The organism is Pseudodesulfovibrio portus (assembly GCF_026000375.1).
Classification (GTDB): domain Bacteria; phylum Desulfobacterota; class Desulfovibrionia; order Desulfovibrionales; family Desulfovibrionaceae; genus Pseudodesulfovibrio; species Pseudodesulfovibrio portus.
This window is the reverse complement of record NZ_AP026708.1, coordinates 1,197,276-1,252,522: the sequence shown is the minus strand read 5'-3', so window position 1 is coordinate 1,252,522 and position 55,247 is coordinate 1,197,276. Positions and strand designations below refer to the sequence as shown.

Annotated in this window: 58 protein-coding genes, 2 tRNA genes and 1 pseudogene (2 of these 61 cut by a window edge); 18 read left to right on the top strand and 43 right to left on the bottom strand. The window is 59.3% G+C overall.

Features of this window, described 5'->3' with window-relative positions; genetic code table 11:
• The 25 genes and pseudogenes from OO730_RS06050 to hmcA all read right to left on the bottom strand — a co-directional run.
• On the bottom strand, positions 1–346 hold the start of the coding sequence (locus OO730_RS06050; protein ID WP_264983691.1) for a TRAP transporter large permease. 968 nt of this gene lie to the left of the window's left edge; only the first 346 of its 1,314 coding nucleotides appear in the window; the start codon lies at positions 344–346; the stop codon falls past the left edge of the window.
• A gap of 1 nt (position 347) precedes the next feature.
• Positions 348–833, bottom strand: coding sequence for a TRAP transporter small permease (locus OO730_RS06045; protein WP_264983690.1), 486 nt, complete (start codon positions 831–833; stop codon positions 348–350).
• Between the two features lie 76 nt (positions 834–909).
• Positions 910–1,908: a TRAP transporter substrate-binding protein gene (locus tag OO730_RS06040; protein ID WP_264983689.1), complete on the bottom strand. Its 999-nt coding sequence runs from the start codon at positions 1,906–1,908 to the stop codon at positions 910–912.
• A gap of 95 nt (positions 1,909–2,003) precedes the next feature.
• Positions 2,004–3,014 carry a TRAP transporter substrate-binding protein gene (locus OO730_RS06035; protein WP_264983688.1) on the bottom strand — a complete coding sequence of 337 codons (1,011 nt, stop codon included), beginning with the start codon at positions 3,012–3,014 and terminating at the stop codon, positions 2,004–2,006.
• Between the two features lie 55 nt (positions 3,015–3,069).
• Positions 3,070–3,663, bottom strand: coding sequence for a TetR/AcrR family transcriptional regulator (locus OO730_RS06030; protein WP_264983687.1), 594 nt, complete (start codon positions 3,661–3,663; stop codon positions 3,070–3,072).
• Between the two features lie 255 nt (positions 3,664–3,918).
• Complete coding sequence (locus OO730_RS06025; RefSeq protein ID WP_264983686.1) at positions 3,919–4,482, bottom strand: VPLPA-CTERM sorting domain-containing protein; 564 nt, start codon at positions 4,480–4,482, stop codon at positions 3,919–3,921.
• A 163-nt stretch (positions 4,483–4,645) separates the two neighbouring features.
• A complete protein-coding gene (locus tag OO730_RS16240; protein WP_323373379.1) occupies positions 4,646–5,707 on the bottom strand; it encodes an NAD(P)/FAD-dependent oxidoreductase in 1,062 nt (353 codons plus the stop codon).
• Positions 5,687–5,869: pseudogene (locus tag OO730_RS16235) on the bottom strand (thioredoxin family protein); the annotation flags it as partial. The pseudogene OO730_RS16235 and the gene OO730_RS16240, both read right to left, overlap by 21 nt.
• A gap of 12 nt (positions 5,870–5,881) precedes the next feature.
• The gene (locus OO730_RS16230; RefSeq protein ID WP_323373370.1) at positions 5,882–6,334 is read right to left on the bottom strand and encodes a hypothetical protein; all 453 of its coding nucleotides are present in this window, start codon (positions 6,332–6,334) and stop codon (positions 5,882–5,884) included.
• Between the two features lie 38 nt (positions 6,335–6,372).
• Positions 6,373–7,755, bottom strand: coding sequence for a sensor domain-containing diguanylate cyclase (locus OO730_RS06015; RefSeq protein WP_264983684.1), 1,383 nt, complete (start codon positions 7,753–7,755; stop codon positions 6,373–6,375).
• Between the two features lie 6 nt (positions 7,756–7,761).
• Positions 7,762–8,901: a PAS domain-containing sensor histidine kinase gene (locus tag OO730_RS06010; protein ID WP_264983683.1), complete on the bottom strand. Its 1,140-nt coding sequence runs from the start codon at positions 8,899–8,901 to the stop codon at positions 7,762–7,764.
• A 167-nt stretch (positions 8,902–9,068) separates the two neighbouring features.
• Positions 9,069–10,454 carry a multiheme c-type cytochrome gene (locus OO730_RS06005; RefSeq protein WP_264983681.1) on the bottom strand — a complete coding sequence of 462 codons (1,386 nt, stop codon included), beginning with the start codon at positions 10,452–10,454 and terminating at the stop codon, positions 9,069–9,071.
• Positions 10,455–10,463: 9 nt separating this feature from the next.
• Complete coding sequence (locus OO730_RS06000) at positions 10,464–11,036, bottom strand: NapC/NirT family cytochrome c (RefSeq protein WP_264983680.1); 573 nt, start codon at positions 11,034–11,036, stop codon at positions 10,464–10,466.
• Between the two features lie 225 nt (positions 11,037–11,261).
• The gene (locus OO730_RS05995; RefSeq protein ID WP_264983679.1) at positions 11,262–13,532 is read right to left on the bottom strand and encodes a PAS domain-containing protein; all 2,271 of its coding nucleotides are present in this window, start codon (positions 13,530–13,532) and stop codon (positions 11,262–11,264) included.
• A 31-nt stretch (positions 13,533–13,563) separates the two neighbouring features.
• Positions 13,564–14,007: an RrF2 family transcriptional regulator gene (locus OO730_RS05990; protein ID WP_264983678.1), complete on the bottom strand. Its 444-nt coding sequence runs from the start codon at positions 14,005–14,007 to the stop codon at positions 13,564–13,566.
• 73 nt (positions 14,008–14,080) lie between these two features.
• Positions 14,081–15,997, bottom strand: coding sequence for a response regulator (locus tag OO730_RS05985; RefSeq protein ID WP_264983676.1), 1,917 nt, complete (start codon positions 15,995–15,997; stop codon positions 14,081–14,083).
• An 87-nt stretch (positions 15,998–16,084) separates the two neighbouring features.
• Positions 16,085–16,441 carry a DVU0259 family response regulator domain-containing protein gene (gene divK, locus OO730_RS05980; RefSeq protein WP_264983675.1) on the bottom strand — a complete coding sequence of 119 codons (357 nt, stop codon included), beginning with the start codon at positions 16,439–16,441 and terminating at the stop codon, positions 16,085–16,087.
• Positions 16,442–16,583: 142 nt separating this feature from the next.
• Positions 16,584–16,937, bottom strand: coding sequence for a DVU0259 family response regulator domain-containing protein (gene divK / locus OO730_RS05975; protein WP_264983674.1), 354 nt, complete (start codon positions 16,935–16,937; stop codon positions 16,584–16,586).
• Positions 16,938–17,062: 125 nt separating this feature from the next.
• Entirely contained in the window at positions 17,063–17,956 is an 894-nt protein-coding gene (locus OO730_RS05970) for a universal stress protein (protein WP_264983672.1), read from the bottom strand.
• Positions 17,957–17,975: 19 nt separating this feature from the next.
• Positions 17,976–19,367 (bottom strand): sulfate respiration complex iron-sulfur protein HmcF, encoded by a 1,392-nt coding sequence (gene hmcF, locus OO730_RS05965; RefSeq protein WP_264983670.1) that lies wholly within the window; start codon positions 19,365–19,367, stop codon positions 17,976–17,978.
• A 25-nt stretch (positions 19,368–19,392) separates the two neighbouring features.
• A complete protein-coding gene (gene hmcE / locus OO730_RS05960) occupies positions 19,393–20,070 on the bottom strand; it encodes a sulfate respiration complex protein HmcE (RefSeq protein WP_264983668.1) in 678 nt (225 codons plus the stop codon).
• 51 nt (positions 20,071–20,121) lie between these two features.
• Positions 20,122–20,253 (bottom strand): sulfate respiration complex protein HmcD, encoded by a 132-nt coding sequence (gene hmcD / locus OO730_RS05955; protein WP_264983667.1) that lies wholly within the window; start codon positions 20,251–20,253, stop codon positions 20,122–20,124.
• Positions 20,254–20,263: 10 nt separating this feature from the next.
• Complete coding sequence (gene hmcC / locus OO730_RS05950) at positions 20,264–21,439, bottom strand: sulfate respiration complex protein HmcC (RefSeq protein WP_264983666.1); 1,176 nt, start codon at positions 21,437–21,439, stop codon at positions 20,264–20,266.
• A complete protein-coding gene (hmcB, locus tag OO730_RS05945) occupies positions 21,440–22,495 on the bottom strand; it encodes a sulfate respiration complex iron-sulfur protein HmcB (RefSeq protein WP_264983665.1) in 1,056 nt (351 codons plus the stop codon). It lies immediately after the preceding gene.
• A 15-nt stretch (positions 22,496–22,510) separates the two neighbouring features.
• Positions 22,511–24,085 carry a sulfate respiration complex hexadecaheme cytochrome HmcA gene (hmcA, locus tag OO730_RS05940; protein ID WP_264983664.1) on the bottom strand — a complete coding sequence of 525 codons (1,575 nt, stop codon included), beginning with the start codon at positions 24,083–24,085 and terminating at the stop codon, positions 22,511–22,513.
• Between the two features lie 809 nt (positions 24,086–24,894).
• Between hmcA and OO730_RS05935 the strand changes: the two genes are divergently transcribed.
• A complete protein-coding gene (locus OO730_RS05935; protein ID WP_264983663.1) occupies positions 24,895–25,116 on the top strand; it encodes a hypothetical protein in 222 nt (73 codons plus the stop codon).
• A 21-nt stretch (positions 25,117–25,137) separates the two neighbouring features.
• On the opposite strand, the gene OO730_RS05930 is transcribed toward OO730_RS05935, so the two are convergent.
• Positions 25,138–27,015 carry a sensor histidine kinase gene (locus OO730_RS05930; protein ID WP_264983662.1) on the bottom strand — a complete coding sequence of 626 codons (1,878 nt, stop codon included), beginning with the start codon at positions 27,013–27,015 and terminating at the stop codon, positions 25,138–25,140.
• Between the two features lie 344 nt (positions 27,016–27,359).
• Here OO730_RS05930 and OO730_RS05925 point away from each other — a divergent pair, with 344 nt between their 5' ends.
• From OO730_RS05925 to OO730_RS05905, 5 genes are all read left to right on the top strand, one after another.
• A complete protein-coding gene (locus OO730_RS05925) occupies positions 27,360–28,760 on the top strand; it encodes a sigma-70 family RNA polymerase sigma factor (protein ID WP_264983661.1) in 1,401 nt (466 codons plus the stop codon).
• A gap of 219 nt (positions 28,761–28,979) precedes the next feature.
• Positions 28,980–29,870, top strand: coding sequence for a formate/nitrite transporter family protein (locus OO730_RS05920; protein WP_264983660.1), 891 nt, complete (start codon positions 28,980–28,982; stop codon positions 29,868–29,870).
• A gap of 9 nt (positions 29,871–29,879) precedes the next feature.
• Positions 29,880–30,014, top strand: coding sequence for a hypothetical protein (locus tag OO730_RS05915; protein ID WP_264983659.1), 135 nt, complete (start codon positions 29,880–29,882; stop codon positions 30,012–30,014).
• Positions 30,015–30,051: 37 nt separating this feature from the next.
• Positions 30,052–32,187: a molybdopterin-containing oxidoreductase family protein gene (locus tag OO730_RS05910; protein ID WP_264983658.1), complete on the top strand. Its 2,136-nt coding sequence runs from the start codon at positions 30,052–30,054 to the stop codon at positions 32,185–32,187.
• A gap of 13 nt (positions 32,188–32,200) precedes the next feature.
• Positions 32,201–32,755, top strand: coding sequence for a 4Fe-4S dicluster domain-containing protein (locus OO730_RS05905; protein ID WP_264983657.1), 555 nt, complete (start codon positions 32,201–32,203; stop codon positions 32,753–32,755).
• Positions 32,756–32,835: 80 nt separating this feature from the next.
• Here the strand turns inward: OO730_RS05905 and OO730_RS05900 are convergent, their stop codons facing one another.
• Positions 32,836–34,557, bottom strand: a complete 1,722-nt coding sequence (locus tag OO730_RS05900) for a PAS domain-containing sensor histidine kinase (protein ID WP_264983656.1) — start codon at positions 34,555–34,557, stop codon at positions 32,836–32,838.
• Between the two features lie 468 nt (positions 34,558–35,025).
• Between OO730_RS05900 and OO730_RS05895 the strand changes: the two genes are divergently transcribed.
• The 5 genes from OO730_RS05895 to OO730_RS05880 all read left to right on the top strand — a co-directional run bounded on the left by OO730_RS05895 (position 35,026) and on the right by OO730_RS05880 (position 39,933).
• Entirely contained in the window at positions 35,026–36,153 is a 1,128-nt protein-coding gene (locus OO730_RS05895; protein WP_264983655.1) for a tyrosine-type recombinase/integrase, read from the top strand.
• A 511-nt stretch (positions 36,154–36,664) separates the two neighbouring features.
• On the top strand, positions 36,665–36,850 hold the full coding sequence (locus tag OO730_RS05890; protein ID WP_323373369.1) for a helix-turn-helix domain-containing protein: 186 nt from the start codon (positions 36,665–36,667) through the stop codon (positions 36,848–36,850).
• On the top strand, positions 36,850–38,250 hold the full coding sequence (locus OO730_RS05885) for a hypothetical protein (protein WP_264983654.1): 1,401 nt from the start codon (positions 36,850–36,852) through the stop codon (positions 38,248–38,250). Before OO730_RS05890 ends, OO730_RS05885 begins: the two co-directional genes overlap by 1 nt.
• 46 nt (positions 38,251–38,296) lie before the next feature.
• Positions 38,297–38,965, top strand: a complete 669-nt coding sequence (locus tag OO730_RS16295; protein WP_407681910.1) for a helix-turn-helix domain-containing protein — start codon at positions 38,297–38,299, stop codon at positions 38,963–38,965.
• Positions 38,966–39,249: 284 nt separating this feature from the next.
• On the top strand, positions 39,250–39,933 hold the full coding sequence (locus tag OO730_RS05880; protein ID WP_264983653.1) for a hypothetical protein: 684 nt from the start codon (positions 39,250–39,252) through the stop codon (positions 39,931–39,933).
• A gap of 216 nt (positions 39,934–40,149) precedes the next feature.
• Here OO730_RS05880 and OO730_RS05875 read toward each other — a convergent pair whose 3' ends face one another.
• Complete coding sequence (locus tag OO730_RS05875; RefSeq protein ID WP_264983652.1) at positions 40,150–40,413, bottom strand: hypothetical protein; 264 nt, start codon at positions 40,411–40,413, stop codon at positions 40,150–40,152.
• A gap of 80 nt (positions 40,414–40,493) precedes the next feature.
• Complete coding sequence (locus OO730_RS05870; RefSeq protein ID WP_264983651.1) at positions 40,494–41,171, bottom strand: recombinase family protein; 678 nt, start codon at positions 41,169–41,171, stop codon at positions 40,494–40,496.
• Between the two features lie 187 nt (positions 41,172–41,358).
• Here OO730_RS05870 and OO730_RS05865 point away from each other — a divergent pair, with 187 nt between their 5' ends.
• From OO730_RS05865 to OO730_RS05850, 4 genes are all read left to right on the top strand, one after another.
• On the top strand, positions 41,359–41,640 hold the full coding sequence (locus OO730_RS05865) for a type II toxin-antitoxin system RelE/ParE family toxin (protein ID WP_264983650.1): 282 nt from the start codon (positions 41,359–41,361) through the stop codon (positions 41,638–41,640).
• A gap of 9 nt (positions 41,641–41,649) precedes the next feature.
• Positions 41,650–41,961 (top strand): HigA family addiction module antitoxin, encoded by a 312-nt coding sequence (locus OO730_RS05860; RefSeq protein ID WP_264983649.1) that lies wholly within the window; start codon positions 41,650–41,652, stop codon positions 41,959–41,961.
• 265 nt (positions 41,962–42,226) lie between these two features.
• Positions 42,227–42,529, top strand: coding sequence for a hypothetical protein (locus OO730_RS05855; protein ID WP_264983648.1), 303 nt, complete (start codon positions 42,227–42,229; stop codon positions 42,527–42,529).
• A 138-nt stretch (positions 42,530–42,667) separates the two neighbouring features.
• A complete protein-coding gene (locus tag OO730_RS05850) occupies positions 42,668–42,925 on the top strand; it encodes a hypothetical protein (protein ID WP_264983647.1) in 258 nt (85 codons plus the stop codon).
• Here OO730_RS05850 and OO730_RS05845 read toward each other — a convergent pair.
• The 6 genes from OO730_RS05845 to OO730_RS05820 all read right to left on the bottom strand — a co-directional run bounded on the left by OO730_RS05845 (position 42,922) and on the right by OO730_RS05820 (position 46,180).
• Positions 42,922–43,989, bottom strand: a complete 1,068-nt coding sequence (locus OO730_RS05845) for a hypothetical protein (RefSeq protein WP_264983646.1) — start codon at positions 43,987–43,989, stop codon at positions 42,922–42,924. The genes OO730_RS05850 and OO730_RS05845 overlap by 4 nt on opposite strands.
• Positions 43,990–43,998: 9 nt before the next feature.
• A complete protein-coding gene (locus OO730_RS05840) occupies positions 43,999–44,280 on the bottom strand; it encodes a hypothetical protein (RefSeq protein WP_264983645.1) in 282 nt (93 codons plus the stop codon).
• Positions 44,281–44,443: 163 nt separating this feature from the next.
• Entirely contained in the window at positions 44,444–44,860 is a 417-nt protein-coding gene (locus OO730_RS05835; protein WP_264983644.1) for a hypothetical protein, read from the bottom strand.
• 211 nt (positions 44,861–45,071) lie between these two features.
• Positions 45,072–45,527, bottom strand: coding sequence for a COG3415 family protein (locus OO730_RS05830; RefSeq protein WP_264983643.1), 456 nt, complete (start codon positions 45,525–45,527; stop codon positions 45,072–45,074).
• An 11-nt stretch (positions 45,528–45,538) separates the two neighbouring features.
• Positions 45,539–45,757 carry a hypothetical protein gene (locus OO730_RS05825; RefSeq protein WP_264983642.1) on the bottom strand — a complete coding sequence of 73 codons (219 nt, stop codon included), beginning with the start codon at positions 45,755–45,757 and terminating at the stop codon, positions 45,539–45,541.
• Between the two features lie 329 nt (positions 45,758–46,086).
• Positions 46,087–46,180, bottom strand: a tRNA-Sec gene (locus OO730_RS05820).
• A 250-nt stretch (positions 46,181–46,430) separates the two neighbouring features.
• On the opposite strand from OO730_RS05820, the gene OO730_RS05815 reads away from it, so the two are divergent.
• Positions 46,431–46,721 carry a hypothetical protein gene (locus tag OO730_RS05815; RefSeq protein ID WP_264983641.1) on the top strand — a complete coding sequence of 97 codons (291 nt, stop codon included), beginning with the start codon at positions 46,431–46,433 and terminating at the stop codon, positions 46,719–46,721.
• A 9-nt stretch (positions 46,722–46,730) separates the two neighbouring features.
• On the opposite strand, the gene OO730_RS05810 is transcribed toward OO730_RS05815, so the two are convergent.
• The 4 genes from OO730_RS05810 to OO730_RS05795 form a co-directional block, all read right to left on the bottom strand.
• The gene (locus OO730_RS05810) at positions 46,731–47,144 is read right to left on the bottom strand and encodes a hypothetical protein (protein WP_264983640.1); all 414 of its coding nucleotides are present in this window, start codon (positions 47,142–47,144) and stop codon (positions 46,731–46,733) included.
• Positions 47,145–47,155: 11 nt separating this feature from the next.
• On the bottom strand, positions 47,156–47,452 hold the full coding sequence (locus OO730_RS05805) for a hypothetical protein (RefSeq protein WP_264983639.1): 297 nt from the start codon (positions 47,450–47,452) through the stop codon (positions 47,156–47,158).
• Entirely contained in the window at positions 47,449–48,042 is a 594-nt protein-coding gene (locus OO730_RS05800; protein WP_264983638.1) for an RNA polymerase sigma factor, read from the bottom strand. The genes OO730_RS05805 and OO730_RS05800 overlap by 4 nt, the downstream gene beginning before the upstream one ends.
• Before the next feature lie 511 nt (positions 48,043–48,553).
• Positions 48,554–48,913, bottom strand: coding sequence for a cupin domain-containing protein (locus OO730_RS05795; RefSeq protein WP_264983637.1), 360 nt, complete (start codon positions 48,911–48,913; stop codon positions 48,554–48,556).
• 106 nt (positions 48,914–49,019) lie between these two features.
• Here OO730_RS05795 and OO730_RS05790 point away from each other — a divergent pair, with 106 nt between their 5' ends.
• Both OO730_RS05790 and OO730_RS05785 read left to right on the top strand, forming a co-directional pair.
• Complete coding sequence (locus tag OO730_RS05790; protein WP_264983636.1) at positions 49,020–49,316, top strand: putative quinol monooxygenase; 297 nt, start codon at positions 49,020–49,022, stop codon at positions 49,314–49,316.
• Positions 49,317–49,607: 291 nt separating this feature from the next.
• Positions 49,608–50,657, top strand: coding sequence for an FUSC family protein (locus OO730_RS05785; RefSeq protein WP_264983635.1), 1,050 nt, complete (start codon positions 49,608–49,610; stop codon positions 50,655–50,657).
• A gap of 38 nt (positions 50,658–50,695) precedes the next feature.
• Here OO730_RS05785 and OO730_RS05780 read toward each other — a convergent pair whose 3' ends face one another.
• From OO730_RS05780 to OO730_RS05765, 4 genes are all read right to left on the bottom strand, one after another.
• The gene (locus tag OO730_RS05780) at positions 50,696–51,916 is read right to left on the bottom strand and encodes an MFS transporter (RefSeq protein ID WP_264983634.1); all 1,221 of its coding nucleotides are present in this window, start codon (positions 51,914–51,916) and stop codon (positions 50,696–50,698) included.
• Positions 51,917–52,274: 358 nt separating this feature from the next.
• Positions 52,275–52,352, bottom strand: a tRNA-Glu gene (locus OO730_RS05775).
• 134 nt (positions 52,353–52,486) lie between these two features.
• The gene (gene cfa / locus OO730_RS05770) at positions 52,487–53,647 is read right to left on the bottom strand and encodes a cyclopropane fatty acyl phospholipid synthase (RefSeq protein ID WP_264983633.1); all 1,161 of its coding nucleotides are present in this window, start codon (positions 53,645–53,647) and stop codon (positions 52,487–52,489) included.
• Positions 53,648–53,883: 236 nt separating this feature from the next.
• Positions 53,884–55,247 carry the 3' portion of a methyl-accepting chemotaxis protein gene (locus OO730_RS05765; protein WP_264983632.1) on the bottom strand. The gene runs 634 nt beyond the window's last position, so the window shows 1,364 of its 1,998 coding nt (coding positions 635–1,998); its start codon lies beyond the right edge, outside the window; its stop codon occupies positions 53,884–53,886.

Sequence of the window (55,247 nt, the reverse complement as noted above, 5' to 3'; positions counted from 1 at the left end):
AGCCGCAGACCGCGCCGAAGGCGGTGCAGGCCGAGACCGTGGCCATGGCCAACCCGCCGCGCGTGTTGCCCAGGAAGCGGTAGGCGGTCTCGTAGAGCCGCTTCGAGATGCCGCAGTTGAAGGCTATCTGCCCCATGAGGATGAACAGCGGGATGGTGGACAGCTCATAGGAGGCGAACGCGTCGTACACGTTGCGGCTCATCAGGTTCAGCCCGCCCTTCCATGAGGTCAGGAGGGAGAAGCCGATGAAGCCCACGAGCATCATGACGAACGCCACGGGCATCCGGGTCATGAACAGGAAGACCATGATGACGATGCCGATGATTCCGGCGGTGGTCGGGTCCATACTAGTCTCCCTTGACCTTGAAGAATTTGACGATGTCCATCACCAGGCAGATGGAATAGACGAAAAAGCCGAAGGACAGGACGTAGACCACCATGTATTCGGGCAGTTCCAGGTTCATGGACACCTCGCCCGATTCCGCGAGGGTTCCGGCATAGAGGAACATGCGCCAGGTGATGACGGCGATCAGCGCCAGGGTGGCGATGTTGGTCGCCAGCTTGACCACGTTGCGGGTGCGCTGGGGCAGGCGGCGGACCAGGATCTCCACGCCGATGTGGCTCTTCTGGTAGTGGGTGTAGGGCAGGGCGAATCCCACGGCGATGACGCCGAGGATGGAGACGATCTCCTCGCAGCCGAAGATGGGCATGTTGAAGGCCCCCCGCATGAACACGTCCGCGCCGGTCATGGCGGCCATGGCCGCCAGGCAGATGGCCGCGATGATGCGCATGGCCTTTTCCGTCACGCCGAGCGGTCCGCTTGTTTCTTCCATTTCTCTGATTCCTTTGAACGGTTGGACAAAAGACAGGGCGGGCCGCAAAGCCCGCCCTGTGGGGTTGCCGTCGAAACTATTTAAGCGTGGACTGAGTGAACTCCAGGATGGCCTTGCCGTCAAGGCCCTTGGCGTCGGTTTCCGCAATGTAGTCGTCGAGGACCGGCCGTGCGGCCTTGGCCCAGGCGGCGGATTCCTCGGCGGACAGGGTGACGATCTTGCCGCCCTGGTCCATGAAGAACTGGCGGCCTTCAGCGTCGGCCTCGTCCCAGGCTGCGGCGTGCTTGTCGGCCCATTCCTTGTTGATTTCGCGAATGATCTTCTGTGATTCCGGATCGATGGAGGCCCACTTGGCCTTGTTCATGACGATGAAGAAGACCGTGGTGTAGGCCACGTCGAAGGAGTCGGTGCCGTACTTGCAGACTTCGCCCAGCTTGAAGGACTTGTTGGACTCGATGGGATGCATGGAGCCGTCGACAACGCCTTTTTGCAGGAGCTGGTAATTCTCGGGCATGGGCTTGGCCACGGGGGTGCCGCCCAGCGCCTTGACCAGTTTTGCGGAGTTGCCGGTGGCCCGGATCTTCTGGCCTTCCATGTCGGCCAGAGCCTGTACCGGCTTGCCCACGGTGAACAGCAGGCCGGGACCGTGGCCGTTGAAATACATGGGTTCAACGTCGGCCAGTTCCTCGGGCTTGAACTTCTCGTAGACCGCGTTTGCCGTGGCCGTGGCCTGGGCGGCGTTCTGGTAGCCCAGCGGCAGATCCACTGCGGCCATGACCGGGAAGCGGCCTCGGGAGTAGGCCAGACAGGACAGGCCGATGTCGGACATGCCCTCGACCACGCCGTCATAGCACTGCTTGGCCTTGGTCAGGGTGCCGCCGGGGTAGTAGTCCACGACCACCTTGCCGCCGGTACGCTTTTCCACTTCCTTGCACCACGCCTCGGCCAGTATGGACTGGTGGTTGGTGGGCGGGAAAAAGTTGGAGTAGGTCAGTTTGACCTCGGCCTGCCCGGTGGAGGGCAGGGCAAGGCCGATCACCGCCAATGCCAGCACCGTCGCCAGAAGCTTTTTCATGTGTCTCTCTCCTTCTCACAGGTTCCGAGGAGGAGCGTCGGCTCCCCCCTTGTATCATGACCCGGACGCCTTGCGGCGTCCGGGCTGGAAGTCCCCTATGGACTTTTCGCCATTTCAGCCTTGATGAACTCCACCACCTCGCCGGCATTCACTTTCCGGCCTTCCGGGGAGTCCGTGTATTCGTCCATGACCGGCTGGGCCGTCTGGACCCAGAGAGCGGCTTCGCCGGTTTCCAGGGCCAGGACCTTGCCGCCCTTGTCCAGGAAGAACTGGCGTCCGGCGGCGTCGGCATCATCCCAGGCCGCACCGTGCTTGGCCGCCCATTCCTCGTTGATCTTGGTGATGACCGCCTGGGACTGCGGGTCGATGGAGGCCCACTTGTTCTTGTTCATGACCACGAAGAAGGTGGTGGTGTAGGCCACGGGGACGGACTCGGTGCAGAACTTGACCACTTCGCCGAGCTTCCAGCCCTTGTTGGATTCGATGGGATGCATGGAGCCGTCCACCACGCCCTTTTGCAGGGACTGGTAGGTGGTGGGCATGGGCTGGGCCACGGGGCTGCCGCCCAGCGCCTTGACCAGCTTGGCGGAGTTGCCGGTGGCGCGGATTTTCTGGCCCTTGAGGTCGGCCAGGGTCCTGACGGGTTTTTCCGAGGTGAACAGGAGGCCCGGGCCGTGGGCGTGGAAGTACAGGGGCTTCACGTCGTCGAACTCGGCGGGCGTGAACTTGGTGGCCACGGCGTTGGCGATGAAGGTGGCCTGGGTGCCGGACGTGTAGCCCAGGGGCAGGTCCACGGCGGCCATGACCGGGAAGCGGCCGCGGGAGTATGCCAGGCAGGACATGCCGATGTCGGAGATGGACTCGACCACGCCGTCGTAGCACTGCTTGGCCTTGGTCAGGGTGCCGCCGGGGTAGTAGTCGATGATCACCTTGCCGTCGGTGCGTTTTTCCACTTCACGGCACCACTGTTCGGCGAGCTTGGACTGGATATGGGTGGGCGGGAAGAAATTGGAATAGGTCAGGCGGACTCCGTCCGCGCAGGCCAGTGAGGCGAGCCCGAAGGTCATCAGGAAAAGGGCCGTCAGGGTGAGAAATGGTTTCTTCATGGGGTATCTCGCTTGTTGGGGGAATGTATTGTTGGAGCAGGGCGACAATCCGGCGTCAACCCTGCTTCGTTCCGTTCTTCAGCGCCATGTCGATGGCGGCCCTGCGCACGTCGGCCAGGTCCAGGACCTGCGTGCCGAGCGCCCGGTGGATGAGGTAGCCTTCGAACATGGCCGTGTTCAGGGCGCCGATCTTTTCCGGCGGGAAATCCGTTTCCACGTGCTCGCGCACCAGGTCGGCGAAGACCCGGTTGGAGAGGCGGTAGTCGGACTTGTTCATCAGTTTCCGCAACGGTTCGCTGGTGGCGGAGTAGACCGTGAATTCCAGGAAGATGGAGGACCAGTCCTTGTCGCCCAGGATGGTTTCAAGGAAATCCCAGATGATGTTCATGGCCTCATCGAGATCGTGGGCTTCGCGGATCTTGTCGTGGCGCGTGGCGCGGTAGCGTTTGAACTTCTGCTCGATGATCTGCAGGAACAGCTCGTCCTTGGAATTCCAATGACGATAGAAGCTGCCCTTGGCATAGCCTGCCTTGTCGGTGATCTCGGCCACGGAGGTGGAGGCGAATCCCTTGGAGCCGAACAGGCTGATGGCCGCGCCCATCAGTTCCTGCATGGTCTGTTGTGATTTTTCCTGCTGTTTTGTTGCCATGTACCAGCCTGTAAAAACTTGCTTTTAAAAATGACTCGAAGTCAGGTTGTGACCTTTGGTCAAAAAGTGACCGCTGGTCATTTCGAGTAGCAGGGGAACCACCCGGTGTCAAGGGGTATAAGGCGTTTCCCCAGACCGCGCGGCCACCTCTTGCCGGGGAGGCCGATTGTCCGTTCAGGTCACATGGTCGGTGGGCACAAAAAAGCCCTTGGAAGACCTTACCAAGGGCTATTTGTGTTTTGTCTAATGGCTGGGCTATGCCTTTTTTCTTCTCAACCCGATCAGCCCGATCAGGCCAGACCCGAGCAGCCATGCGGCGCCGGGGATGGGGGTGACGGAAATGGACGTGTCAAGGGAGTGAAAGTTGTCCGCGAAATAGGTGTCCCAGCAAACCATGAACAGGGTCCCGTCAAAGGTCGCCGTCCAGTCAAGGCCCGCCGTTCCGATGCCGAGATAGCCGGTGGTGGTCGTGCCGTCGTTACCGAGGAAATAGCCGACAAGGGTTCCGCGTTTGAACGAGCCGGTGCCCATGTCCCCGGTGATCGTTACCGGATCTTCGACGCCGTCGGCGGTGATTTTCCACCCGCTGGTCTTGGTCCTGATGCTCCATCTCGAGTCCGGATCGACCGTGACGGACAGCGTCTGCCCCGCCTGCACGGAGACGCCGGTATCGTAGGCATGGGCGGAGAGAGTATTCAGATCCGATCCGGTTCTTGCGCCGACGGTGAAATCCGTGACATACGCGGCAAGGGCTGAATGCGTTCCAAAGGCAAGCAGGGCGAGGGCCATGATCATTGAGCAACGGACAAATGCGAGCATAGATTCCTTCCTTTTTTAGTGGGAATTGCTTCAGCAAGATTTGTTCCTATTGTTTTATTTCATGATGTTGACCCGTCAAGCCGTTCGTGCCGCGCAACAGTCCTGAAAAATCGGAAGAGTCGAAATGGACTCCCCGTTCCCCTTCCCGAAATAGGTCCGGTCACTACTCCTTCCAATACGGGTGGCTGACATCCTCGAAAGCGGACATGGCGGCTATGGAGCCTTCGCCGATGGCGGTGACGATCTGCTGCAGGCCGCCGGTCAGGTCGCCTGCGGCGTAGACGCGGGGCACGCTGGTGCGCATGTCCGGGCCGACCTTGATGAAACCATCGGGTTTGAGTTCCACGCCGAGGGACTTGGCCAGTTCGGTGGCCGGCACCTGGCCGATGGCCACGAAGGCCCCGTCCACGGGCAGGTCGGACACGGCCCGGGTCATGAGATTGCGGATTCTGAGGTTGTTCACCCGCTTGCCGTCGCCCTGGAATTCGTCGATCACGGTGTTCCAGAGGACCGGGATGCCCTCGCGCTCAAGGGAATCCTGAAGCGGTTTCTGGGCACGGAAGCTGTCGCGGCGGTGGATGATGGTCACGTCCACGCCGAGGTTCTTGAGGTGCAGGGCGTCGGTCAGGGCGGTGTTTCCGCCGCCGATGATGGCCACGGATTTGCCCTTGTACAGGTAGCCGTCGCAGGAAGCGCAGTAGTTGATGCCGTGTCCGAAGTACTTGTCCTCGCCGGTCACGCCGAGTTTGCGGTAGGCCGCGCCCATGGTCAGGATGACCGCCTTGGCCGAATAGGTGCCGCGGTTGGTGGTCACGATGATGGATTCGCCTTTGGCCAGGTCGCCCATCTCGATGGATTCCACTCCCTCGCCCTCGTGCACGGGCACGTATTCGCGCGCGTGCTCGCTCATGATGTCCATGAGCTGCTTGCCGGGCACGGAGGTGAAGCCCGGATAGTTCTCGACCACCGGGGTGAGGGCCACCTGGCCGCCCACGATGTGCTTCTCGAGGACCACGGCCTTGAGCCCGGCGCGGACGGCGTAGATGCCCGCGGTCAACCCGGCGGGGCCTGCCCCGATGATGACCAGGTCCACCTCGCCCGGCTCGATGGTGCCGAATCCGGACGGGGCCTTGCCTTCCTCCTGGCCGGGCAGGAGGCCCTGGTCCAGGAGTTCCTCTGCGGATTTCAGGTAGATGAGTTCGGCAACGAACCGCTCCTCCGGCATCAGGCCGAGGCCCTGGTGCGCGCCCTCGTTGAACACGGTGTGGGGCACGGAGCCGACCTCGAATCGCTCGGCCAGTTCCGGGTTCTCGTTCTTCTCTATGCATTCGGCCCTGACCAGCTCGGGCTTGGCGATGGCGCATTTGATGGCGGACATGACCTGTCCGGGACAATACGGTCAGGTGGGGGAGACGAACACCTGGGCCAGGCGCTCCTCTTTCAGTCCGTCGAGGAGTTGGACGGAAAGTTCCGACAGGGCGGATTTGCCAAGGGAAAGGAGCAGTATGGCCGTGATCAGGGATTTGCCTTCTTCGCCCACCGGCGCGCCCAGGAAGCGGATGTGGCAGTCGTCGGGGTTGAGGCACAGGGTGGGGGCGGCAGTGACGCCCAGCTTTTTCGCGCGGTCGGACGGGATGGCAAAGTTCCGCGTGCTGATCCTGTCGGACAACCGGGCCAGGTCCGCGCAGAACTTGAGCGTGTAGTCCGCGAACTCGTCGTTGACTCCGGTCTGGGTGAAGGTCTCCAGGACAACGTCGCCGTCAAGATTTTTGAAGGTCTCTGCCAGCTGGGTGCGGACATCCTTGGGCAGGAACCAGTCGTCGGGTTGGTCTTTCTGGAAAAGGGGAGCCATGGATACAACCTCACTCTGTTTTCAGGGGTGTGCGCGGATCAGACTGTCTCGATCCTGTTGCGGCCGTTGTTCTTTGCCTTGTAAAGCGCTTCGTCGGCCCGGTGGAGCAGGGGGTCGATGGTTTGATCCGTGCTCAGCAACTCGGTCATGCCGATGGAGATGGTGAAGGTGATGGACTTGCCGTCAACATTCACCACGAGGTCCTCGATGCCCTTGCGGAGCCTTTCGGCCGTTCTTTGACCTGCAGCGAGGCCGGTCAGGGTGAGCGCGGCCAGGAATTCCTCGCCGCCCACGCGGCCGAATACATCCGTGGTGCGCAGGGTCCGGGTGCACAGCGCGACCATGTCCTTGAGCACCACGTCGCCCGCCGGGTGGCCGAACGTGTCGTTGATGTCCTTGAAGTGGTCGATGTCCAGGGAGAGCAGGACCATGCGCGTCCCGTACCGTTTGCACCGTTCCAGCTCGTCCTCCAGCCGGCTCATGAAGTGGCGGCGGTTGCTTGCGCCTGTCAGGGGGTCGGTGGATGCGAGCAGACGCAGCTCGTTTTCCATCCGCCGGTGCACGGTGACGTCCCAGTTGACCCCGGTCATGCGCACGGGCGAGCCGTCCTCGCCCGCCTGGACGGTCCAGGCCGACCTGATGATGCGGACGTCGCCGTCGGGCCAGGTCAGCTGGTATTCCATCTCGTACCGCTGTTTTGTCTCGACGCTTTCCGCCATCTTCCGTTCCACTTCCGGGAGGTCATCCTGGTGGATGCGGGAACGCCAGCCTTCGTAGATGGAGTCGAATTCCCCCGGCTTGACCCGGTAGAGCTCGTACATCTTCTTGTCCCAGTAATTCCGGTTCGTCAGGAAATCCCGTTCCCAGATGCCGATGTTGCCCGCATCGGTGGCCAGGTCCAGCCGCCGGGCCGTGGCCTGGAGGTCCTCTTCCTTGATCTTGAGCTCGGTCATGTCCCGGGAGTCCACGGCCACGTAATCGATATCCGTGCCTTCCACAATCACGGGGTGGTAGGTGGTGGCGAGAAAACGCTTGCCCTGTTTGGGCAGGTCTATCCAGTTTTCGACCACGACCGTTTCCCCTTCAAGGGCCCGGTCCAGCCGTGCCCTGATGACGGATTCATATAGATCCTTGCCCAGGACGTCGGAGATGTGGAGGTCGATGACGTTTTCCTGGCTGATCTCGAAGCTGGCCGCAAAGGCGTCGTTGGCCATCCGGAATCGGTGATGCTTGTTCACGAGTGCGATGAGGTCCGGGGTCGAGGAGATGATCCGTTCGTATCGAATAAGCTTGGCGCGCGCCTTGTCCTGCTCGATATCCTGGAGGAAGCATTGCTGGTCCAGAGAGGCCAGGTCGGATTCCAGCTCCTCGATGCGTTCGAGCGCCTCCTGAAGTTCCTGCTGTGTTGTCTTGTCTGCCATGGAATCTCACTTGGGGGGTGCGGGGAGTGTTACCGTGAAGGTGGTCTCGCCGTTTTCCGAGGAGAAGGCCACTTCCCCGCCCAGGTATCGTTCGGTGAAGAGTTTCATTACATAGGTGCCCAGGCCCCGGTCCTGCGACTTGGTGGACACGTAACGCTTGAACATCTGCTTTCGGATGTTCGGCGGCACGGCCCCGGGATTGCGCATGGAAATGACCACCCGACCGTCGTCCAGGCGGGTGCAGGCCAATGTGATCCTGCCGGGGCTTTCCTCGCGGGCCTCCAGGGCGTTTTCGAGCATGTTGCCCAGGACGTGTCCCAGTATGCGTCTGTCCGCCCACATTTCCCCGCAGGAAACGTCTACCTCGGCACAGCTGTGCTGGGTGTTCCTGAGGCGGCATTCCTCCTTGACCATGGAGCGGAGAAATTCGTCGCTGTCGATGGCTTCCATGTCCACGGCCAGGCGGCCTTGTTCCGCGGTCTCGATGTCCCGGTGATACAGGATTTTTCTGAGGGTCCGCAGGGAGGCGTCCTCCAGTAGTTCGAGGAGGGAGCCGTTGTCCGCGTCGGGATCCATGAGGTCGACCAGTGCGCTGATGCCGCCGACCCCGTTGACAAGGGTGTGATAAAAGGTCCTGTTCAGGTAGGCGAGCCGTTTCTCGTGGCTGACGTCCAGGGCGAAGATAGCGGTCAGGGAGGAACCGTTGAGGTCCACCGGGCGGGTAAAGATCTGGAGATCCAGGGGCACCTCCGCGCCCTGTTCCAGGCGCATCATGCGGCACTCCTTGCAGTCGGCAGTGCCTTCAAGGCTCTTGATTATGGCGATGGCCGCGCCGCAGGCCGAGCAAAAATCGGAACAGCCGCAGCCTGCCTCCATCACGTGGGCGTGTATGCAGTCCAGGGCTTCCCCCGGCCTGAGTCCCAGCACGTCGGTGCACTCCGTTTTGAGGGAGACGGCGCAGAAGGCCTCGTTGCTGAAGAGGATCTGCCTGTGGTCGTTGATCACCACCATGGGGATGGGCATGGCGTCGAACCAGTTGATGAGAGGTTCGTTTCGCAAGTGCCGGGCCTCCGCCTTCACGGCGGCTACGGGCAGCCTCTCCGGCGAGGCGAAGCGTGTGGGCAGGTCGTGTCCCGTTGTCTGCATGTGCATCCTCTCGGATAGGTTTGGGTTTGCTCAACACTTCCAGTATGAATGACTATTACGACAATTACGGCTCAGGTCAATGATCTCTTGGAGTTGACATGGCTCGATGAGGGTGGGGAGGATGAAAAAGGGGCGCCGAAGCGCCCCTTTTTATTGTTCGCAGGAGCCTACTGGTTGCCGAAGATGGCGGGCGGACGGGTGGTGTCGCCGCCGGTGTTCGGGAAGTCGGGGTACTTGTAAGCCTTGGTGTTGGTTTCGAGCAGGTGCCGCGCCTCTTCCATGAAGTGGTTGTAGCGGTGCTTGCATTCGTAGAAGCCGTGCCACCATGCGTAGTCCGGGGCCATCATGGCCGAGCCCATGCGGGCCCGGCGGCCCTCGTGGTGCCACAGTTCGTAGAACTGGACCTCCAGGTTCTCGTCAAAGAACGTGGTGTTGTCGAGGTTGCCCTTTTCGTACAGCTCGTCGAGCATCTTCTTGGCGGGCTTGAAGTAGACCTCGTTGTATTCCTCGACCGCCTTGTCCAGCTGGCCGTAGAAGGAGTCGATCCAGGCCTGTCCGTGGCACTGCTTGCAGACGTCCTTCATCTTGTCGCGTTCCACCTGCCAGTCGGTGCCGGACGGGAACGGCTTGAAGTCCTGCGGGCGGACGGTCAGCGGGGCCTGGGTTTCCCAGGACAACCGCTCGGTCACGTCGTGGGTGGTGGCCTGGTTGCCCGAGCCGGACATGTGGCAGGAGGCGCAGGTCGGGGCGCGGTAGTCCACGCCGGGAGTCCAGGCGCCGGGCGCGGAGTCGAAGTTGTATTCGTGCTTGAAGGCCTGGTAGATGTCGCCGTGCTTGGACTCGTTGTAGATCTCGATCTGCGGATGGTCCGGGCCGAGGTGGCACTGGCCGCAGGTCTCGGGCTTGCGCGCTTCCATGACCGCGAACCGGTGGCGGGTGTGGCAGCTGGTGCAGGAGCCGAGGGAGCCGTCCATGTTCAGGCGGCCCACGCCCACGTTGGGCCAGGTGTCCGGATCGAGCTTGCCGTCCTTCATCTTGAGGATGGTGCCGTGGCAGTAGTAGCAGCCGGTCTTGCGCTCGTTATCCGAGTTCATGCCCTTGTTCAGCCACGGATCGAGCTTCCACATGATCTCGATGGTGTTGGCGTGCTTGCTCTTGGCATACTGCTTGGCCTCGTCCGGGTGGCACCGGGAACAGTCCTTGGGTGTCACAGGGGAGGCGATGGGCACGAAGTACTGCTTCTCGCCCATGGGCAGGTCGCCCCTGGAGTAGTACTTCTCGTGGTCGATGCTGATGTCCTGGTCGCCGGGCTCGGCCTGGTGACAGTCCAGACAGGTGATGCCCGCCGCCGCGTGGCGGCTCATGGCCCAGTCCGCGAAGATGCCGGGGCTTTCCTGTTTGTGACATTCGATGCAGGCCTTGCCCTGGGGCGGGATGGCCCGGTCCATGCGCAGCTCGCGCACTTTTGGGAAATTCTGCGCGGTGGCGGTCACGGCGAACAATCCGAGGACGGCCAGCAGCGCTGTCAGTGTGAGAATCGCTTTCCGATACATGGATACCTCCTAGATGCCCAGTGTCGACAGTCCGGTCGCCCGGTAGGGGGCGCTGAACTGCTTGTAGTCGAAGAATTGCCGGTCCCTGTGAACAAGATCCCTGTGGCAGTCCGTGCAGCGGTACTCGGTGCCGCCCTCATTGTAGAGGACGCGCCGGTGCGCCAGCATGGCCCCGCGTTTTCCGGGCATGTGCAGGATGTTCCGGTGGCATTTCATGCACTGGTCGTTTTTCATCGTCGCCCAGATGCGCTCGCGCATGACCTTCCTGTCGTAGGATTCCGCTCCGCCCGTGAAGTGGGAAACCACGTCCTTGAGGCCGTGGGCCGTCTTGGCGAAGAAGAAGTCGAACGTGTCCTGGGGCGCGGGCAGGTGGCAGTCCATGCAGTCAGCCACGAATCCCTGCCCGTTGTTCACGTGTGTCGACATTTTCCAGGCCATGACCGCAGGGCGGATCTCGTGGCAGGAGCCGCAAAACTCCGGCGTCGAGGTCCTGACCATGGTGTAGTAGGTCATGCTGAAGAGTGGAAATGCGATCAGGATACCGCACAAAACCAAAAGGATCGATTTGGTCTGTCGCTTCATACCTCCTCCAGCTTGAAAGGGTTTCTCCGTTATCGCGCCACGTGCCCCCGGCCACGATATAGAGAGATAGCTTTACCTGTAGCAAACTTGGGCGAAAAAGCCATTACAAAATCAGTTTTATCTGTATTGGATAGTGAAGACCGGTGGAGTAGGGAGTGGGCCATAACAAGTGAAAACGGCAGGAATTTTCATTCCTGCCGTTCAAGTTTCAATGGTAACGGTGTGTTATAATTCGCACTCGGCTCTGGGGAAGGATATCTCGAAACAGGCTCCTTCGGCTTCCCAGGGCACGGCCCTGATGTCCCCGCCGTAGTCGGAGACGATGCCGTAGGAGATGGACAACCCAAGCCCCGTTCCCTTGCCCACGTTCTTGGTGGTGAAGAAGGGTTCGAAGAGCCGTTCCCGGATGGAGTCGGGGATGCCCGCGCCGGTGTCGCAGACCCGAAAGGCGATCGCGTCTTCGGTGCTGAACGAGGTGATGTGGATGCGCTTGTCAGCGCCGCCGCCTTCTCCCTTCCAGCGCTCCTCGATGGCGTCGCGGGCGTTGAGCAGCAGGTTGATGACCACCTGCTCCAGCCGGTTGGAGTCGGCCAGGATCACGGGCAGATCCGGCTCAAGTTCCCAGACCACGTTGATGTTGTGGACCTCGAGCTGGCGGCTGAAGAATTCGAAGCCTCGCTCCAGAACCTCGTTGATCTGCACGGGCATGGTCTTGAGGTCGGACTTGCGGCCGAAGTCGCGCATGTGCTCGATAATCTTGGCGGCCCGGTCCACGTGGGTGTTGATGCCGCTGGCCATCTCCTCCATGATCTCCGGGTCGAGCGGCGATTTGGTGGCCACCTTGCGCGAGAGCAGGTTGGCGATGGCCTTGAGGATGGTCAGGGGCTGGTTGAGCTCGTGGGCCACGCCCGTGGACATCTCGCCCAGGGTGGTCATCTTGCTCGCCTGGATGAGTTGCTGCTCGGCCTCCGTCTTCTTGGTCACGTCCGTGCAGGTGACGATCAGGGTGTCCCGGTCTTCGAACCGGGTGGGCGAGATGCGCACCACCGCGAAGATGGGGTCGCCCGACCGGGTCACGTGGGTGCACAGCTCGATCTCGGGCCAGGTGCGCAGGGGGGCCTCCCAGTCGGCGGCCTCGCCCTCGCGGAAGAACTGCATGAAGGATCGTCCGCGCAGCTCGTCCAGGGTCCAGCCGTAGATGTCCTGTGCCGACTCGTTGCAGTGGAGGATCTCCAGGGTCTCGAGGTCCAGGACAAAGACCGCGCTGGGGATGGAGTCGAAGATTGCGTGGTAGCGGTGCTCGGATGCGGCCAGCTTGGATTCAAGCTCCTTGCGCCGGGTGATGTCGATCATCATCTCCATGGCGGCCACCACCTTGCCTTCCTTGTCGCGCACCGGGGAGGTGTAAACGATCCAGTGGATCGGGTTGCCTTCCTTGGACAGGCCGGACTCCTCACTCATATGGGAGAGCCCGTCGCGGAACGTGTTGTCCACGGGGCAGGCCTCGCATTTTTCCAGCCGCCCCTTGTTGATCTGCCAGCAGCGCTTGCCCTGGGGCAGGCCGAAGTGGCGCTCATAGGCCCCGTTGTGGCGGATGACGCGGTAGTCGGTGTCCACCACCGAGACCAGGCAGGGCACGTTGTCGAACAGGTTGCGGAACTCCTCGCGCTGCTCCATGAGCTCCCGGTGCTTTTCCGTGACCCGGCGGCCCATGACGTTGAAGGCCTCGCCCAGGGTGCCGATCTCGTCCACCTGGCCGATGTCGATGTCGGTGAAGGATTCACCGCCGCTGATGTGCCGGGTGGCCGAGATGAACCGTTTGATGGGGCGGTAGATGAACTTGAAGGTAAAGGTGAACAGGGCCAGGAAGGTGGCTGCGAACACGAGGAGGGAGATGCCCATGTTGGCCCGCTGGAACATGCGGATCATGGCGTTTTTTTCGGTCATGGACACGGTCACGTCCAGCAGCCCGAGGATCTGCTCGTCCTCGCCGTGCACGTGGCAGGGTCCGGGGGAACACCCCTCGGAGTTGGCGATGGGGGTCATGATGGCCATGAGTTGGTTGCCGTCGGGGTCTTCGAGCATCCGCGTCCGCTCGTTCAGGGGCATGGCGGGCGGAGTGGGCGTGTACTGATGGCAGGTCCAGCATTCCGGGGAATCCATGGTGATGAGCGTGCCGACCTCGCCGGGGGCGTTGGAAAAGACGATGCGCCCTTGCTTGTTGTAAACGCGGATGGTCCGGATCTCTTCCTGCTTGGCGATGTTGTTGATGTTCTCTTTGATGTCCTCTTCGGAGTCGAGCATCATGGCGTAGTGCAGGGCGAGCAGGATGGTGTCGGATACCAGTTCGATGTCCGACATGACGCCCGTGACCACGTTGCGCTTGTAGAAATAGACGTTGAACCCGGCCCACAGGAAGATGCACAGGAGCAGAGTGACCCCGCCGGACAGGATCATCTTGGCGATCAGGCTTTCGCGAAAGCGCTTGAACAGCATCCCACCTCCCATCGGGGCGTTGCCGGGTTGCTTACCTGGCCGCCGGTTTCGGGTTCTCGGGGCACAGGTGGGCGTCCTTCATCAGGTCGGCCAGGGAATATGAGTCGAGCATTTTGTACATGGCCACGGACGCGTCGTCCCAGATGGACCGCCTGAGGCAGACCGCCGCGCGCGGGCAGGTGGACACGTCGCATTCACAGTCCAGCACCTGCTCCTCGCCGTCCAGGATGCGGGCCACCTCGCCGATGGAGATGTCCTCCGGTTTCCGGACCAGCACGTTGCCGCCGTTGGGGCCGCGCTTACCAGTGACGTAGCCCGCCTGCTTGAGCATCTTGATGAGTTTCTCGAGGTACTTGAGAGACAGGTTTTCCCGTTCGGCCGTGTCCTTGCTCGGCACGGGAGCGCCGTCCTCCGAGTTGAGGGCGATGTCCAGAAGCAACCGGGTGCCGTATCTGCTGCGCGTGGTCAGTTTCATTGAGTCCGTTCCTGGGGGCGAAGGTGGATGCGCGGGATGCGTCGTCCAAGCATAGGGAAAAACCCCCGGACCATCAAATGGATCGTGCCGCCTTGTCCGGCAGGGTGATCGTGAAGGTCGATCCCCTGTCCGGCACGGAGTCCACCGAGATGGAGCCGCCGTGGCGTTCAATGGTCTGGTTGGAGATGAACAGGCCGATGCCCGTGCCCTTCTTTCCCTTGGAGGAGAAGAACAGCGTAAATATCTTTTCCCGGGTTTCCCGGTCCATGCCCATGCCGTTGTCCGACACGGTGACGACCAGGGCCCCGTTCTCGCGGCGGGCGGTCAGCTCCACCCGGCCGTTTTCCCTGCACTCGACGGCGTCCACACCGTTTTCCAGGAAGTTGACCAGGGCCGCCGACATGGCAGCGGTGTCCACATTCAGCTCGCCCAGGTCGTCGGGCACGTCGCAGGCGAACTCGACGCAGGCGGCGTCGGCCTTGGCCTCGGCAATGGAGGCCGTGTCCCTGAGGAACCCGGTGGCGTCCACCTTCTCGGTCTCCAGCTCGCGGGACTTGGCGTAATACAATATGTCGAGGACCATTTTCTTGACCCGGCCGATCATGGCCTTGAGGGTCTTGGTGGCCGCGTCCACGCGTTCCTGATCGTTCTTTTTCAGGCCGGACTCCAGCCGGTAGATGCCGCCGTCCAGCGAGGTGAGCATGCCCTTGACCCCGTGGGACATGGAGCCGAGCATGATGCCAAGCGACGTCAGGTGGTCCTGCAACCGTCGGATCTCGGTGATGTCGGTAGACATCTCCATGGCCTGGACCACCTTGCCCGAGGCATCGTGGACGGGCGCGCTCTGGACCAGCATGTTCTTCTGTTCGCCGGACAGGGTGGTGACCACTGTCTCGCGCTGACGGGACCGGCCGTCCTTGAAAGTCTTCTTGATCAGGCAGTCCTGGCACTGTTCGTCGCGGTGCTTGTAGTAGGCGAAGCACGGCTTGCCCGCGGCCTCGCCGAAGTCCTCGACGAACCGCTTGTTGGCCTCGGCGATGGAAAGGTCGGGGTTCTGCACCGTGATGTAGCAGGGTGCCTCGTCGAAGAGGCGCTGGTATTTATACTGGGTGGTCAGCAACTCGTCCTTGAGGCGCTGGAGCTCAGTCATGTCCACGGAGATGTCGAGCACCAGCTCGATGTCGCCGTTGTTGCCCGGGATGGGGGCCGTGTAGACCGTGACCGGGATCTCCTCGCCCTCGCGGCTGAGGAATGTCTCCTTGCTGCGCTGGCCCTTGCCGGTCTCGAAGGTCTTCTGCACCGGGCATGCGTTGCCCGGGGAGGTCCGGTCCGAGTAAATGTCGAAGGAGTTGTCGCCCACCCGGTTGCCGAGGCGTTCCTCGAACAGGGTGTTGTGGGCCACGATTTCGAGATAGCGGTTGTGGATGGAGACCAGGCAGGGCAGCTCGTTGAACAGCCCGCCGCCCGTCTCCACGGATCGGGTGGCGTCGGACAAGGCGTCCGAGAGGCCCTTGACCACCTGGGAGGCGGCGTTCTGCCGTTCCAGCTCCACGATGCGCCGGGTCTTTTCCTCGACCAGCTTTTCCAGGTTTTCGGTGTGTTCCCGAAGCTGGTTGCGCATGGTGAAGCGTTCCCTGGCGCGCTGTAGGGCGAACTCGAGGACGTCGTGGTTGATGGGTTTGGTGATGAAGTCCGAGGCGTCGTGCTTGAGGGACTCGATGGCCAGGTCCATGTCTCCGTGGCCGGTGATCATGATCACTTCGGTTTCCGGGGCCCTTTCCTTGATCCCCTTCAGGAGTTCGATGCCGTCCATGACGGGCATCTTGATGTCCGTGAAGACCACCTGGGGTTGAAATTCGTCGAACAGCGCCAGGGCGGCCTGGCCGTTCTCGGCGGTCTCGACCTCGAAGCCGAGGTCCATGAAGGAAAGACCGAGGAAGCGTCGAACGCCCTCCTCGTCATCCACGAGCATCAATTTCCTGAAGTCCATCTGTCCCTCCCGGAATGGTTCGTCGCCGCACCGCCCCCACGGTGTATCCCGGCTCCGCCCAGTTCCAGCCCTTCAGATTGGTTCGGTCTATTCACCCAGCGCTTCGCGCACGATCTGAATCACATCCGCCGGGTCGAATGGCTTCTTGATGGTCGCCACGGCCCGTCTGATGGCCAAGTGTATCCCGGATAATCCGCTGATGACGATCACCGGGATGTCCGAGAATTTCTCCTCGCTTGTCAGCCGCCGGTAGAAACGCGGCCCCCATTCATGGGGCATCTCGATGTCCAGCGTGATGAGGTCCGGCCTCTCGGCCATGGCCACGTCATAGGCCGACTTTCCGTCGGAGGCCCGGCAGGTATCGTATCCGTGGTCTTCAAAAACACTGATGAGGTAATCGACGATATCCGGGTCGTCGTCCACCACCATGATCTTCTTCGGCATTGGCTCCACCTTGGGTTCGCGGTGTGGGGAGGGCCCCGCAACGCCTGCACCGTATACTCAACCTGCGCCCCAGTTCAAGTTCCAAAAATCCGGCCCGCGCACCGGAAAATGCGCGGGCCGGCATGTAAGGCGGTCCGTCCGGCTAGCCGATTGCGTCCTTGACGATTTTCAGCAGCTGGGCAGGCTCGAAAGGCTTTGTCAGACTTGCGATTGCCTTGGGAATAGCGTACTTGATCGCGTTGAGGCCGCTGATGACCACCACCGGAGTACGTTTCAGTTCTTCGTCCTGGCTGATCTTGCGGTAGAACCTGGGGCCCCATTCGTTGGGCATTTCCAGGTCCAGGGTGATCAGGTCGGGCTTTTCGGCCTTGGCGATCCCCACGGCCTCGGAGCCGTCCTCGGCGGTCACGGTCTCATAGCCGTTGTCGCCGAGCAGTTCGGACAGATAAGAGCGGATTTCCTGGTCGTCGTCGACAATCAGAATCTTCTTTGCCATAATAATCCTCCTGGTACGCAGAATCCTTTGGATTCTTGTATTGCCGCAGTCGTCCCGCCAAAGACCGGCTGCGGCATTAATATTTGTGCGCCCGGCCCCCAAGGCCGGGCGCTTTTCTCATTGGTTTAGACCTTGTCGGGCTTGGACACGCTGACCACCGGGCAACCGGCGCGCAGGATGACCTGCTCCATGGTGGAGCCGATGCGGGCCTTTTCCGGGTCCAGCTCATGGTTGTGGTGGGCCATGACGATCAGGTCCGCGGACTTTTCGCGGGCCATCTTGACGATCTCCACGTAGGGCACGCCTTCCCAGACTTCGATGTCGAAGTCCTTGAAGTCGCCCATCAGGGGGACGTAGGTGGCGCGGATGCGGTCGCGGGCAGCGATGAGCTGGTCCTCGATCTCGTTCTGGTCCAGCACCTTGCCGCTGATGTCCAGAGCGTGGAGCAGGGTCAGGTCGCAGCCCATCTCCCTGGCGGAGGACAGGGCGAACCTGAATGCGCTTTCCGCCTGTTTGGAGAAGTCGGTTGCGAACACGATGTTGGAGAAGCCGCCCCAGTAGGAAGCGGTCTCGCGGTGCACGGTCATCACCGGGCAGCGGGCGGCCTTGGCCACCTTCTGCAGGGTGGAACCGGGGTAGCCCTTGCGGTACACGCTGGAGTCGCCGGAGCTGGCGCCCATGACGATCAGGTCGGCGTCCTCTTCGCGGGCGCAGCGCAGAATCTCGCGGCTGGGTACGCCGGTGGTGAGGACGATCTTCGAGTACTCAACGGTCTCGATCTGTTTCTCGAACGTGGTCTTGAGCTCTTCCTCGACCCAGGAGCGGTACTCTTCGTCGACCTCGATCTCCTCGCCGGTGCGCACGTCGTTGACGATGTGCGAGAACGCCTTGGTGGGCACTCCCATGACATTGAGAACCACGACTTCGGCCCCGTAGCGCTTGGCCATGTCAAAGGCGACACGGGCAGCGCCGAAGGTGGACGGAGCACCGCTGGTCGCCAGCAGAATCTTCTTGAACATATCTCACCTCGTCCTTTGGTTACTCGTCCTTGGGCAACAGATGCTCGGGAACTTCCATCATCTTGATGACCAGCGGCTTGAGGAAGGTCCATCGGATGCCGATCTCGTACTCTTCCTCCAGGTCGCGGATGGCGTCCCAGCAGTTGTGGCAGGGAGCGATGACGAGCTTGCAGCCCGTATCGAGAATCTGGTCCATCTTCTTGCGAAGTGCCATGTTGCGCTGTTCGCGGTATTTGCCGATGCCGTTGAATCCGCCGCCGCCGCCGCAGCAGTAGTTGTGTTCCTTGCACGGGGCCATTTCGACAAAGTAACCGGGTTCCACCAGATAGCTGATGATCTCGCGGGTGACGTCCTTCAGCCCCTGGTTGCGCACGTAGTTGCAGGAGTCCTGCAGGGTGACGGGTTCCTTGATGCGCTTGGAGGGATCGATCTTGATCTTGCCTTCGCGCAGGGCTTCAGCGAGCCACTCGACGTAGTGCAGGAAGGGAACCGGCGGCTGACCGTCTTCGCGACCCATCCAGTAGGGACCTTCGATGACGGTTGCGCGGTGGGCGTGACCGCATTCGGTGCCGGTGGCCCGCTTGGGCTTCAGGCGCTCGATGGCGGCGTAGACGTTGGCCACGTTGTCCTTGCAGCATTCCCAGTCGCCGGCGAACATGGACAGGGACGTCTGTTCCCAACCCTCGGAAGGGACGGTCCAGTTTTCGCCGGCCACATGGAAGAGGATGGCCGCTTCGGCCAGGTCTTCCGGGTAGTGCTTGGGCTCGCGGGCGTTGCAGGTGTACATGATGTCCGCGCCGACCTTGTCGACGGGGATTTCAAGACCCGGCCATTCGTCCTCGTTCTCTTCGGCCATCCACTCGCAGGTCTCGACCCAGTCTTCGGTGGTGACGTCCATCTGGGCGCGGTACACGCGGTGCATGCCTGCGCCGATCTTCAGTTCCCAGGGGACAAAGCCCTGGCCGTAGAGCAGGCCGCGCAGGTAGCTGAACATGACACCCATGTCGATACCGTGGGGGCAGTAGTGGCCGCAGCGGTTGCAGCAGGTGCATTTGGACCATGCGGTCTCCATGCACATCTGCATGAACGCGTTGTCGACCTTGCCCTTCTTCTTGACGATCTGGCCAAGGGTCGCCTGGATCTTGTAGGACGGAACCTGCTCGGGTACGCGCCCGTTGACCTGGTACAGGAAGCAGGGCTCGGCGCAGAGACCGCAGTGGGCGCAGATCTCGAGCCAGGTCTTGAGCCTGGACTTCATGGTTTTCTGAATGGTGCCCCAGAGTTTCTCCGAGTCCACCTCCAGGTGGTTCATTTCTTCGTAGTATTGCTTGCCGCCCTTGTCGTTGAGCGTCGCCTTGAGCTGCTCGTCGGTGGTGATGGGCGTCTTATTGCAGAATTTACCTTCAGGCATTGGTGCTTCTCCTTTTTACGACCGGCTACCAGGCAAAGTCGCTGCCCTTCATGCCGCCGCGCTTGATGCCGTAGTCCATGCCCAGCTGCATGCGGGACATGAAGAACAGGATGGCGTGGCTGAGCTTGGTGAAGGGGAGGCTCAGGAGCCAGATTTCGCCGGTGATGATGTGAGCCATCAACCAGAAGTTGTAGTCGCCCATCTCGTAGCGTGCGATCAGTCCGGTGACGAACGGGGCAAGCGTGATGACGAGCAGCAGGTAGTCATAGGCAGTGGTGATGATACGCACTTCGGGGAAGGCGATCCGGCGCAGGACCATGAACAGGCCGCCGACCAGGCACATCCACGCCAGCGTGTCGGCAAAGCCGGTGCCCAGGGTGGGCAGGCTGAAGCCGAAGGCTTTTTCAAGCATCACGTTGTGCGCTTCCAGGAAGATCGGCGTGACCAGCAGGCCGATGTGGAAAGCGAAGAAGATGATGGTGAAACCGGGACGCTCACGCTGCGCCTGTGCCTTGAACGGTATGATGAAGGCCAGAATGGAGCGGATTGCGCCGCGTATTCCGTAGCTCATGTTCGGGCGATAGGCCACCCGGTCGAGCTGCCAGTTCAGGCCGCGAACGTACATCACGGCGCGGACGAGCAGGCCGCCGAAGCTGACGAGGAAGGTCACCCAGAGCATCGGCCCTGTCAGGAAATCGTACATTTCCATTTCTCCTTGATTGTCAATTCGTTAGTTAAAAACGAAGGCGTGAGCCTAGTCGTCCTTGTTGTTGCCGCCCATCAGGAACTGCCAGTAGAGGGTGACCCCCACGAGAATTCCGCCCATGATCAGGTACACGGTGCCTTTGGTGAACGTGTAGTAGTCTTGGAGTGTGAAGAATTCCATATCGGGCCTCCTAGTGCTCGCCCTTGTAGTCGGGATGTTCGTAGAAGATGGGCATACGGGTGGAGACGAACCGGAAGACCAGCACGCCGATGGTGACCACGAACAGGGAGATGGTGATCTCGCCCCAGCTCGGGAAGTACCGCTGCGCAGACGGCAGCTGGTAGTTGAAGGCCACCAGGGAGATGTTGAACCGGTTGACCACGATGCCGAGAACGGTCAAGGCCGCAGCCCATTTGATGACCGGGATGCTCCTGTCCCTGACGCCGATGGCGTACAGGAAGGAGGGCAGGGCCACGAAGCCGAGCATCTCGACCAGGAACCACGCGCCGTAGCCGGTGGTCAGGTAGTGCCAGTTGTTGTCGTATGCCAGGCCGATGACCTTGATGGAAAAGTACCCGAACAGCACGAGGGAAGCGGCCTTCCCGAAACCGAGAATCAGGCCATCGTGGTTGTCCAGGTACTCTTCATCCATCAAGTGGTGCATGGGCTTGTGGGAGAGCGTGCCCTCGAAGATGACCATGGAAAGCCCCGCGCAGATGCTCGACACGAAGAAGAAGACCGGCAGGTACTGTGAGTACCAGAGCGGATGCAGCTTCGAGGGGGCGATGGTGAACAGCGCGCCCAGGGAGGACTGGTGCAGGGTGGACAGGACCACACCCATGATGGTGAGGGCCAGGGTCAGCTTGACCACGACGTTGCGGATCTTCTTCATGCCGAGCCATTCGAACATGGCCGGGGTGAATTCGATGAACAGCACGGTCAGGTACAGGAACACGCAGAGACCGACTTCGAACAGCAGGGACGTGGTGCCCTGCTGCACGAAGATGGGGTATGGCAGACGCCACGGCCGACCCACATCGTAATGCAGGGCGAAGACCACCAGGGCGTAGCCCAGGAAGGCGGTCAGGATGGCCGGGCGGACGGCCGAATGGTATTTTTTGAGACCGAACACGTAGCAGGCGGCGGAGGTGGTGTAGCCGCCGGCCGCCAGGGCCACGCCGCAGAGCAGATCGAAGCCGATCCAGATGCCCCACGGGTTGTTCTGGTCGAGGTTGGTGACGGCGCCCAGGCCGCCGGTGAACCGCATCACCGTGACGACAAGTCCGGCGATGAGGATGATTCCAGCGATGATATTGAACGGCGTGAACAGGGATTTCTTTTCAGCCGCAACGGTTTCAGCAGACATCTAGGCCTCCTCCTCGCTCTTTTCGGCGTCCTCGTCCTTGGCGGAGAGGGCCTCTTCAACGGCCTTCTTGACTTCGACTTCGATGCGGCGCTGGCTGGCGGTCTCGGCCTTGGACAGCTCCTCGTGGAGCTTCTTTTCGGCCTGATCCGCAGCCTTGGACAAAGCGTCCTTGACGGCCATGACGCGCTCGTCGTTGGCGATCTTGTCCTTGCGCTTGCTCACGGCGTAGATGCCGCCCAGCAGCACCGGCCACAGGCCGACGACGATGGGCACGGACGCCAGGGCTCCGGCGGTCAGCTCGGGAGCGGACGCGGTGCCCAGGTCCTCGCGCAGGCCGATCTCGGAGAACGGCTGGCCGGAGATGTACATCCAACTGGTGCCGCCCATCTCGTGCTCGCCGTAGACGTGGTCCACGTACTTGCCGGGGAAGGCGTTGATGCGGGCGCGGGCGATCTTGATCAGCTCGTCGCGCGGTCCGAAGGTCAGGGCCTCCTTGGGACACCGCTCCACACAGCCGGGCAGCTTGCCTTCGGCCAGGCGGGGAGCGCACATGGTGCACTTCATGACCCGCGGGGTCAGGGGCTCGCCGTATTCGTAGGCCGGGATGGAGAAGGGACAGGCGACCATGCAGTAGCGGCAGCCGACACAGACGGACGCGTCGTAGCTGACGGCGCCGTTGGGTTCCTTCTTGAACGCCTTGACAAAGCAGGCGGATGCGCAGGCAGGTTCCAGGCAGTGGTTGCACTGGGACTTGCGGAACACCGGGCCGGTCTCGGTCTGGTACTTGTTGACGATGGTATAGGTCTTTTCGTCGGTCCGGCGCTCGGTGTCGAGGACGCTCAGATCGTCGAATTTCTTGTCGGGTGCGGGCAGTTCGTTGACTTCGTTGCAGGCGGCTTCGCACTGGCGGCAGCCGATGCAGCGGGTGGCGTCAAAGAGTACGCCCTGCGTGTCGGGGTGAGGGCCGAACTTCTTGCCTCCGGCCTTGGCCGACATGGGAAGCGCGACGCTCGCGCCTGCGGCGCCCAACAATCCGAGGAATGTTCTGCGTAACATCGTAATCTCCTCCGGTTAGTTGGCTTTCTTCTCGTGGCACGCGGCGCAGTCGGTGGCGGCGGGCTTTTCGAGCTTCATTTCGGTGTGACAGGTCATGCACTGGCCGTGGTAGGCGGCTTTCAGGCCGGGACGGCCTTCGGCCTCAAAGGGCTTGGCATGGCAGCTCGCGCACTTGGGCGGCGTCACGGTGGCCGGGCTGTTGTGGTGGCAACCGGCGCACACGGCCTCGGGAGCGGCGTGGAAGGAGGCGGCCAGCGGGCTGTCCTTGATGCCGTCCATGATCTTCAGCACGATCTTGCGGTGGGGCATCTTGCTCGGCTGGTACTTGTCGGCGATGGACCCGATGGTCACGAACTCGGGAATGGCGGCGACTTCCACCATGGCGTGGCTCTCGGGACGTGCGGCGACGGCCTCGGCGGCCACGGCGGTCCGCATCTCCTTGGGAGCGGCGGCCAGCAGTTCGAGGGAGGGTTCCCCGTCAGTGCCCACGTTGTGGCAGGCGACGCAGGAGGCGCTGGTGCCGGACATGGCCTCGGCGACCGGGCGCTGGGCATGGCAGCCTGCGCACTCGGGCTTCTTCTGCTCGACCGCGTGGCAGCCGACGCAGGAAGCGTCCGAGGTCAGGTCGTGCATGGCCTTGAAGCTCTTGTCCATGGGAGCGTTGACGCCCTGGGTGTGGCAGACGCGGCAGTTGTCCACGCCGGCTTCATGCAGCTTGTGGTCAAATGCGACCGCAGCCATGCCGGTGACCTTCTCGGGAGCCGGACCTTCAACCTTGGCGGTCATGAGGACCGCGTCGGGCTGCTTGCGCGGCAACCTGGGCAGTTCGCCCATGGCCTTGAGGGTCTTGGCCTCCTCAACCTTGCGGGCGGCCACTTCCTCTTTGCCGTGGCAACCGGCGCACTGCACCGGACCGGAACGTTCGGCCTTCTTCTCGATCAGGCCCTGATGGCAGGAAACACATTTGGCGTGGTAGGCCTCGTTCTCGGGCTTGGACGCGAATTCGGCGTTGAAGCGCCAGGCGTCTTCCTCGCCCTGCTTGGTGTGGCAGGCTCCGCAGTTGGTGTCCTTGCCCGCGTCCGCCGGGATGATCTTGGAATCCCAGTGGGAGAAGTGGAGCGCGTTGTCCATGCCCGCTTCAACGCGGTCGCCGGTCACTTCGGGCGCAGCCTGGTGACAGCCGCGACACTCGCCCACCATGGGGCCGGTCTTGAATCCCTTTTCGCCGGACTCGACGTGGCAGGAAATACAGCCGTCGTGGTAAATGTCCTTGAGTGCGTCGGCGGACAGCTCGTCCCCCTGCCTGTTGAATGCCAGGACCATGTCGCCCTTGGCGTCCTTCTTGTGGCAGGATTCGCAGCTCATGCCCTGGTCCTTCAGGGCTTTGGTGTGTGCGTCGTGCTTGAACACGGCTGCAGACTGTTCGAGTTTCTCGATCTTGGCGATGGTGTCAATCATGATCACGTCGGGCCGCCCTTTGGTGTCGGCGGCTTTTTCCAGCATGCCCATGGCTTCCATTCTGAAGCCCAGCACGCCGGCGATCGCGAGCACGATGACAGTCATTCGCAGCAACTGTTTACCGTTTGCCATGTGTCGATCCCTTTCCTCAAAAGCGTTGATGGCAATGAACCCGCCTTTCGGCTGATTCGTGGAGCCCGTTTCCGGGTCCTCTACCGGCCCCCCACGCGCGGAAAATTTCCGCGCAAAAATCTGGTTTCAAATTCCTCCCAGTTGGGCAGGTTAAAAAACCTACCTGACAGCGAGGTTTTTAATCCATACCGGCCCGGTATGTTAATTGTGAAGGGGTCGTCAAGGAAAAAAATAAAACAAGATCAATTCCTATTTTGTATATAATTAGCTGGAATAATGGTGGAACCAGATAAGGAGGTTTTTTGAAAATGGTTTTCACTTGACCTCTTGGAGGCAGGCGCGACAAGGGTTTGTGAAAAAAGTTGCGAATGAATAAAAATATACCCGAAAGGTATGCAATTAAGGGTTAAGACAAAAAAAACAGAAAAAAGTTTGGGGTGCCGGCGGAAGAGGAGGTCACTATTTGCCGGGCCGTTTTTCCCAAGACAAAATTCTGCGGATCGGAAGGGGTGGCATGGGATTACAGGCCGCTCGGTGGTGGCAGGAGGATTCGGTTGTTTATACAAACAGCTGATTTTATTGATTATAGAAAAAATCTAGAAAAAGTGTTTGCGTAACAACCTGAATTGTAGGTAAAAATATAGAACCATCCGAAATATCAGGACGATCCGGCTGGGCAGGCCGTCATTTTCATCTGTCCGGTTTCGGCTGGCGAAATATTCTCGAACCATGGCCCGACCTGCCGTTTCCCCTTGGGCGAGGAAGCCGGAGCAGGCAGCGGGGCCGTCATTATGAGGTGTATGAAAGCTATGAGTAATCCCTATATTTGCCACAGGTGCGGCGAGAACCTGCTCGCCAGGGGCGTGGCGTGCGCCGGCTGCAACAAGCTGCTTTGTCCTGTGTGCGATTGCGCTTACACCGTCGACTACTACTGCTACTGCACCGACTGCCGCCAGATGGTCGCCAACCGTTTCGCCGTGACGCCCACCGGTCGGTACACCCGCGACAACCCGTCGGGTTGCGACAAATAGCCCGGGGTCGGGCTTTCGATCCTAATCCTTGAGCAGCGGCAGCCGGAAGTAGAAGCTGGAGCCGACTCCGTCCGGGCCGGGCTCCACGCCGATCATGCCCTGATAATGCTCGATGATCTCCTTGCAGATGGCCAGCCCGAGGCCGGTTCCCTTGGGCGCTTTGGAGATGCCTTTGGAAGGTGATTCGGCCTGATAGTATTTCTGGAAAACCAATCCCCGTTCCCTTTCCGTCATTCCGGTCCCCGTATCCGTTATCCGAAACTCCAGGACGTCTTTTCGCGCCAGTCGGGTCGAGATGACGATCTCGCCCTGTTCAGTGAATTTGATGGCGTTGTCCAGCAGGTTGGTGACGACCTGCATGATGCGGTCCGGGTCCGCAAGAATGCGGAGCGAAGGATCCTCGGATTGTGCCTTCAGCGTGACTTTCGGCTTGGCATCCAGCTTGATGCGGGACACGGCCAGTGCGTCGTCCACGATGGACCGGACCGAAAGCGGCTTGTCTCTCCAGTCCGCCTGGCCCGCCTCGATCTTGCTGACGTCGAGCATGTCGTCGAGGAGGCGCGTCAGCCGGTCGCCCTCCAGTTTGATGATGTCCAGGTTCTCCAGGGCCACCCCGATCTTTTCTTCCAGGGCCGGGTCGTTGACGGTCGGGGCGACATGTTTGTCCAGGATTTTCCGGACCAGGGCGGAAAATCCGAGAATCGACGCGAGCGGGGTCCGCAGCTCGTGAGAGGCGGCGGACACGAAGGCCGATTTCTGATTGCTGATGGCGATGAGCTGGTCGTTGATCACCCGCAGGTCCCTGGTCCTTTCCTCGACCCGGATTTCCAGGTCTTCCTTGGCCAGGCGAACCGCCTCTTCCGCCTTTTTGCGGTCCGTGACATTGGTCAGGATCGTGACCGTGGCGATCCTGCCTTTCCACCGGGTGATCCCTGCGCTGATCATGACCCATACGGTCTCGCCGTTCTTGCCGATGAGCCGGTAATCATACTGCGCCGGCACCTCCTCCCCGGCCTGTCGGGCGTTGTAGCGCTCGTAGAGCATGGCCCGGTCGTCGGGATGGACGAATTGGTGGAAGGGCTTGTTTTGCAACTCCGCGAAAGTATAGCCGAAGGTGGTGATCATGGCCGGGTTGCAGTAGACCAGGTATTCGTCCTGGAAGATGCCGATGGCTTCCGCAGCCGTGTTGGCTATGGCCGAGAGACTTTCCTCGACCTGTTTGAGCTCGGTAATGTCGGAAATGACGCTCAGGAATGCGTCCTCTCCCTTCCAGTTGATGTACTGGGAGGATATCAGGGCCGAACGGATTTCACCGTTTGTATTGAGCAGCCGGTATTCCGAAATGTTTTTCCCGTCCTTGTGGGCGATAATGTCGTCCCGCCGGGAGTACACCCTGTCATGATCCTCTTTGACGATGAAATCCATGGCCCTTGCGCCGATCAGTTCGCCGGGGCTGACGCCGAACATCTTTTCCAGGCTCGGGTTGGCAAAAACGATGCATCCATCCTTGATGATAACGAGACCTTCAATCGTGGTGTCGATGATTGTCTGGAAATTGCGTTCGCTTTCGCTCAGTTTTTTTTCTGAAATAAAAAATTTGTACAGGATCGGGCCCAGTTTCCACAGGCCGATGAAGACGAAGCAGATGCCCAGGTAAAAGCCGAAAATTTCAGCGATGATCTTGTTGGTGTCAGGGTCGCCGAATACGGTGTAGCTTTGCAGAAACGGTGCGTGAGCCCCCAACTGCAACATGCTGCCTAGGGCGACGATGCCGAACCCGAGGGTGACGAATCCCCATCCCGTACCCCTTCGTACATTAGGGTTTTTCCCGACGAGCAGGAGCGCTGCCAGAGTCAGCATAAGAAGGCAGGTGCGTATGGCGGTCAACGTGAAGATCATGGCCCTATCCGTGAAGTGTGGTTGTTGTGTGGACGCGAGGATAACCCAAGGCGGCCCTTGAGGCCATCCTTCATCGGATTATTCTGATTATAATGCGCACGCCGTAAAATTGCCTGGAGAGGACGAGTGGACCGTCTCACAATACAAACCACCCGCTAAGCCGGGTGCTTCACCTTGAAACAGCACCTCCTGTCCGGTCGCTTCAGTTCCTGGCCGTTCAGACGTCGTCAACCGGAATTCGTTTTTTTTCCCAAAAGGGTGTGTTACGCAAAGGCAGGGCGTAACCCATTCGGGACCGCCGATCAGATTTGGTGTTCCCTTCATGGGATTGAGGGCTTGGCTGTATGGCCTATTACAAAGATTCCGATCAGTTCGGCGGGAAAGAGCGCGCACCCGGCGGTTGGGCTCATTCCCATGATTTCAGCCGCGTGGTTGCCGAGTTGACCCCGGGGATGATCGTTCGCGCCGAACGGATTCTCAAGTCGCGGGATGCGGCCCAGGACGCAGTGCAGGAGTCGTTGCTCGTTGCCTTTGCCCGATTGGAGCAGTTGCGGGACATAAAGAGCTTTCCGGTCTGGTTCAGGACCATCGTGGATTCCCAATGCTACCGGACTTTGCGGAAGCGGGGGCGGGAAACGTCGCTGGATTCCCTCGAGTGTGTCGAGCCGTTGGCTCCCAGGTCCGCCGACCCGGCGAAGCAGTATGAATGGTCGTGCGTGAGGGCCGCCGCCCGGAACGCCTTCCAACAACTTTCCCTGCCGCTGCAGGACGCCACGGTCCTGTATTACGAATCCGGGTACTCGGTTTCGGAGATAGCGGACATCCTCTCCCTGAGGAAGGGGACCGTGCGGAAGCGGCTGCATGACGCCCAGTCCCAGCTCTCGGAGCTGCTCGGCCCGGAGCTCGGTTCGCCCGCCATACGCGTCGGCTATCTTTCGATTTCCGACCACCTCCTCGGCATGGTCGCCCATCGGATGCACCAAGGGCGCAACTCCGGTATCCGGATGAAGCGGTTCCTGTCGTGGAAGGCCTTGGCCGAAGCCTTGTCGTCGAAGACCATCGATGCCGCGTTCATCATGGCGCCGCTCGCCATGCAGCTGTGCCTTTCCGGTACACCGCTCAAGTACATTCTGGACGGCCATCACGACGGCAGCGCCCTGGCCACATCGACCAGGGAACTGCGGGGCAAGCGCGTGGGCGTTCCCGGTCCCTATTCGACGCACAGGGTCCTGCTCGGCAAGCTGGCCACTGATTTTCCCAATCTCTGGGACAACATCGCCATGGCGGACACCCACCCCTCATACGCCATCCGGTCGCTGAAGACACAGCTTATCGACGCCTTTTTCTGCGCCGAGCCATGGACGTCCAAGTGCGTGCTCGAAGGTGGCGGGGACCTGCTGATCAATTCGAAAGACGTCATTCCCGGCCACCCCTGTTGCGTGGTCGCCGTGCGGGAGGATTTCTGCCGGGTGCACGGCGATCTGGTGTCCGTCTTCGTGCGGGCCCTGCTCAAGGCCCGTGACAAATTGTACACCGATGTCACGTATTGCGCCGAAACGCAGGAGCTGTACACGGGCGTCCCCGCCGAACTCGCGAAGCAGGTCCTTGAAAAGCGGCTGGTGACGTTTGAGGATCTGCGGCCTGACCGGGGACGTATGGAATCGTTCATGAACCTGGCCATTGCCAGCGGCGTGCTTCCCGGTCCGTGCGATCTGGACGCCTTTGTCTGCACCGACTATCCGTAAACGCCGAAGAATGGGGATGTCGGACGCCCCGGTGTTTATCTGCACCACTCGAACACGTTGGTGTTGTTGTGTTTTTTCTTTTTCTTCGTCTTTTTTATTCTTTTCCGGGTAACTTTTTCGGTCCCTCATGGCTCCTGTCATCAAGGGCGGTGATCGCCGCCCTGTGCGCAGTGCACGGCGCACAGCTGAAAACGGTTCAATTTGTTGCCTGGAGAATCTATGCCTCTCAATGCTGAAGAACACATCCTCGGAGTTGCCGACGTCTGCTCCAAGAAATGGGACATGCTCGCGGAACGGCCGCTGGCGTTCCTGCTGTCGGCCTTTGCCGGGGGAGCCTTTGTCTGTTTCGGGGCCATGCTGGCGCTGGCGGTCTCGGCCGGTGTGCCGCAGAACCTCGCGCCGGGGTTGGCCAACCTGCTCATGGGGCTGGTCTTCATGTTCTCGCTGGTCCTGATCATGTTCAGCGGCATGACCCTGGTGACGGCGGACATGGCCTACGGGCTGGTCGGCGTATTCCAGAGCCGCATTTCGTGGGCCAGTTTTGTTTGGGGGGTGTTTGTCGGGTATGTGGGCAATTTCGCCGGGTCCATGGCCTTCATGTGGATCATGAGCAAGGGGGGCGGGTACCACGCCCTGCCGTGGCTCATGCGCGCCCATGACATCGGCGTGGCCAAGACGGGTGAGACGGCCATGGAGATTTTCGTCATGGGCATCATCTGTACCTGGACCCTGCAATCCGCAGCCATCCTGTTCATGAAAACCAACGACGACCTGAGCAAGATCGTTCTGGCCGCCTACGGCCCCCTGGCCTTTGTGGCGGGCATGAACGAGCACTGCATCGCCAACATAGGCTTTCTGGCCGTCCCGCTCTTCCAGCAGGACCTGTGGCTCACGGCGGTCTCCGGCATGGAGAGCGTGAAGCCGGTCCTCATGCACTGGGGGTTCGGTCGATACGGATGGGCGCACAACCAGCTCTTCACCGTCATGGGCAACGGCGTGGGCGGGACCCTGTTCGTGGCCGTTGTTTTCCAGTTGGTGGCGGACCCGCTCAAGTTGCAGCAACTGTACCGCAACCGGGCATCCGACCTCGGGTCGGATACGACGTCATAAGGAGGCGCGGTGGACTACGACTACAGCCCGTTCAACCCGTACATCTGGGGGGCCTTTGTCGCCGCATGGGTCGTTATCCGGCTCATCGGCAACGCATATCGAAAGAAGTATCGTTTCGGTCAAGCGGAGCGGCGTGGTGAATAAATCAATGCACGGACACCGAGTAAGCAAGGAGTTTGATATGTCTGGAGATGGGTGGATCCCAACCGTTTGTTATCAATGCAAGGCTGAATGCGCCATTCTCGCCCGCGTGGAAGGCGGGGTCGTCAAGGAAGTGAAGGGCAACCCCCGCGCACGCGGCAAGGCCTGCGTCAAGGGGATGGCCGGCATCACCTCCCTGTACTCCAACGAGCGGCTCAAATATCCCATGAAGCGCGTCGGCGAACGCGGCAGCGGCGAGTTCGAGCGCATCACCTGGGACGAGGCCATGGACATCATGGAGACGAAGCTGACCGAGCTGCGTGATCGCGGCGAGGCGCACAAGTTCACCTATTCGATGTTCCCGCACTCCGTGACCGACCCCAAGTGGCGGTTCGTCAATGCCTGCGGGGGATTCATCTCCACGGGACTGCCGCATTGCGATTCGGCCAAGATCATGGCCCACATGCATACTTTCGGCTGCTTCCCGAACCACCACATCGCGCCCATGTACTATGCGGTTCCCAAGGGCGGCCTGATGATCCTGTCCGGCCGTCATCCCTTCGGCTGCCTGGACGACGCCTGCGTGCCGTCCCACATCCTGGACGCCAAGGAACGCGGCGCCAAACTCATCGTCATCGACCCCATCTTCCGGGCCGAGGCGGCCAAGGCGGACTGGTGGATTCCCATCAAGCCGGGCGGCGACGCGGCGCTCTTCCTCGGCGTTTCCAACTATCTGCTCGCCAACGATCTCTACGACAAGGAATTCTGCGACAAGTGGGTTCAGGAAGGCGACATGGACGGCCTCAAGGCGCATCTCAAGGATATGACGCCCGAGGCCATGAGCAAAATCTGCGGCGTACCCGCCGGCGACATCATCAAGCTGGCCAGGATGGCGGCAGAGGCCCCCAGCGCCTGTATCGACGCCTTCAAGTCCATCATGTACGGCAACGGCATGGACTGGGGCCACGCGTGGTCCATCTTCCTGGTCATCACCGGCAACCTGGACAACCCCGGCGGCCAGCCCCTGCCGGAAATCGCGCCCATGGCCCCGGTGGAGCCGGTCCCTCCGGCACCGGACGTCACGGAACTCGGCTATCACCGCACCGGTCCGGACCGCTCGCAGTTCGATAGCTACAAGTTCTTCCTGCAGCCCACGTGGTACGCGGCCCAGGCCATCAAGGACGACACCCTCAAGGTGTTCTTCGCCTCCGAGTGCAATCCCGCCCTGTCCGAGATGGGGTCCGGCGAATGGCGCAAGGCCGTGACCATGAAGGACGAGAACGGCGACTACAAGCTGGAACTGCTGGTGGTCACCGAGATCATGCCGTCCGAGACCATGAAGTGGGCGGACCTGGTCCTGCCCGACCAGACCAACTTCGAGCGCTGGGAAATGCTGTACATGCCGTGGTGGTACAACTACGGCCACTGCGCCGCCCTGTGCCAGCCCGTGGTGGAGCCCATCGGCGAATCCCGCCACGCCAACCGCGTGTTCATCGACCTCGGCAAACGGATGTTCCCCGAATACTTCGCCTTCAAGGACGACGTCGACTACTACGACATCGAGCTTGCCGGTGTGGGCATGTCCGTGAAGAAGCTGCAGGAGAACGGCGGTCTCTGGAGCCCCGGGACCGTGGGATTCCGCAAGTACGAGGACGCGGGCAAATTCAATACCCCTTCCGGCAAGATCGAGCTGAAGTGGAACATGTACAAGGATATCGGCCGGGAATGGCCCAGCCCGGAACTGCCCCTGGAATACCGCCGGGGCGAGGACGAGTTCCCCTTTGTCCTGGTCAACTTCCGCACCATCTACCTGAACAACACCGGCGCCTGGTCGCAGAACAACGCCCAGCTGCGCGACCCCGTGTCGGGCCTGGACGCCAACCCCTGCCTGCTCAACCCCATCGACGCCGAAAGGCTCGGCGTGAAGAGCGGCGACGTGGTGACCATGGAATCCAACTCGGGTCAGGTCAAGCTCCCGGTCGAACTGACGGAAAAGATCATCCCCGGCTGCGCGGGCATCATTCACGGCTTTGGCCAGACAATGGGCAAGGTGGCGTGTCGCGGTTCGTGGGTGAGCGACAACGAGCTCATCTCCGACGCCGGTACGACCTTGGACGAGCAGGATCTCCGGGGCGGTGAAGCCCACGTTACCACCCGGGTCAGGATCTACAAATAAGAAGGAGTACAAGATGAAACAGCTCAGCATAATGGTTGATCTTGATCGCTGTATCGGGTGCAAGACCTGCATCGTGGCCTGCCGGAACCACCACGGGTTGATCGACCACGAATACGATATGCCCGGAGAAATCCCCTACTATCTCCGCGTGGAGTCCAAAAGCGAAGGGAAGTTCCCGGAGATCAAGGAAGACTCGTGGGTGGTCATGTGCCAGCACTGCAAGAAGACCCCGTGCGCCAAGGGGTGCGAAGAAGGGGCCATCACCAAGGACGTGCAGACCGGCATCGTGCTTTTTGACCGCGAAAAATGTACCGGTTGCGGCGAGTGTGTCGAGAAATGCCCGTACAAGGTCATTCAGTTCAACGAGAAAGAGAATTACGCCCACAAGTGCAATCTCTGCTACGACCGCGTCACCCACGGTCTGGACCCGGTGTGCGTGGAAACCTGCCTGACCAACGCCCTGACCTTTGGGGAAAAGGAAATCCTCCTCATGCAGGCGGATGCGGCGGGCAAGCAGGTGATCAAGAAATTGAGCGCCCAATCCATCGTCTATGTGAAAACGCCGTAGGGCGGGAACAGGAACAAGGAAGCCCCCCGGCGGATCGTCCGTCGGGGGGCTTGTTGTTTTTCGTGGCCGGAGTCGGAGGGTCAGGGGGCGTCCGCGCCTTCCGGAGGCTTATTCTCTTCCGCGGGCAGGCTGACGTAGAAGGTGCTGCCTTCGCCGAAGACGCTTTCGGCCCATATCCTGCCGCCATGATGCTGGACGATCTCCTTGGAGATGGGCAGGCCGAGTCCCGTTCCTGCGGGTTTTCCGGTGATATCGTTCTGTACCTGCTTGAACTTGTTGAAGATGTGGTCGATCTGATCTTCGGGTATGCCGATTCCTGTGTCGCTCACGGCAAACAGGACGCCCTCGCCCTCCCGGGCGACCCTGCACCGGACGGTCCCTTCCTGGGTGAACTTCGCGGCATTGGAGATCAGGTTTATCAACACCTGCATCAGCCGGTCGGGGTCGCCGGTCAGCATGGGCAGCCCTTCCTCCACCTCCGAGATCAAGGAGATGTCGTCTTCCGAGAAGAGCGGAGTGACCGCCTTCAGGGTTCGTTCGATCAGCTCCGCAGGGGCCAGACGGGTCATTTTCCAGTCGATGCGGCCGGATTGGAGTTTGGACAGGTCGAGCTGGTCGTTTATCAGCGAGACCATTCGTTCGCTCTCTGAAATGACGATGGCCAGGTTCTGCTCGATCCGGTCGGCCGCCTTGCGCAGGGTGGCGTTTTCCGACGTGATGGGCGCGAACCTGTCGCAAAACGACTTCTGGATGAGTTTGGAGAAGCCCTGGACCGATGTCATGGGGGTGCGCAATTCATGGGAGACGGTGTCCAGGAACTCGGACATGTGCTGGTTGGTCGACTCCGCCAGGTCCTTGGCGTCCATGAGGGCCTTCTCGGCCAGCCTGCGGGACGTGACGTCCATGATGTTGTCGATGATCTGAACAACTTCCCCGTTCTCGTCGAAGACGGGGTAGGTGTGTATCTCGACGAAGCGCGGCTCCCCGTCGGGCGAGGTGTGGTTGTGCATGGTCGTGCACGGCTCGCCCGTTTTGGTGACTTGATGCATGGGGCACAGGCCAACGTCCTCAACGCAGGGGGTGCCCCGGTTGTGGAGCAGTTCGAAGCAATGCATTCCCTCGGTGGACCGACCGCCGCTGGCGGCCTTGTTCGCGAGCTTGATGGTGTGGTCCTTGGCGTCGATGACCACGATCCCGTGATTGATCGAGTTGATGACCGTATTGAGAAAGTCGCTCTTGGTGCGGCTTTCCTTTTCCGCTTCCTTGAGTTTGTGCGTACGTTCCTCGACCTTCCGCTCAAGCGTCTCGTGGGCGAGCCGGAGCTTTTCCTCGGCCTTTTTCCGTTCCGTGATGTCGAGCATCACTCCCAGAAGGCCTGCCACTTCGCTTTTTTCGTCGTGAAAGACGCTCTTGGTGAAGAACATCTCGTGAATGGACCCGTCCGCGAATTTAACCTGCGTTTCGTACCGCTGGACGCCGCCCTTGCGGAGCAGGTCGTTGTCCGCCTTCTCGTATACTTCGGCCAGATGCTTGGGGGAGATGTCGTAGACCGATTTGCCGACGACCTCTTCTCTGGTCCGCCCGAGCATGTTCAGAAATGCCGTGTTGCATCCTTGGTATATCCCTTCGCGGTCTTTGTAGAAGATTGGACTCGGGATACTGTCGGCCAGGGTGGTCAAGATGTGGACCCGGTCTTTCAGACTGTCCTCGGCCTTCCGGCGTCTGATGAGATCGGCGACAAGGGCGACCAGGATGGCTCCCAGCAGGATGAGCAGGGTATATAGGGTGTTTTCGGCTATCATCGAATCCTCTTGTCGGCAGGGAAAAGCCCGTCAGGCACGGGCCTTGGCCCCTACGGCTTCATGGTCGGCAGGCGTCCTGAATCCTGCACGATCCCATCAGCCGGATACTATACGGTCCCACGGAAAAACGCTTTGATTTTTCTCTGCGCCTTCCGTGTCACTCCTTCCGCGTGCCGACGGGAATGTCCGGGAGCAAGAAAAAGGGCCTGCTTGAGCAGGCCCTCATTTACTTGTGGCGGAGGCGTACAGGAGTCGAACCTGCCCGTGACATCACTGCCACACATTGGTTTTGAAGACCATCGATGTTGTTTTCACTGGATTTCATTTTTTTTTCCTAATTTATACAAATAAAATGGGTTAATGCAGGACTCTGTTTTGGTTGCCTTTCACCCAATTTCACTCTATTTTGGCTTTGTGTGTGGGGGATAGCGTGGGGGACACGAGGAAGACCAAGAAGGAGACCAATGCATGCCCAAGCAACGACGATACAAGACGGATTATCCTGGCGTGTTCTATGTCATGGGCTCTCATGTTGTGACGGGTCAGCCTGAGAGGATCTATTACATTCGGTATCGCCGTGACGGGAAAATGGTCGAGGAGAAGGTTGGCCGCCAGAAACAAAACAAAATGACCGAGGCCAAGGCTTCACGGATACGTGCCAAGAAAATTGACGGCGAGGTGTTGCCAAATTCGGAACAGCGAGAGGCGGTCAGGGCATCCAGGGTTAATCGATGGACTTTGTCGAAGCTGTGGGACGAATACAGAGAGCAGAGGGTGGACTATAAGGGCGAGGTCGCTGATAAGAGCCGGTTCACCAAACATCTTGAGCCTGAGTTCGGCGATCTGTCTCCCGATGAAATTACGACAGCCGATGTAGATAGATTCCGTTTGCGTCTCTTGAGGTCGAAGTCTCCCCAGACAGTAAAACTGTGTCTGGCCCTTTTTAAACGGTTAGTTCTGTTTGGTGCTCGGAAGGGCCTTACCTCGATGCCAGCCCCAGCAAAGCTTCATATTGAAATGCCCCATGTGGACAATGAGAAGACCGAAGACCTGACCGACGAACAACTTAAGGCGCTTCTCAAGGCTATGGATGAAGATCATCACGTTGATGCTGTGGGCATGATGAAAATGGCCCTGTTCACTGGTATGAGGCGCGGGGAGTTGTTTAAGCTTAAATGGGCTGACATAGATTTCAACCGAGGATTTATTTTCCTCGAAGATCCGAAGGGCGGGGTGGGGAAGAAGATACCGCTCAATGCTGGCACCCGTGAACTCCTTGAAAAGCACGAGCGCAGGGGAAGCCCATTTGTGTTTCCCGGGCCAAGTGGGGGGCAGCGAAAGGACATCCGTGGGCCGATTAATCGAATTAAAAGGCGGGCGGGCTTGCCGGATGATTTTCGGCCACTTCATGGTCTTCGGCACGCCTACGCCTCAATGCTGGCGAGTTCCGGCAAGGTCGATCTGTTCACGCTCCAAAATCTCCTTACACACAGCACGCCAGGCATGACCAAGCGGTATGCCCACCTTCGGGATGAGGCATTAAAAAATGGTGCGGCTGTCGTTGACGACCTGCTTAAAGAGGCCGCCTCCAAGTAGTGTCATAAACTTGTCCCTCTTTTGTGTTTTATGCGATCTGGAATTGATGGTGGTTTTGCATCCCATTGATACCGAATGCCTTTTGTCCCTTCGGTTTGTTTCTTGCAAAAGTCTAGACTTTTGAATTTGAAGGCCAGTGGAGCCTGGTGAAAGTGGGTAAAAATCTTTGCTTTGGGTATACTATAGGGTATGTTTTTGACGGCTAAAGATAAGGCCGATTAGCTCTATCGGGAGATCGAATTATGGCACATTTTACCAATGGCGAAAAAAATAAATCAATTCTGGAAATGTCACGTAGCGACGGGCGTGTGACCGTTGAAATCTTGGCCGAAGGCCGAAGGCAGCGGTATGTCATGTGGATAACCGGGCCAGGTAATTTGCAGCATGACAAAATAAAGTAAGCATCGACACGAGCGGATAATATCCGGCAAGCCAATCCATTAAGTTGGACCAGCCAGCCGACCACCACCGAGGAATCGGGGTTGTCGGCTTTTTTTATGGAGAAAAGAGAATGATGAGCCTGATGAATGAGAAGAAAGCGGCGGAGTGTTTGGGCCTGAGCGTGGGCACGCTTCGGAATTGGCGGTGTAACTCCGAAGGCCCTTCCTATCTGAAGCTGGGGGGTGCGGTTCGGTATCGGCCTGAAGATTTGAAAGCATATGTGGAAGAAAATTTGGTCACACATCTGGGGGCGTGATGCAAGTTGGCGCAATCACCACCACAAAAAGTATTGGTCGTTACCACGACAAGCTCGAATATTCGATGCCCTTCTATGGATACAGTCGCACTGACACCCCCGGAATGGTTGAAGCTGTCCGGGAGGTATGGGGCCTCCTAGAGCGCGACCTGGGGAAGCGGAACAGAAAAGATTACCGCGAACATGTCGCCAAGCTTTTAGTGGCCCTTTTCGTGGCTTTCAGCACTAGGGGCAACCCGTTCTTGGCAATCCCCCTTGGGAAGCGACAATACGAGAAAGGCGGCAGGATGCGGGACCTATATTTGAATTACGCCCCAATGAAGTGGGCTGTCGAACAAATGCATAAAGCGGATCTTATCGAGGTCCACCGAGGCATCCACTTTGACAACCTCTCAAGAACAACGAGGGCCAGGGCGACACCCGATCTTGTACATGTGTTCTTGAAGCACAGATTCAATCTGAGAAGCTTCTGTATGGTTGACCGTGACCCCATAGAGCTTCGAGGCGAGAAGGACGGAAAGAGCAAAGGTGAGTCCATAAACATCACACGTGGGCCATTGGCCCAACAGGCCAACAAAATGCGGGAGCGTGTAAACCGGATCAATGCTTTCATCCTCAAGCACGACCTACGCCTTGTCATCGATGAAGAGAAATTCATTGAGCACTATGTCCGGGTTGCAGCGGGAAAGAAAAAAACGTGCACACCACCCAACCCCCTCGCCGTCAAACTCCACCGGGTTTTCAATGTGACGTTTGAGTTCGGGGGGCGGTTCTACGGAACATGGATTCAAAATATTCCAAGTGAGCTTAGGGCCTATGTCACCATCAATGGCGTTCCCGTTCAGGAGGTCGATTACAAAGGGCTGCATCCCACCATGCTCTATATTGAAGAAGGCGCACCAATGGTTGGAGACCCGTACTTGATACCAGGATATGGGCAGCCATACAGAGACCTCATCAAAGTTTTTTTCCTCATCATGTTCAATGCCGAGTCCGACACCAAGGCCGTCGAGGGAATCCGTGGAGAGGTCCACGGCAACCCGGAACTCCTCAGGCGGTACCATGAGTGCATGACCGACGACTTCTTGTACCAAGCCCTGGACGACATATCCCGCCACCATGCGCCCATCGCCCATCATATTGCCTCCGGCGTGGGGAAACGACTTCAACGTTTGGACTCCGAAATGATGGAAATGGTGATGCTCGACCTCATGCGCAAGGGAATCTTAGCCATCCCCATCCACGATTCTCTCTTGGTCCAGAACATACATGAGCACGAGTTGGTTATGACTATGTCTGAGGCATCTGTAGCCATCACCGGCCAAGCCATCCCCACAGAAATCAAATATCCAGGAAACAGCCCTTTCGCTTTCGTAACCCATCGTACTTACAGCCAATAACACCTAACTAACCCCAGTAATAGTAGAATGTTCTTGGAGTTGTCTTATGTTTGATTACTTGGCTTCGCTAGGGTTTCGACCCTCTCTCCGGGGCGGTGGCCGCCCGCGCCGACTGACAGAATGTCATATCCCCGACATTCAAGACCGTCTCAACCGTGGGCAGCGCCAAAAGGACATAGCTCGCGATTACGGATGCAGTCCGAGAACGGTTAGCCGGTTCATTCATCGGCACCAACTTCGGCGAGACAACACGCACATGAACGGCACCCGCGAGAATGAGCGATTACTTGCGCGACTTGCCCGACAGTATGCAGGACGACACTACTACATTCTCAAGAATCAAAAATTCAATGACGCTGACCGACAGGAACTTGAATCACGGTTCATGGGCAAGGTCGCGGACACGCTACGAGCGTTTGTCCCCGGTTGCCTGCGGAAGGGACAGAAGCATGAGGCTAGCATCAAGACATATTTTTTCAGGGTGTGTGAAAATACGGCACAGGACTACCGCCAGGAGCTAGCGGACGCCCTCAATGAGCGTGAGTTCGATTCGGGCTATGACATCATCGAGAAGGCCGTGCCCAGATATACGGCTTATTGCTTCGACTGTAAGACCTCATGGAAATGGAGCGATCACCCCAAGATTCTACGGCGTGGGGTTTGTCCCTGGTGTGGGAGTAAGAAAGGGAAAAGGTTGGGGAAAGCAGGAAGCTAGCGCAACCAGCTTGGTATAAAAAAAAGATACCATTGCCTCACGGGCGTTTTTCTGTCCTCAAATCATCAGCCATTAGGTAGACATCGTCTCGACGGCTTCAAATCCAAATAAGGATGTGAGAGGGATGTTTGGTGAATTTCAGTTGTCGTGCTGGAGTTTGTTTCCAATAAAATCAGACTGGCTATTATCAACAATTTGTTTATATAAACAAACATTCATTTATACTAACTTTGAATGGTTTTTGCATAACGACTAACGCACAATAAAATTCGGAGGAGGTACGAATGAAAAAACTATTTCTCGCGGTCCTCATGGTGACCGTACTGAGCGTCACCCCACAGGCCTTTGCCTACACAATCACTCTGGATGGGAATGGTTGGGCGAATGCCACTTCGTGGAACACTACACAGGCCAACACCTCGGTCAGCTACGATTGGGCTGACTATGTGGCCGACGGAAAATCTATCCCCGATCAGGCGATTGCCGGTGACTCCATGGAGCTGTCCGGCAAATTTACCATCAGCTCGTCTTACGGCAACACGGGACAAATCGACACGTCGTGGGGACTTTCCTGGCTCACGTCTGTATACGCGACGGGGGGCTTGCTTCCAGGTGTAGAATCCCACGTACAACTTCTCGTAAAAGACTCAAGCGATACCCAGGTGTTTAATAAGTGGTTCCAGACAGAAGACGGTGACGAAAGCTTTGCCGTAACAAGCGCCAATCTCAACATGGCTCCTGTAATGTTGTCGCTCAACCTCGACGAAGAGTACTCTTGGAGTCTTGAAGTCGGCGTTTCAGGCTTTGTTGAAATCCCGAATTCGAGTTTGGACATATCTGGTAGCGGAGAAGCCTTGGCAAACTTTTCGATTTTAACCGAAGACGTCGCCACTCCCATCCCCGGTGCTGTATGGCTGCTGGGTTCTGGCTTGGTCGGACTCATCGGCCTTCGCAAAAAATTATCCTAAACGGCTTTAGCGGTCTTTCCATAGAGGCGTACTCCAAACGGGGTGCGCCTTTTAGTTGTGGGTCTTTGGTTACTATTTGGTTCATGCTTACTGAGTGAGCAGGGGGTGCTTACTGAGTGAGCACCTAGAGTGTCCCCCCTCCGACCTAACTCAGGCACAAAAAAGCGGGAGCCGAAGCCCCCGCTTTGAATTATTTTGCCCTGTTCGCTTGGAAAATTACGCCACCTCCTTGAGCTTCGGCAGGGGTTGCTCTTCGTGCTTGCCCATGAATGTTGCGAGGTCCTGAAGCCGCCTTGCGATCACTTCCAGGACATACCCCATTGAACCATCGGCCTGTTCGACCGTGATTTGCTTGCCAATCCCGTCAAGGGCAAGAGAGGCCATGCCAATTTCACCGGCAGGAGTCTTGTACCCGATTGACAGGCGTTCCCACTCGCTGCTTGCCTTTTCCGTCACACAAGTTACTTTCGCTTCAGCCATTTGAACCTCCAAACAGGTTTTGATGGTTAGGCCCAAGGGTGTGGTCGTGACACCCCCTTGGGCCGATTCTATGAGTACAGCTACTCTTGCTGTTCCCTCCAAATAATTTGTTGGAGATTGCCCGCTGTGAAAGGCTTACCCGCCATTGTGGTATGACCTCCGGCGTTTAGGGCCTCGGCAATCTGTTTGTATGTCCTCCGTTCTCCGAGTCTCGGTTTACGGTACAGTCGCTTGATCTCTTTCCAGGTGTCGGGCTTGGCCTCTTTCAGGCTCTTGCGCCCCTCGCACTTGCCGGTCTTTTGCTTCACCCGCTCACGGGCCGCCCTCAGTTTCTTCACCAGCATCGACTTTTCAAGTTCTGAGAATATGCCCTGCATCTGGATAAGGGCCTTTCGCATGGGATCGGCTTGCATGGCCTCGGTTACGTCCTCGCCGGTCCTGGCAGAGATAAGTGTGATCCCCTTGGAGGCGAGATAGATAACCAGACTTTCCTGGATACGGTACTCACGGGCTAGGCGGTCCATGCCCTCTATGACGATTGTGCGGACGCCGTTTTTCAAGATTGCGGATACCATTTCCTGGAAGGCGGGCCGGTCTGTCTCACTGGTTGTGCCCCTCACTCCTTCCTCTCGGTAGTATCGCACAATTTCAATCCCGGCTGTTTTGGCGTGGCGCTCGATCTCTTCTTGCTGGCGGGTAAATCCGTCACCGTCGATCTGACCGGCTCCGCTCACTCGTAAATATCCGTATGCCTTCATGGAATCCTCGTTTAGCTATATTTTTATATCCAGCTTCAACGCCACCATGCAAGGGTTTGCAGGAAAATGTCAACACTATTTCTTTAGAAAACGTATTATCAACCGAGTTTGAACTCCCGGAATGTTCCCAGAAAAAAAAGAAGGGGCAACGCTTGACGTTACACCTTTGGGGTGATAGTTAGAAATCGTGATCAAGTCATTCAACAACAAAACGACTGAAGCCCTCTTCAATAGGGAGGTGCCGAAAGGCTTCCCGGAGGACTTAGCGAAAAGGGCTTACCGCAAATTATTAATTATTGACGCGGCGTTTAAATTGAACGACTTGAGGGTGCCGCCGGGGAATCGCCTTGAGGCTCTTTCTGGCAATCGACGGGGGCAGCACAGCATAAGGATAAACGATCAATTCAGGATATGCTTTAAGTGGAAGAACAACCACGCATATCAAGTCGAGATAACCGACTACCACTAGGGGGATACAATGGCAAACCTTGCACCAATTCATCCGGGAGAAATCCTTTTGGAAGAGTTCATGGCTCCGCTCGGATTGAGCCGGAACAAGCTTTCACAGGCTCTTTGCATACCGGCACAACGTGTTGGGCAAATCGTTATGGGCCACAGGGGGATAACCGTTGACACGGCGATACGCCTCGCTCATTTTTTTGGCACAACCCCTGAGTTCTGGCTGAACCTTCAACAGCGGTATGATCTTGAATCCGCCAAAGAAGGAGCCTTGATAGAACGGGTTGAACGTGAAGTCAGGACGTGTGAAGAACTCCAACTCTGCGCATAATAGTTGCCCATCATCAACAAGCGGACACCTCGGCATGTCGCCAGGGCGTCCGCTTTTATTTGTGGCACTTGAATCGGTCGGTTGGATACAGGTTCAAATCCCGTATCGTTCAAAAAGAAAAAGGACCCCCGACGCAATGTCGAAGGTCTGCTCTCATGCAATCAATTTTTATCACTCACAGGCCAAGCAAATCAGCTCGCCCATACATCGGGTCGCCTAAAGCCCGATCTTTCGTGTGTTGGGCCTATAATGCCTCGTGAAGGGGGTGTTTCTAGTCATCCTGGGGCTGCTTGCTCTTGGGAATGGTCGCCCCCTTTCGGTTCGGATTATTCCCCATGCGGAACGGATGCAGAAAACAGTCCGTCACTTCGCACTCGGCAACACGCTTTCGCTCATCCCCGCAACAGTCCAGACACCTGCGCCTGATTGCTCCGAGAACGCTTTTGACTCTGCCGCCATTTCTGCCGGAACGGATGGCGTGAACATCACAATTCACGGACGGGCATTTCCGAACATAGGTCATATCGCCATTGGTGCATTCAAGGCAATGCGCCCGGACAGCTTGTAGCGGGGTTATCTTTTTCATTATTTCCATCCTTGGAATTATCACCGACTTCCTGCCGGTGGTTGAGGTTGCTCTCCTTGCGGCAAGACACACGGCCTGATATGTTCAAACCGTATGCCCTGCCTTCCAAGGAGGTAGACCGTGAAACGCTTGATGCTGATTTTGGTTTTGGTGTGTTTGGTGGGCTGCGCCACCAAGGAGCCGACGATGAAGGGACAGGCCGAGGCCTCAAGGGCCAGAGCTTACAGTTCAAGCCACTCTAAGCCGACTTCATCCAACGAGATTATTGGGGAAATCCTGCTCTTCACAGGAGAGGCAGCCCTCAACTATTTCTTGTGGGATAGCGGCAACACCGACTTGGACGGCTCGCCACCGCCGGATTGGTTTAAGAGGGATTAGGCCGAACCGGTATTCAACCACCACCAATTGTCATGATCCTTATTGGCGTAGTCATCCGGGGCTTCGGGGTGGGCGGTAATGCCCAAGCTGTTTAAGGCCGCTGCGGTATCAATGGCGGATAAGGTTTGCCCAATCTGTCCAACGGGAACGCCGGTCAACGCGGAGGCTATCGCCGTAGGTGCGCTGGACAGGAACCCACCACCGGGAAACCCGCCAACATATGACTTTGCCGTTTCGCTGAAGTAATCAGGCTGAGAAGTCGTACCTACCTTATTCATCCCGGCACGAACCACCCGCCCGAGACTCTTTGCTGCCGGGAGGTTGCCTGTGTAGCCATAGGTCGCTTTCGCCATTGCTTGGGCCACCTGTGGAGAGGTCATGGAACCCAAAAAGCCAACCGGATTCATAGGCCCCCAGCCCTGAAGGTTCCCGTACTTGTTCAGGTGTCCACTTGCTTGAAGTTCAGCCCGGTCTTCATGTGAGGTCTGTACGTCGTCACCCCTTGTGTCGAACATACTGCCCCACATGCCGCCCGTATTGTGCGTCTGGCGCATTGCCGATGGGCCGCCAAGGTAAGACTCAAGTTCGGGCAAATCGCCCTTGTATGCAGCCTTGGTTCCCATGATACGGCTGAATGGGTCTTTCGTTGCCAGGGTTGCCCTATCGCGGGCCTCGGCTGTTCGTTTCCGTGCCGCTCTGTCTCTGATGTTCCGTTGCCGGTTAGAGTAATGGGCCTGATAGAACGGGCTCGCCACGCTCGAGAGCAATCCGCCTCGCCAATTAATGGCCCCGGTATCGCCAATGCCTGTGCCGAGTTGATATCCTCTAGCGGTGGTTTGCATTCCGCCCATGCGAGAGGGCGAACCAATTTGGATCACGTTTCCGGCACGATCAACGGTGTAAGCTCGATTGCCGCTCGTACTCCACGAACCGCCGAGAATATCATTAATCTGACTAACAATATCGCCGCCACGAGATGAACCAAACCCGGAGGGCGTTGACCTGTTGCTCCCGGCCATACTACCGCCACCGACACCGCCTATTCCTGTACTGCCAAATGGCATGGCTACCTCCTAGTGGACCACGGGCGTGGTTTTGCCTTGGTCGGTTGCCTTTTTGTCTGGGGTATCCCGGATGTCGAGATAGGCCATCGGTGCCGCCGTGCTTGTGGTTGAGGCAAGCAAGCGGATCTCGGTTATCCGCTCATGTACCCATCTCTTGCGCTCCTGATCCTCCGGGTACCTGGTCAATAGCTGCTCAAGGCTGTCGGCTATAACCAGGTGCTCCCCGATCAAAGGCGGTTCATCGGGGTCCTTACGGTCTAGGTTGACCGTCACACAGTAGATGCTCGGCATAGTGTTACTCCTATGCGCTGCCGCTGCCTTCCGTGGCTGCGGGTTACAGGGTTTCACTAGTGAAATATGGTCAGGGGGTAGCGGGGGGAGGTAGGGGGGGATCCGGGGCGGCAAGGAAAGTTATATGCACACCCCTTTTCACCCGCATTGAATTTCAAAAAGGCTACTTTATCCCAAGCTCTTCGTTGGCTCTCTGATTGGCTGAGTCGAAGATGTGATAGACGTTCGCCGTGCTGTGCCCCGAGAGAAGGCGTTCCTTGTCGAAGTCCACGCCCTGGCATACCGAGAGGGAGTGATAAAGGCTTTTTAGCTCGTGGGAGGTCATACCTTCAACGCCACGCTTGCGGAGTTCCGCCAAGATGTCGAAGCGGAGGCTCGCCGCACTGGACTGCAGGGCCGTGAGGAAGGTGCTGTGATTCTCCTGAAAGTATTCGGCTGCCGCGAGTTCATCTTTGTGCTTGTCGAGAAAACGTCCAACGGTGGACTTGTGAACGCCCTGAACCTTGGCAATCTCGGCATTGTTTAGGCCCTTGCTGGCAAGCTCAATGGTTTTGCCGGGGTCTAGCTTGGTCTTGCTCATTATTTTCTCCTTATGGGGGGGGTGTCTATGGCGGGGCGGCGGGTGTCTCAAAAGTGTCCCCGCCTTCATGATAAATCTACACCTATGATTCACAGCTCAAGCCGCCATAAAGGACTGGCCGGGGGTGTCTCCCGCTTTGCTGTAGGACGGGACGCGATTTTGAGACGGTAGGTTCCCCGCTGAAAATACGGGGGGTAGAATAAAAGGCGGTTTAGATTTTCACCTCAACGGTGGGCGCGGCCTGGGTGGTTTGGTCCTCGGCTGGTTGTTCGACTTGTTCGCCATCACGGGCTGGGGAGTCGGGTACGTTGATAATGATGGTCGTGCCACCTTCCCCTGCCTCCTCGCTCTTAGCGATCTTATCAATCAGGATGCCCATGTTAACGGTGCCAGTCCTGGCAAGGTCCTTGAGGAATGAGGCCCCTTGTTTGTCCAGTTCTTCAGGGGGAAGTCTCTCCAGGGCATTGTAGATCAACTCCATTTGCTTCGAGAGAAGCATTTCAAGCGCTTCCCGCTTCCTGCCGCCTCGCACACGCTCAAGCTGTTCTGTGGCAGTTTTAGCCTTCTGAAGCGCACGCCATAAAGTTGTCCGGTGTACCCCGGCTGCCTCGGCTGCTTCCTTCATGGGCATACCGCCTTTGACGGCGTGCATTGCGATGTCTGTCATTTTGTTTTTCCTCACTGTGTCATCTCCTGCTCGATGATGTGTTCCAATTCGCGGAACTTCTCCTCGATGTGTTCTGGGGTGCCAGTGAAGCCGTTGACGATTTGAGCGATACGTCCAGGGGAGACGCCGCAAAATCGACCAACCACATGGTAGGGAATCTGCCATTCACGAAAACGAGCATGCCAAGGTGACTTGACCGGCCTGTACCGCTCCAATGATTCACAGATCATGTGAGCCTCCAATTATGGGATATGGTTTAGAAGAATGGGAAAAATAAATGCCCTGAATTGGGCCGTTAAGCGTATGCTTAACTGTCTGCTGGGATATAGCTCTTTATACTCGGAATTATGGAACTCAACTAGGTAAAACACGTCCGAAATATGACCGATCTGTGAGAGGCCTGGAACAGCCCTCTCACTCTATTATACGGAGGGGACAAAAGTCGTCGGGGTATTGGGAAGTGTTCACTGTTGAGCGCTATGTGGTGTGGGGGATAGCGTGGGGGAATGACGACAAGGCAAAGAAAAGGGAACCCGCAGGCTCCCAATTTCTTCAAATATGGCGGAGGCGTACAGGAGTCGAACCTGCCCAGGACATCACTGCCCTACATTGGTTTTGAAGACCAAGCGCCACACCGGTGACGACACGCCTCCCTGTTTGGGGCACGGGCTCCTTGCGGGGAGCCAACAACTCGGCCGCATGCGGCTGGTGCCTCGTTCGGGGAGATATTGAGTAGCAAGTTTGAACCCGCGAGACAAGCGGGATTGTTTTGGGTACGATTTTGACCCGCAATAATGGGGGCTTGTCCGGCGGCGGCCGGTGTCGGGGGGACGTACGGATTCCGACATGCAACTTTGGGCGAAATATGGTTATATGGAGTCATCCATCTCGTCGGAGGCTTATATGAGCTTGAGAAAAATGTTTTTTGTTGGCGTGGTGCTGGCGGTGACCGTGGCATTTTCCGGTTTTTCGGCGGCGGGCGATGACATTGCCGATGATGTCCGGCGGGCCTGCCGGTCCTGTCATTCGCTCAAGCCCGTTTGCCAGGAGCTGGGGGTGCGATCGCTGGCGGGCTGGAAGCTGGTCGTCCGGAACATGGTCGCCCGGGGAGCGCGCCTCACGACCCGCAGCATCGAGCCGGCTGCGGAATACCTCGCCGCATTGGAGCCGGGGGACCCGGCCATCTGCGAGTGATCCGACGCCCTAGAACGGGGGCGGAGGCGGCGGTGGGCGGAACAGGCCGAATTTGCCGGTCCGCATGTTTTCCAGCATGGCGTCGAACCGTTTGATCTGTTCGGGCGTCAGCTGTTGCCGGATGCGCTCGTGGCCGCGCTCGAAGGTGGCCTTGACCTTGGGGTCCACGGATTCCCGGATGGCCTCGAGTTCGTGCAGGGTCTGGTCCAGGGACGCGGCAATGGCCGGGATGGCCGCCTTGTCCGGTCGGACCTCTTCCACCAGTTCCTCCAGCAGGTGGCTGCGCACCTTGGCGTGGAATTCCTGCCTGTCCCGGGGCGGTTTCATGTGGAACCGCAAGGTCATGCCCAGGCCCGCCGCGCCGACGATGACGCCCGCGACAAAGACCGACAGGAACGCCGTCCAGACTTTCCGGTTTTTCATGGCAACACTCCCTACAGCAGCGCCCAGGCGCTTGATGTCAGGTCGAGGAGCATGGAGGCGTAGGCGCTGCCCATGTCAACGGCCAGTTTGTGGATAGACCAGGAACCGGCGGCAAGGCCGATGGCGGAAAGGGCCATGGCCGCGAGGGTGAACCGGGGAGCCATGCGGGACAGGGGGTCCTCCGGCCCGGTGTTCCGCAGCACCTGGTCCATTACCCCCCATCGCCAGGCGGCGGGCAGGGGCGGGATATTCCTGCTGTCGTGGATGGCCCTGAACAGGGCGTGTATATCCCTCTTGGTACGAGTCATGCTTCCCCTCCTTGGATGCCGTGTCGTTTCAAGAAGCTCTTCAGTTGTCTCTTGGCCCGGAAGGCCCGCACCTTGGCGTTGGGCACGCTGATGCCGAGCATCGCCGCGGTCTCGCTGACGGTCCTTTCCTCCAGGTAGGTCAGGGTGATGATCATCCTGTCCAGAGGCTTCAGCCGGTCGAGCACGAGGTCGAGTATCTGGCGCGCCTCGGTCTGCCGGGCGAGCCGCTCGAATTCCTCCCTGGACCGCGTTGCCAGGGCGGTTTCGATGAACCGTCGGCCGTCTTCGCTCAGACCGCTTGCCGGCGATTCCCTTCGCCGGTACGCCGCCCTCCAGAAGTCGTGGCAACTGCGCAGGGCGATGGTCGTCAGCCAGTTGCGGAACGGCGCGGTGGGCGAGTAGCCGGACAGCGACCGGTAAGCCCGGACAAAGGCCTCGTGCGCCACCTCCGGCACCTGATCGCCGGGAACATGGGCCGAGACGAGGCGCGCTATGTAAGACTCATGCCTGTGCATGAGTTCCTCGTAGGCGTTCACCTCTCCGGCCAGTATCCTGGCGATAATCGCTGTCTCGTCGGGCTGTACGGCCATCGCGTCCTTGGTTTTTCCGTCGCTCCGACACGTTACATAGCCTTACCGTACCGGGGACCACAAGTCCTGTCGGTCAATGGCCGCGCCCGTTGAGGGGCGCGGCCTGGAGACGGCTCCTTCTCGGGATTGGGAGGGGGAGAAGGCGGAGAGTCGGAATTGCGCTGCGAGCCTTGCTCGTCAAGGGCCGCATCCGCTCCATGCTTCGCCGGTCATTTGCGGAGGGCGTGGTGCCTGAACCAGGGCCCGGCAGGGCCTCCTCCGTGCCGGACCGGAGGGCGGTTCACGGTTCCCTTCTGCGGCAAGAGACCATCCTCGCCGTCGCCGGGTTTCCCGGCGGAAAGTGAACCGTCGCCCATGAAACAGTTTTCCATAAGCCGGGCTCCTTGACCACGGACTTGCGTATCACCGTCATCCGGGACATCGCCGCTCCCCTCCCCGGGGCGGAGTCCGGCTGACAAGTCCGGTTACGATAGAGTAATCGCGCGGACCCGGGGGATGGTTACAGGCGAGGTCAAAGAGCTTCGGGAGTATGGGTGAAGTCCGACTCCTCGGCCCCGGTGTTGACGGTGGTCGCCGGCTCGACGAGCATGATGTGCGTCTCTTCCCCGCAGGAGGGCTTGTGCTCCACCCCGTGGGGGATGATGATGAATTCCCCCGGCTCCACGACCACATCCTTGTCCCGGAAGTGCATGGTCAGCCGTCCCCTGGTCACGAAGAACATTTCGTCTTCGGTTTCGTGGGAATGCCAGATGAATTCCCCTTCGATCTTGACCAGCTTGACGTCCATGTCGTTGATCCGGCCCACCAGCCTGTGGCTCCACTGCTCGGTAAACAGGGCGAATTTTTCCGCGAGATTGACCTTGTCGGGCATAATCGGCTCCTCGTGCAGCAGGTGTGCGGCAGCTTGTCGTTTTATGACGGGTAGCGTATTGGAAGGTCGCATTTTGGACAACACGAAATTCCTTAAGGGGGAGATCATGGCTCTGACATACGTATCGGCCTCCATCATGGCCAAGGACGGCTGCGAGGCGGCTCTGGAAGCGGAACTCAACAAGGTGGTTGCCCCGGTCCGCGCGGAAGCGGGCTGCATCCGGTACGACCTGCACCGGTCGGAATACGGCAACGCCTTCCTGTTCTATGAAATATGGGAAAGCCCGGCCCACCTCGCGGCCCACGGCAAGACCCCGCATATCGCCGCCATGCACGCGGCCACGACCGACCTGGTGGCGGACAAGTCCGTGAACATATGGGAAGCGGTGGACGTGGCTGAATAGTCGGCCCTGCAAATGAATGAGAGGCCCCCATCCTGACGGACGGGGGCCTCTTGTCTTGTCCGGGGGACGGTCCCGCTGCTTGAAACACTGCCTGACTCCTCGCCGGGCTCGATGTCGGCGATATTTCGGTCAATGACATGGCTGCTTCCGTTTTTTGCGTCAGCGCAGGGGGATTTGTTTGCCCATGACAAGGAAAAAGAGGTATCCGGGGGTGAGAAGCGCTCCGGCTTGACCTGGTCGGCACCATGTGAGAAGGACCCTTCGGCCCATGCAGCGGGCCATGGAGCAACAATGACGGCATTACCGGAAAGCATGACGCGGGACCACGTCCGCCACGGCATCAAGGTCGGCCTGGCCGGCGTCATGGCCTACGTCCTGTCGGACCTAGCGGGAATCCCCTACGCCTATTGGGCGGTCATCACCACGGTCATCGTCATGCAGGTCCACGTGGCCGACTCAATCCGCATGAGCGTGTACCGGTTCACGGGCACGGCCCTGGGCGCGGCCATGGGCATCGTCATGATCCTGGTCCTGCCGCCCGAGCCCGCGTACACCCTGGTCGGCATCTTCGTCGGCACCGGGCTCTGCGCCTACCTGACCCGTTATAACGAGCGGTTCCGCATGGCCGCCATCACCGTGGCCATCGTCTTTCTGACCAGCCTGCACGAGGACAACCGCATCTGGTTCACCCTGTCCCGGGTGGCCGAGATAGGCATGGGCGTCTCGTGCGCCTTCCTGGTGTCCGTGCTCGTCTGGCCCAACCGCACGGGCGAAAATCTGCGGGCCCGTCTTCGGGCGCAGTATGACGAGGCCGCCGAACTCTACGCCCGGCTCGTGGGCCATTTTCTCAGTCGCCAGGAAAAGGCGGACCCGGACCTGCTTTTCGACCTCAACGGCGAGATTCGGCAGAACGTGGACATGTTCCACAAGGTGTACGCCATGGAACGCCGCCTGTTCAGGGAGGACGTGGCGTTGCTTTCCCTGCAGGTGACCACGCTCCGGTCGGTCCTGGAACGGATGCACGCCCTGCTCAACCTGCTCAACGACGTGGAGGGGGAGGGGTTCGATATCATCATGGCCCCGGAGTTGAACGCGCTGTGCTCTGCCACCGCCGAGGCCCTGCGGGCCCTGGGTCGGGGGGAGCCCCACGACAGCCACGCCCTGGCCGGTGCCGTGGTGGCTGCGGACGAGCGCTTCCATGAGCTTCGCCACCAGGGCGTCACCGACCGCTTCGAAGCCCGCCGCCTCTTCCAGGTCCTCGGTTTCATCAACGCAGCCCAGCTTCTGGGCGAATATCTCCTGGATGTCCTGAACAAGCCCGAGATGGCCAAGAGGGATTGAACCCTTGCCTGCATATGCCCCTTGGTGGGTGTCCGGGGTTATTTCGATTGCCTCAAGGCGGCTGACAGGGCTGCTGCGCAGGCCGTCAGGCCGGCGCACATCCAGAAGGCCGTATTGAAGCTGCCCGAGACATCGGCCAGATATCCGGCCAGCGCGGGGCCGATGATCTGGCCCGCTCCGAAGAAAAGAGTGATGAACCCGAAGGCCTTCACCGCCTGTTCCGGACCCATGTAGTCGCCTACGGCGGCGGACATGATGGTCGGTATGCTCCAGCACGCGATGCCGAAGATGAATATGGAGGCGTAGAGGAAGAGGTCCGACAGCCCCAGGGCGGCAAAGGAATAGGACAGGGTGAACAGCAGGAAGACCGCGATCATGCCCGCCTTGCGACCGTATTTGTCGGACAGCCATCCGAACAGGGGGCCGGAGACGATGGACAGGCCGCCCACGATGGCCCAGAACTGTCCCGCCGTGTCTTCGCCGAAGTGGCGCTGGTCGACCATGGCCGTGACGATGAAGGTGGCGTAGACCACGTAGGTGGCGCCGTAAAGCAGATAGATGGCGCCCAGGTGCAGGATGTCGCGGCGGAATATTCCCGTCTTCTCGCCGGTTTTTGCCTTGCCGACCGCAGGCGCGTCGGCGGCCCGGCCCAGCGGCAGGAGTCCCTTTTCGCGGGGGTGGTTGCGCAACAGAAAGGCGGCGACCATGGAGATGGCCAGCGAGATCGCGCCGAGGGCCAGCCAGCCCGTGCGCCATCCTTCCCCGCCCGAATCCGCATTCACCCAGGGCACGAACAGGCCGGAAAAAATGATGGCCGCGCCGTTTCCCGAGACCATGAATCCGGCGGCCCGCCCCCGAATATCCTTCAGGAACCAGTGGGAAATGAGCCCCATGAGCGGCACGTTGGCCAGCCCGGACCCTATGCCGGTGGCGAAATACAGGATCAGGATGCCGTGGAACCCCGCACAAAAGCTGATCAGGATCATGGACAGGCTGACCAGAACGAGCCCGGCGGCAATGGTCTTGCGCGCGCCCAGCGCCTGTGTGACGGTCCCGGCCAGCAGCACGGCCACCATGTACCCGGCGAAGTTCCCGGTGCTGATGAGCCCCATCCGCGAATAGCTGAGATCCAACGACGATCCCATTGACGGCAGGAGCATGCCGAGGGAGAAACGTCCCAGTCCCAGGCACGAAAACAGCACCACCGCCCCGGTAAGGCAGATCACCCATCCATAGTGCAGGGCTGCGGTCCTCTTCATTGTTCCTCCCCTCCAAGGCTAAGCCCGTTTTTCGAATAAAATACGAACCGGTACACCGTCAAGTAATCAACCGCTCACTATCTCACTTATTTATCAATGTAAAATGAATCGAATGATATTCTGCTGCGATTCCCATGCCCTCTTTCTCTCCCCAAAAATTCACCACGAGCGATTTGGGTGCCAAAGGCACCCAACAGCGGGTCAACGCCCGCCGTTCCGAACAGAACTGCGTTCACCCAAACGTATTTCCCCGACCCCTTGAGGCTTGGGAGAGTGGTGCAGATGCGCCGCTATCGCAAGCCGGCGAACAAGAAAAAAAGGCGGGAGTTGCTTCGCAACTCCCGCCTTTTTGATGACGTGGCGTCCCCAAGGGGATTTGAACCCCTGTTAACGGCGTGAAAGGCCGCCGTCCTGGACCAGGCTAGACGATGGGGACGCATGTGGTGCCTGAAAGGAACGCTCTTTTTACACACAAGGCGCATCCTGTCCACCGTTTTGTGCACTGGTTCGGCGATTTTTGGTTTATCGGCTCATCCTGCTGAAAAACATCGGGATTCCGGACGTTTTATGTCACGTCAGGCGGCAGCAGGGCTGATCCCGGCCGATTTTCGTGAAAACGATCTGCCACAGCTGGATGTCGCGGGCGCGGAAGCAGCCTGCGCAGGACTGCAGATAGTATTCCCACATGCGCCCGAACCGTTGGCCGTACCGCTGTTGGAGATCCGGCCAGGCGTCGCGGAATTTCCTGAGCCAACACAGGAGCGTCCGGTCGTAATCCGGGCCGAAGTTGTGCAGGTCTTCCACGGTGAACCATTTCTCCGCGGCCCGGGAAATCTGGGCTATGCTCGGCAGGACGCCGTTGGGGAAGATGTATTTGGAGATCCAGGGGTCGATGTCCGGGCTGGTCGCGTTGCTGCCGATGGTGTGGAGCAGGAACAGGCCGTCCGGCGCAAGGCAGCGTGCGGCGGTCTCCATGAAGGTCCTGTAGTTCTTGTACCCGACGTGTTCGAACATGCCCACGGACACGATCTTGTCGTAGCTCCCGTGGAGCAGCCTGTAGTCGGCTTCACTGATTTCCACGGGCAGCCCCTTGCAGAATTCCCTGGCAAAGTCGATCTGCCGGCGGGAGATGTTCACGCCCGTCACGGTGCAGCCGTAGTTCTCGGCGGCGAATCGGGCCAGCCCGCCCCAGCCGCAGCCGATGTCCAGCAGGGTCTCGCCCGGTTTGAGCTCCAGTTTTTCACAGATCAGGCGCATTTTGGACTGCTGGGCCGTTTCCAGGTCCCGGGAGACCTGGTCTGCGGTCAGTTGAAGCGGGTCCGGTTCGCAGGCCATCCCCTTGAAATAGGCGCAGCTGTATTGGAGGTATGAGTCGAGGAATGCCTGGAAGAGGTCGTTGCCCAGGTCGTAATGCCGTCTGGCCACGATCCGGGCGCGCGACAGGCTTTGCAGGTTGACGAGCAGGGTCGGCACGAGGCGCACGATGAGCCGCCAGCAGCCCCGGACCCGGTCTGCCGTGCCGCTTTTGAGCACCCGGCATATGAGTTCGTCCACCCGTTCGCAGTCCCACCAGCCGAGCATGTAGCCCTCGCCGAGTCCCAGGTTTTTCTTGAGCAACACCTCGCGGAAGAGGCGATCGTCCTTGACGCGCAGGTCCCAGGGGGCCCCGCCGTCAACCTGGACACCGGCCTCGGCCAGCAGATTGGCAAGGAACTGTCTGCTTGTATCCATGTTGCGACCTCCTGTAACCGGCAGGCCGACCGGCACTGCCGGGCTGATCGATAGGTTTGTGGAAACCGTACCACCGGAACAGGCCCGATTCAAGCCGGGGTGGGAAAAAGGTCCAAGGAAGGAGAAAAACTCATGATTCCGGTGGATTCCCGGAGCCAGAAAAGGAGCTCCGGGAGGGGAGCCGCAGCTCCCGCTCCCGGATCATGGGGTAGGTATGCATGGTTGATAGGGAACGGTTAAAATCGCTCGAAGTCGTCTCCGGCTTCGTCGAAATCCTCGGATATCCCGGTTTTTCCGGGCAGAGCCCTGGGCCTTTCGGCCATGACCCGCATCGTGCCGGAGTGACCGGTTCCGCCGATCTTGAAGAACGCCATGGTCGCCTGCATGCTCTGGGACTGGCCAGACAGCTCTTCGGAAGTGGAGGCCATTTCCTCCGAGGCGGACGCGTTCTGCTGGATGACGTCGTCCAGCTGTTGGATGGCGGTGTTGATCTGGTTTGCCCCGGCGTCCTGCTCGTTGGATGATTCGGCGATTTCCTGCACCAGTTCGGCAGTCTTTTGAATATCCGGTATGATCTGGTCCAACATTTTTCCCGCGTTTTCGGCCACTTCGACGCTTGAAGACGAGAGCTCGCTGATCTCTGCCGCTGCGGTCCCGGATCTTTCGGCCAGTTTCCTGACCTCGGCCGCCACCACGGCGAAGCCCTTGCCGTGCTCTCCGGCGCGGGCCGCTTCAATGGCCGCGTTCAGGGCGAGCAGGTTGGTCTGCCGGGCGATTTCCTCGATGATGGAGATTTTCTCCGCAATGTCCTTCATGGCCTGGACGGTCATGGTCACGGCCTCTCCGCCCTTGCGGGCATCGTCGGCGGCCTTGCGGGAAATCCCTTCGGTCTGCCGGGCGTTCTGGGCATTCTGGCTGATGCTTGCGCCCATTTCTTCCATGGACGAGGAAACCTCCTCTATGGAGGCGGCCTGCTCGGTGGCGCCCTGTGACAGGGCCTGGGAGGACGCGGACAGCTCTTCGCTTCCGGCGGCCACATTGTCGGAGGCGGATTGGACCGATTCCACGATGGCGCGCAACTTGTCGACCATGTCGTTCAGGGCCGTCGCCAGCACGCCGATTTCGTCCTTCTGGTCGACGTCGAGGTGTTCGCTGAAGTCGCCCTCGGCCAACCGTTGGGCAAAGGTCACGCCCTTGCGCACCGGTTTGGTGATCCCGGCAGTGAGGACCACGCCCAGGACGACGGCCAGGATCGCGCCCACGACGATGCCGGTGACGGCGATTATCGAGCCCGACGTCACGTCGTTGTGGGCCTGGGCCAGGGAGTTCTCGGATTCCCGCTGGTTGAGGGAGATGAGTTCGTCGACAATCCCCATGGTCCTTTCCTGTTCGGCCATGGATTTCGTGGTCATGGTGATTTCCATGTCATGCAGGACCTTGGCGGAAATCTCCGCCTGCTCGTCCAGCTTCGCGAACAGGGTGAATACCTCTTCGGCGGCGGGGAGCATCTGTTTCTGGTAGAGGTCCATTGCCTTGCCGAATTCGCTGTTCGCCGCCGCCGCCTTGATTTTGGCGACCGTTGCATGGAATGTGTCGTGCG

What these genes read in the sequence shown, in the direction of transcription:
- divK (WP_264983674.1), bottom strand. Translation starts at nt 16,937, where the DNA reads ATGGCAAAGAAGATTCTGATTGTCGACGACGACCAGGAAATCCGCTCT.
- cfa (WP_264983633.1), bottom strand. Translation starts at nt 53,647, where the DNA reads ATGGATACAAGCAGACAGTTCCTTGCCAATCTGCTGGCCGAGGCCGGT.
- hmcB (WP_264983665.1), bottom strand. Translation starts at nt 22,495, where the DNA reads ATGTTACGCAGAACATTCCTCGGATTGTTGGGCGCCGCAGGCGCGAGC.
- OO730_RS05840 (WP_264983645.1), bottom strand. Translation starts at nt 44,280, where the DNA reads ATGCCGAGCATCTACTGTGTGACGGTCAACCTAGACCGTAAGGACCCC.
- OO730_RS05790 (WP_264983636.1), top strand. Translation starts at nt 49,020, where the DNA reads ATGGCTCTGACATACGTATCGGCCTCCATCATGGCCAAGGACGGCTGC.
- hmcF (WP_264983670.1), bottom strand. Translation starts at nt 19,367, where the DNA reads ATGCCTGAAGGTAAATTCTGCAATAAGACGCCCATCACCACCGACGAG.
- OO730_RS05970 (WP_264983672.1), bottom strand. Translation starts at nt 17,956, where the DNA reads ATGTTCAAGAAGATTCTGCTGGCGACCAGCGGTGCTCCGTCCACCTTC.
- OO730_RS06030 (WP_264983687.1), bottom strand. Translation starts at nt 3,663, where the DNA reads ATGGCAACAAAACAGCAGGAAAAATCACAACAGACCATGCAGGAACTG.
- OO730_RS05885 (WP_264983654.1), top strand. Translation starts at nt 36,850, where the DNA reads ATGCAAGTTGGCGCAATCACCACCACAAAAAGTATTGGTCGTTACCAC.
- OO730_RS06025 (WP_264983686.1), bottom strand. Translation starts at nt 4,482, where the DNA reads ATGCTCGCATTTGTCCGTTGCTCAATGATCATGGCCCTCGCCCTGCTT.
- OO730_RS05870 (WP_264983651.1), bottom strand. Translation starts at nt 41,171, where the DNA reads ATGAAGGCATACGGATATTTACGAGTGAGCGGAGCCGGTCAGATCGAC.
- OO730_RS05815 (WP_264983641.1), top strand. Translation starts at nt 46,431, where the DNA reads ATGAGCTTGAGAAAAATGTTTTTTGTTGGCGTGGTGCTGGCGGTGACC.
- OO730_RS05895 (WP_264983655.1), top strand. Translation starts at nt 35,026, where the DNA reads ATGCCCAAGCAACGACGATACAAGACGGATTATCCTGGCGTGTTCTAT.
- OO730_RS05835 (WP_264983644.1), bottom strand. Translation starts at nt 44,860, where the DNA reads ATGAGCAAGACCAAGCTAGACCCCGGCAAAACCATTGAGCTTGCCAGC.
- OO730_RS06005 (WP_264983681.1), bottom strand. Translation starts at nt 10,454, where the DNA reads ATGTATCGGAAAGCGATTCTCACACTGACAGCGCTGCTGGCCGTCCTC.
- OO730_RS05890 (WP_323373369.1), top strand. Translation starts at nt 36,665, where the DNA reads ATGATGAGCCTGATGAATGAGAAGAAAGCGGCGGAGTGTTTGGGCCTG.
- OO730_RS05995 (WP_264983679.1), bottom strand. Translation starts at nt 13,532, where the DNA reads ATGCTGTTCAAGCGCTTTCGCGAAAGCCTGATCGCCAAGATGATCCTG.
- OO730_RS06010 (WP_264983683.1), bottom strand. Translation starts at nt 8,901, where the DNA reads ATGCAGACAACGGGACACGACCTGCCCACACGCTTCGCCTCGCCGGAG.
- OO730_RS05990 (WP_264983678.1), bottom strand. Translation starts at nt 14,007, where the DNA reads ATGAAACTGACCACGCGCAGCAGATACGGCACCCGGTTGCTTCTGGAC.
- OO730_RS16295 (WP_407681910.1), top strand. Translation starts at nt 38,297, where the DNA reads ATGTTTGATTACTTGGCTTCGCTAGGGTTTCGACCCTCTCTCCGGGGC.
- OO730_RS16230 (WP_323373370.1), bottom strand. Translation starts at nt 6,334, where the DNA reads ATGGCTCCCCTTTTCCAGAAAGACCAACCCGACGACTGGTTCCTGCCC.
- OO730_RS05900 (WP_264983656.1), bottom strand. Translation starts at nt 34,557, where the DNA reads ATGATAGCCGAAAACACCCTATATACCCTGCTCATCCTGCTGGGAGCC.
- OO730_RS05905 (WP_264983657.1), top strand. Translation starts at nt 32,201, where the DNA reads ATGAAACAGCTCAGCATAATGGTTGATCTTGATCGCTGTATCGGGTGC.
- divK (WP_264983675.1), bottom strand. Translation starts at nt 16,441, where the DNA reads ATGCCGAAGAAGATCATGGTGGTGGACGACGACCCGGATATCGTCGAT.
- OO730_RS05795 (WP_264983637.1), bottom strand. Translation starts at nt 48,913, where the DNA reads ATGCCCGACAAGGTCAATCTCGCGGAAAAATTCGCCCTGTTTACCGAG.
- hmcC (WP_264983666.1), bottom strand. Translation starts at nt 21,439, where the DNA reads ATGTCTGCTGAAACCGTTGCGGCTGAAAAGAAATCCCTGTTCACGCCG.
- OO730_RS06040 (WP_264983689.1), bottom strand. Translation starts at nt 1,908, where the DNA reads ATGAAAAAGCTTCTGGCGACGGTGCTGGCATTGGCGGTGATCGGCCTT.
- OO730_RS05985 (WP_264983676.1), bottom strand. Translation starts at nt 15,997, where the DNA reads ATGGACTTCAGGAAATTGATGCTCGTGGATGACGAGGAGGGCGTTCGA.
- OO730_RS05825 (WP_264983642.1), bottom strand. Translation starts at nt 45,757, where the DNA reads ATGATCTGTGAATCATTGGAGCGGTACAGGCCGGTCAAGTCACCTTGG.
- OO730_RS06035 (WP_264983688.1), bottom strand. Translation starts at nt 3,014, where the DNA reads ATGAAGAAACCATTTCTCACCCTGACGGCCCTTTTCCTGATGACCTTC.
- hmcE (WP_264983668.1), bottom strand. Translation starts at nt 20,070, where the DNA reads ATGTACGATTTCCTGACAGGGCCGATGCTCTGGGTGACCTTCCTCGTC.
- OO730_RS05875 (WP_264983652.1), bottom strand. Translation starts at nt 40,413, where the DNA reads ATGGCTGAAGCGAAAGTAACTTGTGTGACGGAAAAGGCAAGCAGCGAG.
- OO730_RS05805 (WP_264983639.1), bottom strand. Translation starts at nt 47,452, where the DNA reads ATGACTCGTACCAAGAGGGATATACACGCCCTGTTCAGGGCCATCCAC.
- OO730_RS05925 (WP_264983661.1), top strand. Translation starts at nt 27,360, where the DNA reads ATGGCCTATTACAAAGATTCCGATCAGTTCGGCGGGAAAGAGCGCGCA.
- OO730_RS05910 (WP_264983658.1), top strand. Translation starts at nt 30,052, where the DNA reads ATGTCTGGAGATGGGTGGATCCCAACCGTTTGTTATCAATGCAAGGCT.
- OO730_RS05830 (WP_264983643.1), bottom strand. Translation starts at nt 45,527, where the DNA reads ATGACAGACATCGCAATGCACGCCGTCAAAGGCGGTATGCCCATGAAG.
- OO730_RS05880 (WP_264983653.1), top strand. Translation starts at nt 39,250, where the DNA reads ATGAAAAAACTATTTCTCGCGGTCCTCATGGTGACCGTACTGAGCGTC.
- OO730_RS05785 (WP_264983635.1), top strand. Translation starts at nt 49,608, where the DNA reads ATGACGGCATTACCGGAAAGCATGACGCGGGACCACGTCCGCCACGGC.
- OO730_RS16240 (WP_323373379.1), bottom strand. Translation starts at nt 5,707, where the DNA reads ATGCCGGAGGAGCGGTTCGTTGCCGAACTCATCTACCTGAAATCCGCA.
- OO730_RS05920 (WP_264983660.1), top strand. Translation starts at nt 28,980, where the DNA reads ATGCCTCTCAATGCTGAAGAACACATCCTCGGAGTTGCCGACGTCTGC.
- hmcA (WP_264983664.1), bottom strand. Translation starts at nt 24,085, where the DNA reads ATGGCAAACGGTAAACAGTTGCTGCGAATGACTGTCATCGTGCTCGCG.
- hmcD (WP_264983667.1), bottom strand. Translation starts at nt 20,253, where the DNA reads ATGGAATTCTTCACACTCCAAGACTACTACACGTTCACCAAAGGCACC.
- OO730_RS05780 (WP_264983634.1), bottom strand. Translation starts at nt 51,916, where the DNA reads ATGAAGAGGACCGCAGCCCTGCACTATGGATGGGTGATCTGCCTTACC.
- OO730_RS06015 (WP_264983684.1), bottom strand. Translation starts at nt 7,755, where the DNA reads ATGGCAGACAAGACAACACAGCAGGAACTTCAGGAGGCGCTCGAACGC.
- OO730_RS06000 (WP_264983680.1), bottom strand. Translation starts at nt 11,036, where the DNA reads ATGAAGCGACAGACCAAATCGATCCTTTTGGTTTTGTGCGGTATCCTG.
- OO730_RS05860 (WP_264983649.1), top strand. Translation starts at nt 41,650, where the DNA reads ATGGCAAACCTTGCACCAATTCATCCGGGAGAAATCCTTTTGGAAGAG.
- OO730_RS06045 (WP_264983690.1), bottom strand. Translation starts at nt 833, where the DNA reads ATGGAAGAAACAAGCGGACCGCTCGGCGTGACGGAAAAGGCCATGCGC.
- OO730_RS05800 (WP_264983638.1), bottom strand. Translation starts at nt 48,042, where the DNA reads ATGGCCGTACAGCCCGACGAGACAGCGATTATCGCCAGGATACTGGCC.
- OO730_RS05930 (WP_264983662.1), bottom strand. Translation starts at nt 27,015, where the DNA reads ATGATCTTCACGTTGACCGCCATACGCACCTGCCTTCTTATGCTGACT.
- OO730_RS05845 (WP_264983646.1), bottom strand. Translation starts at nt 43,989, where the DNA reads ATGCCATTTGGCAGTACAGGAATAGGCGGTGTCGGTGGCGGTAGTATG.
- OO730_RS05810 (WP_264983640.1), bottom strand. Translation starts at nt 47,144, where the DNA reads ATGAAAAACCGGAAAGTCTGGACGGCGTTCCTGTCGGTCTTTGTCGCG.
- OO730_RS05935 (WP_264983663.1), top strand. Translation starts at nt 24,895, where the DNA reads ATGAGTAATCCCTATATTTGCCACAGGTGCGGCGAGAACCTGCTCGCC.